This window comes from Blautia sp. HCP3S3_D9 (genome assembly GCF_052063845.1).
Taxonomy (GTDB): Bacteria; Bacillota; Clostridia; order Lachnospirales; family Lachnospiraceae; genus Blautia_A.
On sequence record NZ_JBQHWS010000014.1, the window covers coordinates 1 to 50,172 of the forward strand.

At 41.0% G+C, this 50,172-nt stretch carries 50 protein-coding genes, 1 pseudogene and 1 riboswitch; of the genes and pseudogenes, 40 read left to right on the forward strand and 11 right to left on the reverse strand.

Annotated elements, in window-relative coordinates; translation table 11 throughout:
- The first annotated feature begins 648 nt into the window (after window positions 1-648).
- The 5 genes from ACTNES_RS04955 to ACTNES_RS04975 all read left to right on the forward strand — a co-directional run bounded on the left by ACTNES_RS04955 (window position 649) and on the right by ACTNES_RS04975 (window position 3,129).
- Window positions 649-882 carry a hypothetical protein gene (locus ACTNES_RS04955; protein WP_026650286.1) on the forward strand — a complete coding sequence of 78 codons (234 nt, stop codon included), beginning with the start codon at window positions 649-651 and terminating at the stop codon, window positions 880-882.
- Complete coding sequence (locus ACTNES_RS04960) at window positions 866-1,282, forward strand: type II toxin-antitoxin system VapC family toxin (protein ID WP_026650287.1); 417 nt, start codon at window positions 866-868, stop codon at window positions 1,280-1,282. Before ACTNES_RS04955 ends, ACTNES_RS04960 begins: the two co-directional genes overlap by 17 nt.
- A gap of 724 nt (window positions 1,283-2,006) precedes the next feature.
- Entirely contained in the window at window positions 2,007-2,294 is a 288-nt protein-coding gene (locus ACTNES_RS04965; protein WP_441038685.1) for a transposase, read from the forward strand.
- 34 nt (window positions 2,295-2,328) lie between these two features.
- Entirely contained in the window at window positions 2,329-2,676 is a 348-nt protein-coding gene (locus ACTNES_RS04970; RefSeq protein WP_441038726.1) for an IS3 family transposase, read from the forward strand.
- A 9-nt stretch (window positions 2,677-2,685) separates the two neighbouring features.
- Entirely contained in the window at window positions 2,686-3,129 is a 444-nt protein-coding gene (locus ACTNES_RS04975) for a transposase (protein ID WP_441038728.1), read from the forward strand.
- A gap of 161 nt (window positions 3,130-3,290) precedes the next feature.
- Here ACTNES_RS04975 and ACTNES_RS04980 read toward each other — a convergent pair whose 3' ends face one another.
- Window positions 3,291-4,127, reverse strand: coding sequence for a hypothetical protein (locus ACTNES_RS04980; RefSeq protein ID WP_320813714.1), 837 nt, complete (start codon window positions 4,125-4,127; stop codon window positions 3,291-3,293).
- Window positions 4,128-4,395: 268 nt separating this feature from the next.
- Here ACTNES_RS04980 and ACTNES_RS04985 point away from each other — a divergent pair, with 268 nt between their 5' ends.
- The 18 genes and pseudogenes from ACTNES_RS04985 to ACTNES_RS05070 all read left to right on the forward strand — a co-directional run bounded on the left by ACTNES_RS04985 (window position 4,396) and on the right by ACTNES_RS05070 (window position 21,759).
- Complete coding sequence (locus tag ACTNES_RS04985) at window positions 4,396-5,775, forward strand: IS4 family transposase (protein ID WP_441038687.1); 1,380 nt, start codon at window positions 4,396-4,398, stop codon at window positions 5,773-5,775.
- Window positions 5,776-5,878: 103 nt separating this feature from the next.
- Window positions 5,879-6,631, forward strand: coding sequence for a leucine-rich repeat domain-containing protein (locus tag ACTNES_RS04990; RefSeq protein WP_441038688.1), 753 nt, complete (start codon window positions 5,879-5,881; stop codon window positions 6,629-6,631).
- A 121-nt stretch (window positions 6,632-6,752) separates the two neighbouring features.
- Complete coding sequence (locus tag ACTNES_RS04995) at window positions 6,753-6,905, forward strand: hypothetical protein (RefSeq protein WP_216458652.1); 153 nt, start codon at window positions 6,753-6,755, stop codon at window positions 6,903-6,905.
- A 244-nt stretch (window positions 6,906-7,149) separates the two neighbouring features.
- On the forward strand, window positions 7,150-9,270 hold the full coding sequence (locus ACTNES_RS05000) for a peptidase domain-containing ABC transporter (RefSeq protein ID WP_441038689.1): 2,121 nt from the start codon (window positions 7,150-7,152) through the stop codon (window positions 9,268-9,270).
- 193 nt (window positions 9,271-9,463) lie between these two features.
- Window positions 9,464-10,693, forward strand: coding sequence for a CHAP domain-containing protein (locus ACTNES_RS05005; RefSeq protein WP_441038691.1), 1,230 nt, complete (start codon window positions 9,464-9,466; stop codon window positions 10,691-10,693).
- A 280-nt stretch (window positions 10,694-10,973) separates the two neighbouring features.
- Entirely contained in the window at window positions 10,974-12,119 is a 1,146-nt protein-coding gene (locus ACTNES_RS05010) for a heparan-alpha-glucosaminide N-acetyltransferase domain-containing protein (RefSeq protein WP_441038693.1), read from the forward strand.
- Between the two features lie 85 nt (window positions 12,120-12,204).
- The gene (locus tag ACTNES_RS05015; RefSeq protein ID WP_441038695.1) at window positions 12,205-13,212 is read left to right on the forward strand and encodes a DHH family phosphoesterase; all 1,008 of its coding nucleotides are present in this window, start codon (window positions 12,205-12,207) and stop codon (window positions 13,210-13,212) included.
- Between the two features lie 123 nt (window positions 13,213-13,335).
- Window positions 13,336-14,136: an HD domain-containing protein gene (locus ACTNES_RS05020; RefSeq protein WP_441038697.1), complete on the forward strand. Its 801-nt coding sequence runs from the start codon at window positions 13,336-13,338 to the stop codon at window positions 14,134-14,136.
- The gene (locus tag ACTNES_RS05025) at window positions 14,111-14,710 is read left to right on the forward strand and encodes a M48 family metallopeptidase (protein ID WP_441038699.1); all 600 of its coding nucleotides are present in this window, start codon (window positions 14,111-14,113) and stop codon (window positions 14,708-14,710) included. The genes ACTNES_RS05020 and ACTNES_RS05025 overlap by 26 nt, the downstream gene beginning before the upstream one ends.
- A gap of 178 nt (window positions 14,711-14,888) precedes the next feature.
- A pseudogene (locus ACTNES_RS05030) lies at window positions 14,889-16,115 on the forward strand (endonuclease Q family protein); the annotation flags it as partial.
- Window positions 16,116-16,264: 149 nt separating this feature from the next.
- Entirely contained in the window at window positions 16,265-16,720 is a 456-nt protein-coding gene (locus ACTNES_RS05035; RefSeq protein WP_441038701.1) for a metallophosphoesterase family protein, read from the forward strand.
- A 49-nt stretch (window positions 16,721-16,769) separates the two neighbouring features.
- The gene (locus ACTNES_RS05040; protein ID WP_291804566.1) at window positions 16,770-17,243 is read left to right on the forward strand and encodes a hypothetical protein; all 474 of its coding nucleotides are present in this window, start codon (window positions 16,770-16,772) and stop codon (window positions 17,241-17,243) included.
- Between the two features lie 262 nt (window positions 17,244-17,505).
- Window positions 17,506-18,219, forward strand: coding sequence for a class I mannose-6-phosphate isomerase (locus ACTNES_RS05045; protein WP_291814378.1), 714 nt, complete (start codon window positions 17,506-17,508; stop codon window positions 18,217-18,219).
- Between the two features lie 260 nt (window positions 18,220-18,479).
- The gene (locus tag ACTNES_RS05050) at window positions 18,480-18,947 is read left to right on the forward strand and encodes a hypothetical protein (protein WP_291805813.1); all 468 of its coding nucleotides are present in this window, start codon (window positions 18,480-18,482) and stop codon (window positions 18,945-18,947) included.
- Window positions 18,948-19,088: 141 nt separating this feature from the next.
- Entirely contained in the window at window positions 19,089-19,457 is a 369-nt protein-coding gene (locus ACTNES_RS05055; RefSeq protein ID WP_291805816.1) for a CidA/LrgA family protein, read from the forward strand.
- Window positions 19,454-20,146, forward strand: coding sequence for an LrgB family protein (locus tag ACTNES_RS05060; protein WP_216460646.1), 693 nt, complete (start codon window positions 19,454-19,456; stop codon window positions 20,144-20,146). Before ACTNES_RS05055 ends, ACTNES_RS05060 begins: the two co-directional genes overlap by 4 nt.
- A 221-nt stretch (window positions 20,147-20,367) precedes the next feature.
- Window positions 20,368-20,589 (forward strand): hypothetical protein, encoded by a 222-nt coding sequence (locus ACTNES_RS05065; protein ID WP_216458536.1) that lies wholly within the window; start codon window positions 20,368-20,370, stop codon window positions 20,587-20,589.
- A gap of 201 nt (window positions 20,590-20,790) precedes the next feature.
- Entirely contained in the window at window positions 20,791-21,759 is a 969-nt protein-coding gene (locus ACTNES_RS05070; protein WP_291814380.1) for a biotin--[acetyl-CoA-carboxylase] ligase, read from the forward strand.
- Window positions 21,760-21,966: 207 nt separating this feature from the next.
- Here the strand turns inward: ACTNES_RS05070 and ACTNES_RS05075 are convergent, their stop codons facing one another.
- Genes ACTNES_RS05075 through ACTNES_RS05085 form a run of 3 tightly spaced genes read right to left on the reverse strand, consistent with a single transcriptional unit; the run spans window position 21,967 to window position 23,763 of the window.
- Window positions 21,967-22,755 carry a hypothetical protein gene (locus ACTNES_RS05075; RefSeq protein WP_291807745.1) on the reverse strand — a complete coding sequence of 263 codons (789 nt, stop codon included), beginning with the start codon at window positions 22,753-22,755 and terminating at the stop codon, window positions 21,967-21,969.
- Between the two features lie 3 nt (window positions 22,756-22,758).
- Window positions 22,759-23,256, reverse strand: a complete 498-nt coding sequence (locus ACTNES_RS05080) for a hypothetical protein (protein ID WP_216458538.1) — start codon at window positions 23,254-23,256, stop codon at window positions 22,759-22,761.
- Window positions 23,257-23,763 carry an RNA polymerase sigma factor gene (locus ACTNES_RS05085; protein ID WP_216458539.1) on the reverse strand — a complete coding sequence of 169 codons (507 nt, stop codon included), beginning with the start codon at window positions 23,761-23,763 and terminating at the stop codon, window positions 23,257-23,259.
- A gap of 276 nt (window positions 23,764-24,039) precedes the next feature.
- Here ACTNES_RS05085 and ACTNES_RS05090 point away from each other — a divergent pair, with 276 nt between their 5' ends.
- On the forward strand, window positions 24,040-25,191 hold the full coding sequence (locus tag ACTNES_RS05090) for an alanyl-tRNA editing protein (protein ID WP_441038705.1): 1,152 nt from the start codon (window positions 24,040-24,042) through the stop codon (window positions 25,189-25,191).
- Between the two features lie 105 nt (window positions 25,192-25,296).
- Window positions 25,297-26,166, forward strand: coding sequence for an amidohydrolase family protein (locus tag ACTNES_RS05095; protein WP_291814382.1), 870 nt, complete (start codon window positions 25,297-25,299; stop codon window positions 26,164-26,166).
- A 54-nt stretch (window positions 26,167-26,220) separates the two neighbouring features.
- On the opposite strand, the gene ACTNES_RS05100 is transcribed toward ACTNES_RS05095, so the two are convergent.
- Complete coding sequence (locus ACTNES_RS05100; RefSeq protein ID WP_291814383.1) at window positions 26,221-27,399, reverse strand: hypothetical protein; 1,179 nt, start codon at window positions 27,397-27,399, stop codon at window positions 26,221-26,223.
- A 79-nt stretch (window positions 27,400-27,478) separates the two neighbouring features.
- Window positions 27,479-27,676: a hypothetical protein gene (locus ACTNES_RS05105; RefSeq protein WP_291807741.1), complete on the reverse strand. Its 198-nt coding sequence runs from the start codon at window positions 27,674-27,676 to the stop codon at window positions 27,479-27,481.
- Window positions 27,677-28,000: 324 nt separating this feature from the next.
- A riboswitch (THF riboswitch) is annotated at window positions 28,001-28,105 on the forward strand.
- Window positions 28,106-28,192: 87 nt separating this feature from the next.
- Between ACTNES_RS05105 and ACTNES_RS05110 the strand changes: the two genes are divergently transcribed.
- On the forward strand, window positions 28,193-28,753 hold the full coding sequence (locus ACTNES_RS05110) for a folate family ECF transporter S component (protein ID WP_216458564.1): 561 nt from the start codon (window positions 28,193-28,195) through the stop codon (window positions 28,751-28,753).
- A gap of 278 nt (window positions 28,754-29,031) precedes the next feature.
- Here the strand turns inward: ACTNES_RS05110 and ACTNES_RS05115 are convergent, their stop codons facing one another.
- Together ACTNES_RS05115 and ACTNES_RS05120 are read right to left on the reverse strand one after the other, a co-directional pair.
- Entirely contained in the window at window positions 29,032-29,808 is a 777-nt protein-coding gene (locus ACTNES_RS05115; protein WP_441038708.1) for a GNAT family N-acetyltransferase, read from the reverse strand.
- A 219-nt stretch (window positions 29,809-30,027) separates the two neighbouring features.
- A complete protein-coding gene (locus ACTNES_RS05120) occupies window positions 30,028-30,702 on the reverse strand; it encodes an SGNH/GDSL hydrolase family protein (protein ID WP_441038710.1) in 675 nt (224 codons plus the stop codon).
- A gap of 640 nt (window positions 30,703-31,342) precedes the next feature.
- Between ACTNES_RS05120 and ACTNES_RS05125 the strand changes: the two genes are divergently transcribed.
- The 8 genes from ACTNES_RS05125 (at window position 31,343) to atpC (ending at window position 37,675) form a co-directional block, all read left to right on the forward strand.
- Window positions 31,343-32,005 carry a F0F1 ATP synthase subunit A gene (locus tag ACTNES_RS05125; protein WP_294649906.1) on the forward strand — a complete coding sequence of 221 codons (663 nt, stop codon included), beginning with the start codon at window positions 31,343-31,345 and terminating at the stop codon, window positions 32,003-32,005.
- A gap of 172 nt (window positions 32,006-32,177) precedes the next feature.
- Window positions 32,178-32,396: an ATP synthase F0 subunit C gene (gene atpE / locus ACTNES_RS05130; protein WP_019160512.1), complete on the forward strand. Its 219-nt coding sequence runs from the start codon at window positions 32,178-32,180 to the stop codon at window positions 32,394-32,396.
- A 40-nt stretch (window positions 32,397-32,436) separates the two neighbouring features.
- Complete coding sequence (gene atpF, locus ACTNES_RS05135) at window positions 32,437-32,937, forward strand: F0F1 ATP synthase subunit B (RefSeq protein ID WP_020993266.1); 501 nt, start codon at window positions 32,437-32,439, stop codon at window positions 32,935-32,937.
- A complete protein-coding gene (gene atpH / locus ACTNES_RS05140; protein WP_173705191.1) occupies window positions 32,918-33,421 on the forward strand; it encodes an ATP synthase F1 subunit delta in 504 nt (167 codons plus the stop codon). The genes atpF and atpH overlap by 20 nt, the downstream gene beginning before the upstream one ends.
- Before the next feature lie 16 nt (window positions 33,422-33,437).
- On the forward strand, window positions 33,438-34,937 hold the full coding sequence (gene atpA, locus ACTNES_RS05145) for a F0F1 ATP synthase subunit alpha (RefSeq protein ID WP_055053388.1): 1,500 nt from the start codon (window positions 33,438-33,440) through the stop codon (window positions 34,935-34,937).
- An 8-nt stretch (window positions 34,938-34,945) separates the two neighbouring features.
- Window positions 34,946-35,836 carry an ATP synthase F1 subunit gamma gene (gene atpG, locus ACTNES_RS05150; protein ID WP_008707001.1) on the forward strand — a complete coding sequence of 297 codons (891 nt, stop codon included), beginning with the start codon at window positions 34,946-34,948 and terminating at the stop codon, window positions 35,834-35,836.
- A gap of 5 nt (window positions 35,837-35,841) precedes the next feature.
- Window positions 35,842-37,239: a F0F1 ATP synthase subunit beta gene (gene atpD / locus ACTNES_RS05155; RefSeq protein WP_008706999.1), complete on the forward strand. Its 1,398-nt coding sequence runs from the start codon at window positions 35,842-35,844 to the stop codon at window positions 37,237-37,239.
- A gap of 22 nt (window positions 37,240-37,261) precedes the next feature.
- Window positions 37,262-37,675 (forward strand): ATP synthase F1 subunit epsilon, encoded by a 414-nt coding sequence (gene atpC, locus ACTNES_RS05160; RefSeq protein WP_008706997.1) that lies wholly within the window; start codon window positions 37,262-37,264, stop codon window positions 37,673-37,675.
- 359 nt (window positions 37,676-38,034) lie between these two features.
- On the opposite strand, the gene bsh is transcribed toward atpC, so the two are convergent.
- Window positions 38,035-39,012, reverse strand: a complete 978-nt coding sequence (gene bsh, locus ACTNES_RS05165) for a choloylglycine hydrolase (RefSeq protein ID WP_291814397.1) — start codon at window positions 39,010-39,012, stop codon at window positions 38,035-38,037.
- Window positions 39,013-39,270: 258 nt separating this feature from the next.
- Between bsh and ACTNES_RS05170 the strand changes: the two genes are divergently transcribed.
- From ACTNES_RS05170 to yicI, 3 genes are all read left to right on the forward strand, one after another.
- Window positions 39,271-40,284, forward strand: coding sequence for a LacI family DNA-binding transcriptional regulator (locus ACTNES_RS05170; RefSeq protein WP_216458570.1), 1,014 nt, complete (start codon window positions 39,271-39,273; stop codon window positions 40,282-40,284).
- A gap of 157 nt (window positions 40,285-40,441) precedes the next feature.
- Window positions 40,442-42,565: a glycoside hydrolase family 36 protein gene (locus ACTNES_RS05175; protein WP_320813406.1), complete on the forward strand. Its 2,124-nt coding sequence runs from the start codon at window positions 40,442-40,444 to the stop codon at window positions 42,563-42,565.
- 423 nt (window positions 42,566-42,988) lie between these two features.
- Entirely contained in the window at window positions 42,989-45,343 is a 2,355-nt protein-coding gene (gene yicI / locus ACTNES_RS05180; RefSeq protein WP_441038715.1) for an alpha-xylosidase, read from the forward strand.
- Between the two features lie 149 nt (window positions 45,344-45,492).
- Here the strand turns inward: yicI and ACTNES_RS05185 are convergent, their stop codons facing one another.
- The gene (locus tag ACTNES_RS05185; RefSeq protein ID WP_441038717.1) at window positions 45,493-46,116 is read right to left on the reverse strand and encodes a hypothetical protein; all 624 of its coding nucleotides are present in this window, start codon (window positions 46,114-46,116) and stop codon (window positions 45,493-45,495) included.
- Between the two features lie 117 nt (window positions 46,117-46,233).
- Window positions 46,234-47,538 (reverse strand): serine/threonine protein kinase, encoded by a 1,305-nt coding sequence (locus ACTNES_RS05190; RefSeq protein ID WP_441038718.1) that lies wholly within the window; start codon window positions 47,536-47,538, stop codon window positions 46,234-46,236.
- A gap of 184 nt (window positions 47,539-47,722) precedes the next feature.
- Here ACTNES_RS05190 and ACTNES_RS05195 point away from each other — a divergent pair, with 184 nt between their 5' ends.
- The 3 genes from ACTNES_RS05195 to ACTNES_RS05205 all read left to right on the forward strand — a co-directional run bounded on the left by ACTNES_RS05195 (window position 47,723) and on the right by ACTNES_RS05205 (window position 49,974).
- Entirely contained in the window at window positions 47,723-48,070 is a 348-nt protein-coding gene (locus ACTNES_RS05195) for a DUF2752 domain-containing protein (RefSeq protein WP_441038720.1), read from the forward strand.
- Between the two features lie 110 nt (window positions 48,071-48,180).
- A complete protein-coding gene (locus ACTNES_RS05200; RefSeq protein ID WP_441038722.1) occupies window positions 48,181-49,218 on the forward strand; it encodes a M15 family metallopeptidase in 1,038 nt (345 codons plus the stop codon).
- A gap of 24 nt (window positions 49,219-49,242) precedes the next feature.
- Entirely contained in the window at window positions 49,243-49,974 is a 732-nt protein-coding gene (locus ACTNES_RS05205) for a PP2C family protein-serine/threonine phosphatase (protein WP_441038724.1), read from the forward strand.
- Window positions 49,975-50,172: the final 198 nt, after the last annotated feature.

A 50,172-nucleotide genomic window follows, 5' to 3' on the forward strand; every position in this document is an offset into this window, starting at 1 on the left:
CGGAGCCTTCTTTTTAGGAATCTGTATTAATTACCCAAATGGATTATTTAACTTTAGCAGTTTCCAGATTTGACCACTTACTGAATACTTTGTTATCGTTTTCAGAAGCTGTTCTGTTCCAGGAATGTACTCCTGCATAATATGTTCCTGCAGGAATGTTCTTGAATACAGCTTTGCATACACCTGGTTTAACATTTAATTTTTTGTATGTTCCATACTGATATGGACGTGTCTCGCCATGTTCTTTCTTGGAACCTTTTCCAAGAACTACGTCATATCCTGTTGAGTTAGCGGATTCTTTGTATGTTACAGTGATTGTAGAACCCTTTGTCTTAACACTGAGAATTTCTGGTGTATCCGGTGATTAAAAATTTATTTTTAGGACAAAATTATATCGGAATATATATAAGAGAAATAGACTTATAACTATATTTTTTTTTTAGTAAATAATCTTTTTATAGTTATATGGAAATTTTGGTTGAAGATTTAGAGAAAATATAGTACTTTTCAAATTTTTAATATTTTTTATAATTCCTTTCATGGAAACATCATTAGGCATATGGTATATTGTTAGTAAGCAAATTCAACGTTATAAAAATTTTTACCAGATGTATGATATTTATTTAATTGTATGAAGGAGTGAGTTATATGACAAGACTTAGACAGGATGCAATCGAATTATTAGAACAGATGCCAGAGGATAAATTGATTTTTATGATACAGATTATGAAAGGCGTAAGGGGGCTTTATAAAGATGAAAATCAAGAAGCGAAAGATCTTGCCTTTGAAAGTTTGGAAAAATTACGGAAAAAATTTTCAGATTTAGATTATGATAAGGAATTGGCAGAATATAGGGAGGGCAAGTATGAGAATCTTAGTTGATACAAATATTCTATTAGATTATATATTGGATCGCGAACCTTATGGTGAAGCCGCACGATGTGTAGTTAAAGCCTGTAAAGATGGCACAATAAAAGGGTGTATTGCAGCACATTCTATATCCAATATGTTCTTTATTCTTAGAAAAGTATATGCCCCCGAAGAAAGAAGAATTTTATTAAAAAGTTTGTGTACTTTGTTTGAGGTGGAAAGCATTGATAAACGTAAGATTGAAAGAGCGCTTTTAAATAAAGAATTCTCAGATTTTGAAGATTGCCTTCAAATGGAATGTGCGTTATCGTTTGGAGCAGATTATATTGTTTCTAGAAATCCAAAAGATTTTCAGAATTCAAAGGTACCATGCATTGATCCAAAAGAGCTTGTAGTAAAAGAACACATTTAGCTTTGTTTCGATGTAATATTATAAGGGTATAAACAATCTGGCAGATTTTCTGATAAATAATAAGAAATTCAATGCCATAAAAGAGTTTAATTAGTGACATTTTATTTAGAGTAAAAAAAGAAAGACTCCAGTCGAAATGACTGGAGCTTTCTTTTTTAGGAATCTGTATTATTTACCCAAATGGATTATTTAACAGTAGCCTTTTTCAGGTTTGACCATGGGCTGAAGACTTTCTTTCCGTCTTCGGATGTTCTGTTGAATGCATGCATTCCAACTGTCCATGTTCCCTTTGGTACGTTCTTGAATGTTGCTGTTACTGTACCTTCTTTGAGGTTCAGTACTTTGTGAGCGCCATAGTTGTATGGACGTGTCTCACCGTTTTCTTTCTTGGAAGATGTTCCAAGTACTACGTCGTAACCAGTTGCGTTTGCAGCTGCTTTGTATGTTACTTTGATAGTAGATCCGCTTACTTTAACGTTTGTGATAACTGGAGCGTCCGGTGTGATAGCTGTTACAGAGAATGGATAAGCATTGGACCATTCGCCGAATACTTTCTTACCATTTTCATCACGTGTCCAAGCGTGGCAGTATGCATAGTATACACCCTGATCTACATATTTGAATGTAGTAGAAGTCTGTATAATGAACCCATAAATTAAGACAAAAAAATCGTTGTTTTTAAGTTGGATTTCCCCTATGATTTTATAGCGAAAGGAGTCTAACTATGGCAAGACAACAACATTCACCAGAGGAGAAATCCAAGCTTGTTCTTGAAGCAATTCGAGGCGAGCGTACCATCAATGAGATTGCTGCTGAGAACAATATTCATCCGAATATGCTTTCAAAGTGGAAGCGGGAAGCAGAAACTCAACTGTATACACTGTTCCAGGACAACTCATCCAAAGAACGTAAGGCTAAAAAAGCACGCGAAGCTGAGATCAACGATCTATATGCTCAGATTGGCAAGCTCACCACTCAAAACGAGTGGTTGAAAAAAAAATCTGGTTTCTGAACTTAGCGTACCGGAACGCCGCCTGCTTGTGGATATGAATGGATCAACTCTTCCCATTTCCGTACAGGCCAGCCTTCTGGGACTTAATAGAAGCGGGCTCTATTATCAGCCGGCTCCACATTCCACAGAAGATCTGTACATTAAGCAGTTGATTGACAAAATCTATACCCGATACCCAATGTATGGATATCGCCGTATTTGCTGGTATCTTAATGAAAAAGAGCATTATCCGATCAATCACAAAGCAGTCCTTCGGCATATGCGGGAAATGGGCATACAGGCCGTATATCCACGGCAAAATACAAGCAGACTGGAGCCGACCAATAAAATATATCCCTACCTACTGAAAGGGCTTAAAATCGACCATCCTGATCAGGTTTGATCCATCGACATTACCTATATACCAGTCAAAACAGATTGGCTTTATTTGGTGGCAATCATCGATTGGTACTCACGGTTTGTGCTGCATTGGCAGCTGAGTGACACCATGGAAATAGGATTTGTTCTGGATACCAGCCACAAAGCATTGAAGGTATCCAGGCCTGAGATCATGAATTCTGACCAGGGAAGTCATTTTACAAGCCCCAAATTCACACAGATTTTTCTGGATGCCGGATCCAGGATCAGTATGGATCACCGTGGTCGTGCCTACGACAATATATTTGTGGAAAGGCTCTGGCGAACCATAAAATATGAGGATGTGTATCCAAATGCATATGAGACACCAAGAGACGCACGTATCGGTATCAATAATTACATGAACTTTTATAATCACGAGCGTCCACACTCACGGTTAAAATACCGCACGCCAGAGGAAGTCTACTGGGACAGGTAATCATCCTGTCTCTCCCTCCCCGAAGGGTAAGCGCGGATATATGAACTGTAAAGGGTTCCTCCGGAAGCTGCCAGGCAGCACACCCTTGACAGTTCATATATCCACACTTAGTGGGTAAACAAGGGAGATAAAGGATGGGATTATCCCTTCCTAAATCCAACTTAATTTTTTTTAAAAAGTGTCTTGACAAATGGGTTCACTTTACGTTTGTTAATTATAAAAGGTGCTTTAATCTGTCCTGTATATCCTGCTTTGTCTACAGTAGCAACAACCTGAAGTGTTTTTCCAGCAGGTGTAGCATTTACAAGATCGTCTCCCTCATATGTATACTTAAAGTCATTATATGAAAGACCTGAAATACCAGCAATTGTAAATCCAGCAATCTGAGTATCACTAAATGCCACCTGTTTACCAGTATAAGCTACAGTTGCGCCACCAAGATTTAATGTCGCAGATGAAACATCTACACTCTTAATTTCAATGCCTTCAATTGTAGTTTTAAATCCAGCATTAGCACCCGTTCCTGTAATCTCTACAGATACAATATGACCAGCATCAGTAGATACAAAAGTAGCTGATGTTAATTTACTATTTAAATCAGCAACACTTGTAGCACTTCCAGTATAAGTTCCTGAATGACCAACAACTTCTTTGCCATCAATACGAACTTTATAATCAAAGTTTGCAACATCAGTGCTACCATCTTTAAGATCACCAGATACAACCAAAGCGCCTGTCCAATTTGCTAATGTTAATTTAGGTGCAGTTGCAGTTGCAACATCTGTCACGTCAGTAGTATTTTCTACAACCGGAGCTTCTGTAGCATCATCAGAAAATGTTTCAGCAGCCGGAGCTTCAGTCTCAACGGCAGCATCAGTACCATCGCTGAACTCAGCAGCCCATACCGGCACATTAGAAGTAGCAAGCATTGCAACAACAAGTGACATACTTAATGTCTTTTTTGCCATGCCCTTCTTTGTGTTTTTAATCTTTGTCATGATTATAGTTCCCCTTTGGGTGATGTACAGGTTGTTTTTATGGAAATTTTCGTATCCAGAATAGTTTTCGAGATTGCAGAGTATATAAGATATATCATTTATAATTATGTTTTTTGTGGGTTTTTATATTTAACTTAAACTTCCCACACCTTTAAGGTGTGCTGAACCTTGAAAATTCAATATTTCAGCCAATAAAAAAGGCATAAATACATTCCGTTTGGTATAATGGAATTGTCGAGAAACCATTTTTACAAAGGAGATTTATGCCATGTCCATTTTAACACAGAATAGCACTAATGAGGTAGCATTACTTGACTGTATTCAGAGATTTTTTTCAAGACATCATGTAGGTGAGCTTTTGAAAAAATGTAATGGGACAAAAGAGAAAGGTGTTCCTGCTATTTCTCTTCTGAGATACAAACTTGGCAACATCTTTGCAGGTCGCAGCATGTATATGCAGCAACGCACTGGATCTTTTCGTGAAGATTTCTCCAAGAATACCTTTTATCGTTTCCTGAACTCTTCAAAGACTAACTGGCTCCGTTTTACCTCGCTTCTTGCTGCTGATATCGTCAACAACGATATCAAAAAACTGACAGATGAATCCAGGAAAAATGTCTTTATCATTGATGATAGTCTTTTCAATCGTACCAGTTGTAAGAAGACCGAGCTTGGTTCTAAAGTCTTCGATCACACTGACATGAACTACAAAAAGGGCTACCGTATGCTTACATTAAGCTGGAGTGATGGAAACACGCTGATCCCTGTAAACAGTTGTCTTCTGGCTTCATCTAAGGAGTCCAACGTGATTGGTCCAACGAAGGCATTTGATAAAAGAACAATTGCCGGAAAACGTTGGAAACTTGCTCAAACAAAAGCACCGGAGGCCATGATGACTCTTCTGGATACTGCAACCACGGCCGGATTATCTGCTGATTATGTCCTTTTTGATTCCTGGTTTTCCAATCCATCCCAGATAACAGATATTAAATCAAAAGGGATGGACGTAATCGCCATGATCAAGAAGAGTTCACGCATCAAGTATGAATACTGTGGAGAGCAGCTCAATATCAAGGAAATTTATTCCAGAAACAAGAAACGCAGAGGAAGATCAAAATATCTGCTTTCCGTTGATGTAAAGATTGGAAAAGAAAATCCGATTCCGGCTAAAATCGTCTGTGTCAGGAATAAGGCTAACCGTAAGGATTGGCTTGCTTTTGTATGCACCGATACAGATCTTTCCGAAGAAGAGGTCATCCGTATCTATGGAAAACGCTGGCAGATTGAAGTGTTTTTCAAAACCTGTAAGTCCATGCTTAATCTTATCGGCGAGTGCCATAGCTTATCATATGATGCGCTGACTGCTCATACAGCAATCGTGTTTACCAGATATATGCTGCTTGCGATGGAGCAGCGACAAAACGAAGATCAACGCACATTAGGTAAATTATTCTTTTTCCTTGTAGACGAAATGGCAGATATTACTTTCTGTCGCTCCCTTGGCATCCTGATGGATGCTTTAAAGGCAAGCCTTCAGGAGATTCTGAAATTAAGTGACGAACAGATATCCGCTTTCGCTTCTGATTTTGAATCCAGACTGCCAGAATATCTGCGCAATGCGCTTCATCCACAGGTTAAGGTGGCATAAATCGTTATTTTGTTAGCTGAAATATTGAATTTTCATGGTGCAAAGCCCATTTTGGGTATGGGAAGTCTTAGTAAATTAAGCAGATGATCGAGAAATGTCTTTGTTGTTAAACGAAGTACAAAATGAGGATAAATCAATCATCCAATGGGAAGATGAAAACTTTGGAGAGTCCATATGCAAAGCTTTTGGGAAGGACAATGTAACTTATACAGATATTGAATCTGTAACGGGAATTGATATAGACTCTCAGTATGTAGTAAGAGTATATTCAGAAAATAAAGAAAATGAATATGTGTTTAAGACAAATGACGGTGAATGTGTAATGCTTGCGCCACAGGAGTTTACGACATTAAATGATCTGAAAAAGTTTCCGAATCTTCGAAAGTTGTATTTAAGAGAATGTAGAGTAGAAAATAATGAAGCACTGGGAGAGGTAGTGGGATTGGAACAATTGAGTCTGGATGGATATGCAATAGATTCGCTTGATGTTTTAGATGGTTTGACTACGTTAACAGATTTGACGGTTACTAGAGCGGATCTTGGAAGTTTGCAACCATTAACAGGAATGACAGAAATGAAAAATTTATGGTTAAGCAGTGATAATATTACGGATATTGACGCTTTGTCCGGGCTTGTCAATTTAGAAGAACTGGTACTGTATGGAAATCAGATAAAGGATATATCAGCTCTGAAAGATCTTAAGAAACTTGAAAAATTAAATTTGGACGGAAATCTAATAGAGGATGTAGAACCCTTAGCCGACATGACAAATCTTAAGGAGTTATATCTGCAGGATAATCCGATTAAGAATATGGATTCACTCAAAAATCTTACAGGAACAGAAATAAACAATTGAAAAAATAAAATTTTCCTCCGTTTTCATAACAAATATGTATTTCCCAAAAGCTACAATAGGCTTATCAAAAGAAAACAAAAGCCAAACATTTTTGGAAATTAAAAATCAGGAGGAAAAGAATATGAGAGAAGTATCTAAGGAAGAAATGAGAGAGGTAGCAGCAGGAAAGTGGAAATGTAATAAATGTGGTAAGAAATTTACATTTTGGATTCAGCTCTGGTCATGGGGATGTCACGGATGTAATAATTTCAAATATCGTTGGGTTTTATTCTAATACATGGATTGACAGACTGTGCCAGCAGCCATATAGAATGTATTAGCATTACTTTAAGGGGGCAAGATGTTTGCCTCCTTATGTTTTGCTCTGGCAGGTAATATTTTTTGAGTGGTAATTTGTATTGTAATTGTAAAAAAATATGCAGGAATGAGTGGAAATTTGGTATACTGAATTTGGTATAGAGCTGCGTAGCGAAGCAGATAAATTGAGAGACAAATACAGGGGAAGGATAAGACTGGTTATGAAATACATCAGACAATATGACGAGATGACATGCGGTGTAACATGCATTGCAAATATATTGATCCATTATGGAGAAGAAAATGTTGACATCAGCAAACTGATCGAGATATCCAAAACAGATAAAAATGGCGCGAATCTCTATGGAATAGCAGAGACTCTGGAAATTCTGGGATTTCAGGCGAAAGTTCTGAAGGGGTCTTCGGAAGAGTTTTTTAAGGCAGTCAGGGACAATGAGATATTGCTGCCGTGCATCATTCACACAAACAGCGAGAACAATGTAATGCATTATGTGATCGTCAGAGAAGTAAAGAGCAACAAAGTCAGTATTCATGATCCTGCGAAGGGAAATATCAGTATTTCTTATGAAGAATTCAACGATTTATTTACCGGATATGTTGTTAATATAAAAAATCCGGAAAACCGAAAGAAAGCATTTAGCAGAACTTCCGTCAGGAAACAGTCTTCCTTTATGGAGTTAATGCCGCAGAATAAATGGGCGATTATATCAACGGTTTTATTTTCACTGGTGATAGCTGGAATTGGAATTCTGGGAACTGGGATTTTTGAGCTGATCATTGACCGTCCGGGTGAAGTGAATCTGAAAATGATCATGATCGCATTGGCAGTGTTATATCTCTTTCAGGCATGCGTACAGATTGGCAGAACATTGATCATGTCCAAAATGTCCAGAAGAATCGATAATGTGTTACATAAGAAATATAATGAAGCCATTACCTATTTATCTTCTGAGAAATTAAGAATCCGGACAACGGGAGATTATCTGGCAAGATTTAATGAATTAACCACAGTCAGAGATGCAGTTTCCAGTGTGGTACTGGTTATGTTTGTTGATGGGATCATTATTCTGGGAAGTGGTGCTACATTATGGAGAATGAACAGCAAATTATTCCTGGCAAATGTAATTATTATGCTGATCTATGTTGGAGTTATGTTCATTTTCAGAGGGCCTATCAGCAGAAGCAACAATGAAGTAATGGAGAACAGCTCAGAGGCGCAGGGATATGTCAAAGAGTGTATTGACGGTGAAGAAACGATCAAAACTTTAAATGTTAAGAACTATATCTTTGCAAAGCAGACTGCAAAGAGTGATAAACTGACAGGAAGTTTTTATACAGCAGGAATGATAGAACAGATTCAGGAAACGATTGTTTCTGCAATAGACAGTATGGGATTACTGATCGTGTTGGGAATGGGTATTTTATATGTAGGAATGGGCGTTATGACTATCGGTGAAGTGATCACGTTTTATTCCTTATCAGCATATTTTTCCAATCCGTTGAAGAACATTGCCAATCTCCAGCCAATCCTGCAGGAGGGAAAAATTGCGCAGAAGAGACTGGATGATATCATTGGGCTGTCAAAAGAAGCAGCAGATGGTGCTCCTTTTGAAGAAAAAATTAATAAAATTGAACTGAAAAATATTGATTTCAGATATGGAAATGGAAAGAAGATTTTGGATCATGTCAGCATTTCAGTTCGGGGAACGCAGAGGATCGCACTTGTGGGTGAATCAGGAAGTGGAAAGAGTACAATCACAAAGATCCTGGAGGGGTTATATACCCCAGAGAACGGAGAAATTCTTATTAATGGAAAGAATCTGCAGGGATATTCTCTGGAGAGTTACCGAAGCAAGATTGGCGTTGTCAGTCAGGATAATTTCTTATTCTCTGATACGATAAAGAATAATCTGCTTCTGGGAAGAGATATTACTGAGGAACAGATGATCGAAGCATGCAAAAAGTGCAATATTCATGAGATGATCGAGGAGCTTCCATTCGGCTATGATACAGTTCTGGAAGAAGGCGGAAAGAATTTATCCGGCGGTCAGCGCCAGAGATTATGCATCGCCAGAGCAATTCTTGGAAAACCGGAATTTCTGATCATGGATGAATCCACGTCAAGCCTTGACCGTCATTCTGAGAGAATTATTATTCAGTTAATAGAAGATTTACAGCTTCCATGTCTGATGGTAACACATAGGAAAAATGTTCTGAAGAGCTGCGAATATGTGTATTTTCTGAAGAAGGGAATTGTAGCCGGGGAAGGAACCTATGAGGAACTGATGGAGACGAATGAAGAATTTTCCAAGGTAATCTAAACAAGCTACATAGAGCAGTAAATGATGGATGTCAGGGGATAAAAACTCTGGCATCTTTTTTCTTGAAAATTTTTGCAAAAATCCTTTGTAAAAAAACAAATCTGTATTCCGGGAACTGTACAATAGGCTTATCAAAAGAAAAAAGTTATAACTTTTATCAAAATCTATTAAAGAATACAGAAGGAAGTTAATTATGAAGGCAAAGGAAGTTATGAAAAAAATCACATTATCACTGGTAGCAGCATCAATGCTCTTAACAGCAATTCCGGCATCTGCAGCGGAGTTTTCCGATGGTGGAGAATATGAAAGCAGCCTGGAGATGGACAGTAGCAGCACTGAACAGGCGTCTACAGAATTTTCTGATGGTGCAGGAGATGATACTTCAGATGTAAATGATACGCCAAATGTAGATGACACACCGGATGTAGAAGATGAGAATGAATTGTCGGCAAATAGTTACAGCTCTTATGCATGGGAGTACGAAAGCCTTCCGGCAGCTACAAAAAAGAACTGTGTTTCATTTGCGAGATACAAAGTTCCGTCACTGCCAGGTGGATTATTAACCTATCAGAATAAGGTAAACATTATTAACAGTCATGTGGCTCGTGTCGGTGCAATTGCAATTACAAGAGGTAATTCATCCTATGGACATGTTGCTTATGTAGAAGCTGTCAATGGAAATAATGTCACAACTTTAAATGGTGGATGGGGCAATGGACAGCACATTGGAAGATGGACAGGTACAGAAAGTGAGCAGGGAATTGTAGGATACTGGTATCCGGCATATATGAATACTTCCGTAAATGTAAGCTGGAGTGAGTGGGAAGTTGGAACTACTCAGACCAATTCTACGATTTATTCCAAGATTACGACATCACAGAGAGTTCATTTCACAGGTGCAGGAGTGAGCATTTGGGATGCATCCGGAAGACTGATCAAACAGAAATCCGAAACAACAAGCGTTAACAATACTTATATGAATATCTGGTATAATGTGAACAGCGAACTGGGAATGACCTTATCACCAGGCTCCAGTTATACATATCAGATGTATGCTGATTTTGGCGGAAAACGTTACTATGGAAACAAGAAAACATTCAGAACTGTAAGCGCTCCGGCTTCAACGAACAACAGCAATAATACCCGTGTTGTCACACCAAATCCAACTGTCACAAGTACAAACAGCAGACAGGTTCAGGTAAGCTGGAGCAGATATAACAGTGCTGACAGATATCAGTTACAGTATTGCTACAACCGCTTTTTCCTTGGTGCAGGCAATAAATATATGTCAGGAAACAGACTTTATATCAATGGTGTAAGAAGCAGAAGCTACTATTACGTAAGAGTTCGTTCTTACAGACAGATTAACGGAAGAACAGTATATTCTGCATGGAGCAGTGTGAAGAGTGTAAGAGTAAAATAAAAAAGCTACAGATAAGAGGCAGGCTACTGTTCAGGTAAGCTGGATTTAGGAAAAAAGAGAAGAATGCCGGGAGATATAAATCCCGGCATCGTTATTGAGTTATTATTCCACCTATGCTAAACTATCCATATGATATCAGGGTCAAAAGGACAAAGATTTATTCGTGCCTGCACGATAAGAAGTTTGAATCTGTGATCTGTTAAACATGAGAAAAATGAGACATTGAATTTCGTATCTGAAAGGAGAGATATTCAGGGATTGTTCTCGGGAGGAGGTTCCGATGGCGGGAGGAAAAATGAAAAATATGATATCTTTGAAGGACCAGGAAGTGAATGTAGGACGGCAGAGGGAACTTGATTTGGTAAAAGGTTTCCTGATGATCATGATCGTATTTATCCATTCATTCCAGACGATAGCAGGGGCGGAAGCAGCAGAGTCAAGTGTACATAAAATTATGTTTGCGTTGTTCATGCCGACAGGTGCCTGCCTGTATCTGTTTACTATGGGATTTGGAAGTGCTTTTACAAGACATTCCCAGCCTAAGGATATGGTGAAAAATGGCGTAAAGCTGTTATTCTATCAGGGTTTAAGTAATTTATGTTATGCAGCAATAATGACAATTTGCTTCAACATAAGAAATTCTATTACCGGTGAAGCAGCAGGCAGTAGAGAATTGTATAATGCAAATCTGTATTCTATGCTTACATTTGTAAATATATTCTTCATAGCTGGTATGTGTTATCTTGTGCTTGCAATATACAGGAAGTTAAATGTAAAACTGAGTGGATATATCATAAGTGCTGTAATAGTAGGAATTATCTCTCCGTTTACAGGTTTATTGGTTTCTGATAATCCGGCACTTAACTGGATTTTAGATATGACTTTTGGTGGAAAAGGTGAAACAAGCTTCTGCTTTTTCCCATATCTGAGTTATGTATTTCTTGGGTATGTTTTTGGAAAGGTGATCCGGAGAGTACCTGAAAATGAAAAAGGAAATTTCTACAAAAAAAGTGGAGTTGTATGTGGAACTGTAGCAGTAGTATGGTTTATCTGCTGTATCGTATTGCACCCGGGCATTGAAGGATTCTTTAATTATATGATAGGCCAGTACAGAGTGCCGGGGCTTGCAAAAGTAACAGGAAGTTTCTGCAGTATTATCCTTGTATTCGCAATTGCATTCTGGATCATGCCGATAATGGAAAAATGGAAATTCGGATATAACAAACTGTGCTATTTTTCAAAACAGATATCTAAGATGTATGCAGTACATATAGGAGTCTATTGGGTGATAGGTGGTTTTGCTGCGTTTTACGAATTTGGTGTAAAAGGATGTCTGATATTGTCAGTAATCGTGCTGATAGCAACAGATTTGATCGTGCAGGGATATCTTATAGTTACAGACAAAATAAAAAGCAAAAAAGGGTAATGTAGGAAAGCTCTGACAGAAGTTGATTTTGTCAGAGCTGTTTCATTAGAGAAAGATTAGCCTATTGAAAAGGAGGCAGATAACGATGTTTAATTTTGATTCTACATTTAAAGAGATGATGCAGTCCCATAATCTTGGTACAGTTATAATTCTGGGGCATATGAATCCAGACGGAGATGCGGCCGGATCTGTGATGAGCCTTGCTCATTATATTCATGTGAATTATCCTCAGTATAAAGTAATACCGTATCTGGCAGAGACTCTGGAACGCGGACCGAAGAAACTGGTACTGGAAGATAAAGTATTTACTCCTTTTGAGAAACCGGATACAGATGGGAAACCATATTGTGTGATCGTATGTGACAATGCGACATTGAAACGAATGGTCGGACTGGAATATTTTCGGGCAGCAGCTGCGAGTATTGTTGTTGACCATCATGCTTCTAATGAAGGATATGGAGATGTGAATTGGACAAAAGTTTCGGAGGCGTGTGCAGAGAATGTCTATCATATGCTGGATAAAGATTTGCTGAGAAAAGCAGCAGAAGCAGAGACACATCCGACAGCAGCAGACTATATTTATCTTGGAATTCTTCACGATACCGGTGCAATGGCAAGAGCGAACAGAGGTATTTTACTGGCATTGTCAGACTTGCTTTCCATGGGTGTGGATCATCAGGAACTTATGAAGACCATGAACTGCGATACATTGGATATTTTAAATAAAAGGGGCGAGCTGGTCCGCAGCGCGAAACGTGTTCTGGATGGAAATGTGGCATATGTAATGATCAATGAGAAAGAACGGGATGAGAAGAAAATAGAATATGAAGATTTCCGCAAGATCGGAAGCATTCTCAGAGACTGTGAAGATATTAAACTTGGATTTACCATGTATGAAGAAAGCAAAAACGTATGGAGATGTTCATTCCGCTCAGATGGAAAATGGATTGATGTGAATGAACTTTTGCAGTTTTTTGGTGGCGGAGGACATGTCTCTGCAGCAGGATTGAAATATAGAACCGATAATGTGGAAGATCTTAAAAAACAGATCCTGGACAGGGTGGCAGAGATGACAGCAACAGTAAAAAGGTAAGAACGCTAAAAGTGTGTTATACTAATGTTCGGAGAGGTTGATTCTTCAAGAAACTATTTTGTCCGTACATTAATGTAAGATAAAAATGTCGGATAAAATGTTGAGAAAGGATTTTGAATATAAATGGAAAGTTTAGATTTAACAAAAGATTTTGATGCAGCGAAGGCGGCTTTTGAAGCATATTTGGATGAATATGACCGTAAGGATGACAAGATTCATCTGAAGATTGTACATACTTATGGTGTAGTAGATGATGCAGAAGAAATTAGCAGAAGAATGGGACTTGCAGAAGAGGATGTGCAGTTGGCAAAGGTGATCGGATTATTGCATGATATTGGAAGATTTGAGCAGATTAAGAGATTCGACAGCTTTGAACCGGGAACTATGGAGCATGCGGCATATGGTGCACAGCTCCTGTTCGGACCGGAGAAAATGATCCGCAGATTTGTAAAAGATGACAGGTTTGATGATCTGATCTGTACAGCAATTGAGAAGCACAGTGACTTCAAACTGGAAGGAATTACTGATGAGAGAACATTACTTCACGCGAAACTGATCCGTGATGCGGACAAGCTGGATAATTGCAGAGTGAAGCTGGAAGAAGTAATGGAAACACTTCTCGGAGTAGATGAAAAAGGTGCAGGAGAGGGCGTGATTGCACCGAAAGTATGGGCATCCTGCATGGCAAAAGAATCTGTACTGTCTTCTGATCGTGTTTCTAAAGTAGACTATTGGGTTTCCTATATTGCACAGTATTATGACATTAATTTCCCGGAAACCTATGAGATTATGCGTGAGCATGATTATGTGAAAAAGATTGCAGACAGAGTTCCTTATGCATTGCCGGAAACTCAGGAGAAGATGGATATTCTGGTAGCAGAGATGGAAAAATATATGGATGAAAGAATCAGCAATGGCAGATAAAACAGAGAAAACTCAGGAGAGATTTACCTGTGGAGAATTTGAATATCAGGTAATAAGAAGCGCCAGAAAGACTATGACACTGGAAGTCCGCAGAGATGGAAATGTGATTGTCCGTGCCCCGCTTCGAACCAGATTGCCGCGCATTAAAAGATTTGTCAACCAAAAACAGGAATGGGTTCTGGGATGTCTGGAACGTACAAAAGAATACCGGGAACAGACGCCGCTGAGTGCAGATCTGAGTGAAGCAAAGAGAAATGTTTATATACGAAAAACAAAGGAAACAATCACAAAAAGAGTAGCTTACTTTGCAAAATTAATGGGCGTTTCTTACCGGAATATCACCATCAGAGAACAGAAAACAAGATGGGGAAGCTGTAGCAGCGAGAAGAATCTGAACTTCAACTGGAAACTCATACTTGCACCGCCGGAAGTGTTGGATTATGTGGTGGTTCATGAGCTCTGCCATCTGAAGGAAATGAACCATTCGAAGGCATTTTGGGACGAAGTCGGAAAAGTAATGCCGGATTATGAGGCACATAAATTGTGGTTGAAAGAGAATGGTTGGAAATTATAAATGTAGATTTGCATCTATATGATATTGTGTGTATAAAAAAGAAACGAGCAAGCCGCTTTAGCTAAAGCTGTACGGTTGTAAACTTCGTTTCTATTAATATCTTATTTAAAAAATGGTGAAATGTCAATAATTTATGCTGCCATTATGACAACGTTAAAATATCAAGAGGTAATTAAGAATGAAAATGATAGGAGATCTGCACATTCATTCCAGATTTTCCATGGCAACGAGTAAGGAGGGCACTCCTGAGAATATGGATTTCTGGGCGAGAAAGAAAGGAATTTCTCTGATAGGAACAGGTGACTTCACACATCCGGTATGGAGAGAAGAATTGAGAGAAAGACTGAAGCCAGAAGGTAATGGTCTGTATCGACTCAGAGATGAATATGTGAGAGAAGAGAGCAGAAAGTTTCCAGGAGAAGGAACTCGCTTTGTTGTTTCCGGTGAAATCAGTTCTATTTATAAGAAAAATGGAAAAACCAGAAAAGTGCACAATGTAATCCTACTTCCAAGTCTGGAAGCAGCAGATGCCATGGCTCAGCGCTTGGAGAAAATCGGAAATATTCATTCAGATGGCCGACCAATCCTGGGGTTAGACAGTCATGATCTTCTGGAAATGAGGCTGGATGTCTGTCCGGAAGGAATTCTGATTCCGGCACATATCTGGACACCGCATTTTTCGGTTCTTGGTGCGAAATCAGGATTTGATTCTGTAGAGGAATGCTTTGAAGAACTGACACCATATGTACATGCACTGGAAACCGGACTTTCCTCTGACCCAGCTATGAACTGGAGAATTTCCAAACTGGACCGCTATCAGCTTGTATCCAATTCAGATGCACATTCCCCGTCCAAGCTGGGGCGAGAGGCAAACCTCTTGGATATTGATTGTTCCTATGAGGGTCTTTATCAGGCAATCCAGACAGGTGAAGGATTAGAAGGCACAGTAGAATTTTTTCCAGAAGAGGGAAAATACCATTTTGATGGACACCGAAAATGTGGTGTATCATTAAGCCCGGTAGAAGCGGAACGCCTTGGAGGAATCTGCCCTGTCTGCGGAAAGAAATTGACGATGGGTGTAGATCACCGAGTAGAACAGCTTGCAGACAGAGCCGAAGGTTTTGTAAAAGAAGACGGCAAAAAATATGAAAGCCTTGTACCTCTGCCGGAAGTAATCTCTGCATGTATGGGATATTCCACTGCAAGCAAGAAAGTGCAGGGATGCTTTGAACAAATGCTCCAGACACTGGGAACAGAATATGACATCCTGAGAAACGTACCGGCAGAAGATATCAAATCCTGCGCTGGAGAACGGATCGCAGAAGGAATTGAGAATGTAAGAACCGGAAATGTGAAGAGAATCCCAGGGTATGATGGGGAATATGGAAAGATACAACTGTTTGATGAAAATTAAATATGAAATTAATGAAACCTGAAAAATGAATTGCATGTAATCGTATATAAAATTTGTGGAATGTTTTGAAGGGATTAAATGTGAGTTATTTTTGGGGTTAGTAATCTGTTCGTAGAGAATGATTAGTGAGGAAATGGCATATGAAAAAAATAGGAATTATCTCAGACACTCACGGTCTGCTCAGACCGGAAATCCTGGAAATTTTAAAAGACTGTGACTGCATTATCCACGCAGGTGACGTAAACAAACCGGAAATCCTGGATACACTGCGCATGATGGGTTCCATTTATGTAGTCCGCGGAAACAACGACAAAGACTGGGCAGAAGGAATCGCGAAAACCTTACACTTCACCATAGAAGGCGTAAAATTTTTTATGACCCACAATAAAAAAGACGTAGACTGGGACTTGAAAGATACGCAGATAGTAATCTTTGGACACACCCATAAATATTTCGAAAAAATGATAGACAACCGCCTATGGCTAAACCCGGGAAGCTGCGGCCCCAGACGCTTCGACCAGGAAATCACCATGGCAGTAATGACAGTCGACAATGGAACCTATCAGTGGGAAAAAATCGCTATGATTCCTGAATAATAAACTCAAGACAAAAAAGATAGATTAAGAGAGAAGAAAATACAAGAGAATGAAAGCGGGTGACAATATGCAGGAGTGGAGTGAGATCAGAGATGAAGATTCCCTGAAAGAATTTATGGAAAGAGCATCATTTTTCCATGACAGCTGTATCAAAGAGATGCATTATCTGAGCGGAGCATATGTTAATGAAAACCTGGATATGTATCCTGTAAACGATCGTAGGATTCTGAGAGTAATCATACAACGGCAGTATGAAGAAGATTCAATGATTGAAATGGAATTTCAGGGATTAAAATACTTAAAGTTATTTCCGGCAGATGAACGCTATTCATGCGAAATACTCGATTCCAATATAATTCTGAAAGAGGATTGTATCATCTGGAGCGACTGCGAAGATAAGATAGATCTGAAAGATGGAGATATAGGAACTTTGGTATGTGCGTCTAAACTTCGATGGCGTCCAATTCCCGGATGTATGGGAGAAAAAGATTACTGGTGTTACTGTTCACTCCGTTCACAGTAACGTAGCCAAAATTCATTCCAGATTGCCTGCGGCAATGGAATTTTGGCTTGTATGTCTCGGGATTTTGGCATATTCATGCCAAAACACCTCGCGGGATAGTGGTGTGTGAACAGTAACTTACTAAAGTGAACCCATTTGTCAAGACACTTTTTTAAAAAAATTAAGTTGGATTTAGGAAGGGATAATCCCATCCTTTATCTCCCTCGCTATAAAATCATAGGGGAAATCCAACTTAAAAACAACGATTTTTTTGTCTTAATTTATGGGTTCATTATACCCGGTTCTGATCAAATTTATTGATGCAAAGAAAGATCTTTCCATTCAGGTACATCCTGACAATACCTATGCACTGAAAAACGAAGGCCAGTATGGTAAAACTGAAATGTGGTATGTAATGGATGCTGCAGAAGGTGCAAGTCTGCTGTATGGATTTTCCAGAGAAGTTTCCGAGGAAGAATTCGAAGAACGTATCCGCAACAATACTCTGCCGGAAGTTTTGAACAGAGTAATGATCCACAAAGGGGATGTACTCTTCATTGATCCGGGCACTATCCATGCGATCGGTGCCGGAAGTCTGATCGCTGAGATTCAGCAGAACTCTAATGTTACATACCGTGTCTACGATTACGGACGCAAAGGACCGGATGGAAAAGAGAGAGAACTTCATGTAGATAAAGCTCTCCAGGTAACAAAACGTGAGCCTGCAGCTACAGACAGAGATTTCGGACCACACGTTGCATCCTGCGAATATTTTACAGTAGACAAAGTAATCCTGGACGGTCTGAGAAGAAAGAAACTGACAGGAGAAGCTGACGGTACTTCTTTCGTAAGTGTACTGGTTATGAGCGGCGCAGGTAAGATCACTGCAAGCGGCGAGACAATGGAAGTGAAGAAAGGTGACAGTATCTTTATTACAGCGGGTTCCGGCGAATATGAGCTGGAAGGTGATATGGAGGCACTGCTTACCACTGTATAAATAAGCGTATTTCTTAAAAAATTATTGAAGAAAAAGTTTTTACAGAAAGCCTGTGAAGCCTGTAAAAGCTTTTTCTTTTTTCGCTTATCAGACAGGCGAATCAGACCGGATTATTTTGTGTTTTTTAAAAAACATATAAATATATGAAGGAAAACAGCAGGATTTCCTCAGAAACAGCCTTGCAATTTGTGATGAATACGTTATAATAAAAAAACGTAACGAACCTGGATTGGTTAGACCAATATGAAGGAGTTGAATATTTGAAAAGTAAAAAAGAACGAGACTGGAAGTTTATTATCGGTATGATTGTTCTGATTGCCATTTTTGCCGTAATGGGAGGTGCTTTCTGGAATATGGTGGGAAAGCAGGCACAGATGGTCAGGGAGGAAGAGCAGAAAGAGGAAGCAAATGCTATTTCTGCAATCTATATCGAGACAGGAGAATTTCTGAAGACCGGAGTTTTTGTGGATCTGAACAATGGAACTATTTTCAGCGCAGACATACCGGCAGAGGGCATTTACAATAAAAAAGGAAAATTAATTTCCGACGATGTATTGGAAAACGGGGATAAAGTAAAAATATACGGCGATGGAATCATGCTGAAATCTTTTCCGGGACAGTATCCGGGCGTAACAAAGATCCAGAGAACCGGACGAGCATCTCTTGAGGAAACCCAGGAGTATGAAGATCTGGTGAATGGGATGATGAAGCCTGTAGCAGTACAGTAAATTCTGTGATTATGGGATATGTTAATATATGAACAGTAACAGTTTTGAACTGCTAAAAGTCGTAGAATAAGAGACCAGACAAGAGTTTCGGCAGAAGTATTTATATGCTTATGCAAGAACGAAAATTAGAGGAGACTGAAAATGAAATACGTAAGACAATTCTGGATTATTTTACTGATATCCGCAATGGGCGAAGGACTGCATGTCCTGATCCCGCTTCCTGTACCTGCAAGTGTGTATGGACTGGTGATCATGCTGATCGCATTGGGAACACACATTATCAAGCTGGAACAGGTCAAAGAAGCAGCTGAATTTCTCATAGAGATCATGCCGGTCATGTTTATCCCGGCAGGTGTTGGACTACTGACAGCATGGGGCGTACTGAAACCTGTATGTGTGCCGATCGTTCTGATCACTGTAATTACCACGGTTGTAGTTATGGTTGTGACGGGGCGTGTTACTCAGACAGTTATTCGTATGGACAGAAAGAAAGGACAGAAGAAATCATGACACAATTTATGAGCAATTCCATATTTTTTGGCGCAGCGATCAGCCTGATCGCATATGAGGCAGGACTTCTTTTAAAGAGAAAATTCAAGATGGCGATCTTTAACCCGCTTCTGATCGCGATCATTGCGGTAATGGCAGTTCTCTCTTTATTACACATTGATTATGATACTTATAATCAGAGCGGCCAGTACATCAGCTATCTGCTCACCCCTGCGACTGTCTGCCTGGCAGTTCCGTTGTATCAGCAGATAGAGCTTCTGAAAAAGAACCTCAAAGCAGTAGCTATCGGAATCATCTCTGGTGTGATCGCAAGTATGGTCAGTGTGCTGCTTCTTGCCAAGCTGTTCAGACTGAGCCATGAGCAGTATGTCACACTTCTTCCGAAGTCTATTACAACAGCCATCGGAATGGGCGTTTCCGAAGAACTTGGCGGTATCGTAACGATCACAGTTGCAGTTATCATCATCACAGGAGTTCTCGGAAACATGATCGCAGAGACAGTGATCAAACTGGCACACATCGAAGAGCCGATTGCCAAAGGTCTTGCACTTGGAACTTCTGCCCATGCCATTGGTACAGCCAAGGCAATGGAACTTGGTGAAGTAGAAGGTGCTATGAGTAGTCTTGCAATTGCAGTTGCTGGTCTGCTGACAGTTGTCGGGGCATCTGTATTTGCGCAGTTCATGTAGAGAGTTACAATATAATTAGAATAATGAAATTGGATAAGAGGATTGTTGTGTTAAGTGATTAGCATGGCAGTCCTTTTGATTTATAAAAAAACAAAACAAATGTTCGAAAAAACTCTTCCATTTTCGAATGGAGTGTGGTATTATAAGTCAAAAGCGAATATATGTTCGGAATATATGTTCGGTTTCGGCCGAACAGAGAAGATTTTAAGGAGGAGAAAGAAATGACAAATACAGCAAATACCACACAGAGAATCAGAAGAAATAAGAACCACAAATTTTCAAAGACAATGGCAGTGATCCTGGGAGTGATCGTTACTCTGGAGGTGATGATCGCAGGGGGAATGATCTTTAATATTGATTTTCATTCCACGGATATCATTGCCCTGATCTTTGGGTTTATAGTGGTATTTTCAGGGGCAGTCGCTATTCTGACTGATAATTGATCAGGTCGGAATACTAATACATCATTTTCGAAATAACTATACCACTCACTTGTCTGTGCATCACGAAGCGTGTTGCTGGGCGCGGAGTGAACAGTAACAAAAGCTTGGATTTTTACTAAATATTAGACAAAAGTTGTCAGAAATGGTATGATTAAAAATATATCATAACAGGATATGGAACATATCATAAAAGGGGTAAAGATGACTGTAAAATCAAGTCTTTTGGAAATGTTAGAGAAGAATAAAGGGGAAGTGCTCTCAGGTGAGAGTATTGCCGGTGAGCTGGGATGTACCAGAGCGGCAGTGTGGAAGGCAGTGAAGGCACTTCGGGAAGAAGGATATCATATTGAGGCAGGACCGAATAAAGGATATATGCTTGCAAAAGATACCAATCGGTTGTCTCAGGAGGCAATCCGGTTATTCTTGGATGATCCGGAGGTTAGGATCGATATTTATGATGAACTGGAATCCACGAATCAGACAGCTAAGAAAGAGGCTATGATCGGGGAAGCAAGGCACGGCGCATTTGTAATTGCCAGAAGTCAGACTGCAGGCAGAGGCAGACGCGGACGGGAGTTCTATTCACCGGCAGATGCGGGGCTTTATATGAGTGTGATCCTGAAACCTCAGGGAACCATACATGACAGTCTGCTGATCACTACAGCGGCAGCAGTGGCAGTGTACAGGGCTGTTGAGCAGATTTGCGGGATTCAGCTGGATATCAAGTGGGTCAATGACCTGTTCTATAATGGAAAAAAAGTCTGCGGAATTCTCACAGAGGCTGTCACCGACTTTGAGAGTGGAAATATAGAGTTTGTAGTAGTGGGCATGGGACTGAACATTTATCTGGAACCGAAGATGCTGCCCGAATCATTGAAAGATGTTGCCGGAGCACTTTATCAGAGTCGTGAGGATGCAGAAAAAACAGACCGTAACAGATTAGCGGCAATGATCGTAAACGAACTGAGAAAAGAAATCGAAGATTTGAAACTGTCCCCGGATTATGTGGAGCACAATATGATCCCGGGACATCAGGTTACAATTACAGATGGAACCTCTTCCAGAAAGGCATTTGCATTAGAGATATGCAGCGACGGACGGTTGAAAGTACGGGAAGAGAACGGACATGAGACGATATTATCTTTTGGAGAAGTTTCGGTGTCTGTGTAAAAGAAAAATGCGATTCAGATATGATGGATATCTGAGTCGCATTTTTTAATCGAATTAAGTAAGTCCCCTGCTTCAATTGCGAACTCTCGTTTGAATCGAATTAGTCCAGTAAAAAGAAAGCATTCATTCGTCTTAATGGATCAGGTAAATGGTAAATAGATATCTGATCTGAAGAGAACCGGATTTTTTGTTTTATGACTGTAACTATCATGCAGTCTGGGAGTCTGAACTGGAATCAGAATTACTGAGAGAATCAGACTGATTTTCAGCTACATTTTTATTTTCTGCTTCTGGTTCAGAGGAAGTAATTTCCGAATACAGAGTATCAACAACAGGTGCGGCATTCTGCGGTTCTGTCTGCTGCTGAGTGGCAGGCGTATTTGCGCTTACGTCCATATGAGGCATATCGTTGATATTTTGCTGATACGGGCGATAAGGTGTCCAGTAATGTTCTTCTTCCTTATGGCTGTTTATCTGCTTATCATTCAGTTCATCTTTCTTACGGGTAAGAATATAAATTCCTGCAAGAATAATACATACTGCAATTACCAGCTGTGGCAAATGATATGCGAAGGTTCCAAGAACATCGGCCAGATATCCTGGAAGGATCATGTAGAAGAAATCTACAATATTATTCCACAGGATAGAAGCTCCGAGAATGATCAGCAGAATTGCAGTCAGCTTCCTGTGATGACTGACCAGAGAACTGATATCTCCTGCCAGTTCATCCATATGAAAGACATAGGAGTCTTCTATGGAATAGAATTCTTCCTCTGAGAGAGATTTCAGGTTGTGCACATTAAAGAAGCTGTAGAACCAGATGATCGGGATCAGGAAGATAAGCCAGTCCATTCCGGTAAATGAGCCTACAGCAAATACACCCCAGAACAGCAGCATAATACTGAGTCCCTGCTTCTTAAATCCCATATACATTTCTCCTGCGCCCGGGATTAAGGAAAAGATAAAAAGCCAGAATCCACGTTTTTGTTTTTGCATACTTTATTTGCCTCCATTCATTATTTTGCTGGAAAAATCACTGATATACTGAGCCAGAGAACTGGTACCATCGCAGATGCTCTGGTTCACTCCTCTGGAAAAATCATAAAGTTGGTTGCCGCTGCGTTCCGGTACGGTACGTTCACTCTGAGTAGAATAATGATTTGATCTCAATTCTGAGAAATCTACACTCGGAATGCTGAACAGAAGAAGCAGTGCAGCCGCGACACCGGCAGCAGTCTGCAGGCTGTATCGCAAAAGCTGGACCTTGCGCGAAGCTTTATCTGCAGCCCTTGCGAATTGTATTTCGCCGGAATCAGTTTTATTTAATATCTGCTCTGTCAGATAGGAGGGAGCAGTGGCCAAACTGTGGCTTTCCTGTTCTATCATCTGATCGAGACATGAATCGCAGTGATCCAGATGCGATAGAAACTCGATGACTTCCTGAGTGTTCATAGTACTGTTGTCAAATTCTATTAAATCGTTTTTATCAATATGCATCTAATCACTCCTTTCAAGCATCTTTTTTAACATAGCTCTTGCACGGTAGAGCTGGGTCTGGATCGTTTTCGGATTTTTGTTTGTACGGTGTGCGATTTCGGATACAGACAGTTCTTGACAGAAATGAGCATAAGCAACTTCTTTGTAAGGACTTTTCAGTTGCATACATAATGCCCTTACCCGGGCATCGGAGTCTGTAAGCATGTATTCATCTTCAGGAGAAGACTGCTGATCCGGAAGCTGAGAAAAGTATGTATCCTCAGTAGGAATACTGCGGCGCCCGGCGGCTTTCAGATAGTCCAGACATTTCCGAACTGCGATCTTACTTAGCCAGGCTTTCTCATAAGTGCCATCAAAACGGGACAGGTTCTTATAGGCAGACAGAAATACTTCCTGAGTAAGATCCTCGGCATCAAATGGATTACCGACGGACTTCAGGCAGATCGAGTATATTAAGTTCTGGTATTGCGTAATCAGATATTCCAGATATTGTTTTTCTGTGATCATTACTGTCTCCTTTGTCCCTGTTCATTTAATTATAACGCAGAAGAGGGAGGAATGGATTCATATCTTAGAAAAGTTTTAAAGAAACTATAATGGATGTAATGTTACTGAGGACGGTGTGAATAATAACTGTGAATAATAACTGTGAATAATAACGATGTGCTTGCATGATTAATATCTTCTATAGATAGTCTTGATAAGTAGATAGTTTTGCTCTATACTTGAGGACAAATGAGAGTACATACTCTAAGATAGTCCGTAAAAGGAGAATAACAAACAATGACAGAGACAAGACGTTTATATTATGAAGATGTATATAAAAAAGAATTCACAGCAACCGTTGTAGAGTGCAGAGAGCGGAAAAAAGGCTACGCAATAATTCTGGACGAGAGTGCTTTCTATCCGGAAGGCGGCGGTCAGCCGAGTGATGTAGGAACTCTGGGTGATGCGAAGGTAACAGAGGTTCATGAGAAGGATGGTGAATTGCTCCATTATACGGACAAGGCTCTGGAAGTGGGTGTGAAGGTTGAAGGAAAGATTGACTGGACACGCCGTTTTGATCTGATGCAGCAGCATTCAGGAGAGCATATGGTCAGTGGTATTATCCATGCAAAGTATGGTTATGATAATGTAGGTTTCCATATGGGAGGTGATGTGATCACTGTAGATTTGAATGGTATGCTGGATGAAGCTCAGCTGGCAGAAATCGAGCAGGAAGTGAATGAGAGAGTCTGGGAAGATAAAGAAGTACAGATCACTTATCCGACTGCAGAGGAACTTCAGGCTCTGGATTACAGAAGCAAGAAAGAACTGACCGGACAGGTTCGTATCGTGACTTTCCCGGGAGTGGACGTATGTGCATGTTGTGGAACTCATGTAACTCATACAGGGGAGATTGGAATGGTGAAACTTCTCTCTGTAGTGAAGTTCCGTGATGGTATCCGTATGGAGATGATCTGCGGTAAACGTGTTCTGGATTATCTGAATATGGTAAATGAGCAGAACCACCAGATTTCCGTAAAGCTTTCTGCAAAGATGGAAAAGACAGCAGATGCAGTACAGCGTCTGCATGATGAGAACTTCCGCCTGAAAGGACAGGCAGCCCGTATGGAGGAAGAAATGTTCCAGGCAGAGGCAAAGAAGTGGGAAGGTGCAGGAAGTGTCCTGATCTTCAAAGAGGGACTGGAAGCAGATTCTGTACGTAAACTTGCAGATGCAGTGATGAACACCTGCCAGGGATGCTGCGCAGTATTTTCCAAAAATGAAGATGGAAGCTATAAATATGCAATGGGTGAGATTGACGGAGATCTTCGCCAGTATACAAAAGAAATGAATGCTGCATTAAATGGAAGGGGCGGCGGAAAGCCATTCTTTGTGCAGGGGTCTGTACAGGCAACAGAGACGGAAATCCGTAATTTCTTTGAGAAATAGTTTAGGAGCTGAGCAGTCTGTATGCAGATAATATGTGATGCAATATGTTTCTGCATAGGGAGTGTGGATAGCAGGATAAAAGGTATAAATCAGAGGAAAAGAGCAATGTTTGGAGAATGTCATGCGCATATAATTATGGATGGTGTGAATTACCGTCAGGCAATTGATATGCATAAGAATGGTCCGGATGACCAGATAATAAGAGAGCATCTGAAAGCTTATCAGGACAGAGATATTACTTTTGTACGTGATGGTGGCGATGCACTGGGCGTTTCCGCGAGAGCGAAAGAACTTGCGCCGGAATACGGTATTGATTACCGGACTCCTGTATTTGCAATCCACAAAGAGGGACACTATGGTTCCATTGTTGGAAAAAGCTTTGCAACAATGCGGGAATTTCATGGTCGTGTGCTTGAGGCGATAAATGCAGGTGCGGATTTTATTAAGATCATGACTACAGGAATCATGGATTTCAATGCACACGGAGCTGTCACGGGAACACCGCTGGATGCGGCTGAAGTGAAAGAGATGGTACATATTGCACATGAAGAGGGTATGGCCGTGATGTCTCATACTAACGGGGACTATGGTGTTCAGGCAGCAGTGGAAGCCGGTGTGGACAGTCTGGAGCATGGGAACTACATGAATGAAGAAAGTCTTAACATGCTGGCAGAGAGTGATACAGTATGGGTTCCGACGCTGGTCACAGTGCGTAATCTTCTGGGTGACGGGCGTTATGCGGATGAAACGCTGAAGCCGATCATAGAATTTGCAGAAGAGAATGTCAGAAAGGCATTTAAACTTGGAGTAAAGGTTGCTCCGGGCAGTGACGCAGGGGCTTACCGGGTTTTTCATGGAAAAGGAATTCAGGATGAAATGAAATCGTTTACAGAAATTCTGGAAGAAAGTGATATTGTCTGTCACTGGCTTTCAGATGGTGAATCAGAAATTAAAAAGAAATTTATCAGACGGTAATAACAAAAGCAGTTCATTCTACAGCGTACAAACTGTAAATGGACTGCTTTTGGCTTATGCATACTGAATCTTGACTGCAGTATAAATATTAGAAGATTTTGATTTAGACGGATGGAAAGTAACACATACATAGTCGCCGTATTCCACACCGCTTTCAGTAAGATCCTGAGCGTTTTCAATGCGGAAAGTGTCGACTGCACCATCGTCGGTCTGAACGGTGATCGTATTAGCGGTGCTTCCGATGATAGTTCCGGTTGCTGTAAAGGAAATATGTTTATCATCGATTCCGGCAGGATTTTCTCCGGTTACGGCAATGATACGAATGCCCTCCAGAGTGTCCTCTTCCAGATTTCCAATATAAGTCACATTTGCATGAGAACCGGGAGCAATTCCGCCCTCAAAATAAGCGGGAATTGCAGACATATCAATGCTTAGCGGAGTATCACTGCCAGCAGGAAGAACCTGAAGAATATTCAGATTTACTGCCTGGATGGTTACCAGAAACTGTTTCTCACGGTTCGCAATCTGCTCCGGTGTCAGTGTAACTGTCGGTTCAGGTGTAGGTGTCGGATCCGGAATCTGCAGGTCTTTCAGGTCGGAAATACTCAGGACTTTCAGATGACTAGCGTTTAAAGACGCAGAGGAATCATCAGAAGTATCCGGAAATTCACCTTTAAAGGTAAGGTAGACCCAGTCGCCGGATTTGATGCCGTTCTGATAATATTGTTTCGTTCCGGTGATCGGGTAAGTAGCAGTTTTGCCTTTTTTATTTTTTATGGTGATCGTATTGGAGGTCAGAGATATGACCTGCCCGTGAGCAGTACGTTTCTTCAGTTTGTTCTTCTTGTGGAATTCATCCACTACTTTCAGAACACGAACACTGCTTGTATCTGTATTGGAGAGCTGTCCTTCATAAATAATACTGATCTCATCACCGGTGATCATTCCGCCTTTACACTCCAGTGTGGCGTTGGAAACATTGAATACATAAGATGCATCGTCTGTATTCAGGATGAGCTGGCTTCCGGAAAAATCCTGTAGAGTACCGGAAATCTCATCCATATAAACGCGGTCTTTGGATTCGGTTGTAGTGGTGGTATCAGTTGAAGAAGCGATTTCCCGGGCAGAAGTATCTCCGGTAGATGTAAATTGTTCCAGTACAGTTCCAGGGCTGCAGCCGGTCACAGAGAAAGTGAGAACGGTACAGACACATGCAGCAAGCAGTTTTTTCATAGTAAAGACAGGACCTCCGATAAATCATTCGTTTGAGCATTATTCCTGCCAGGTGCAGTGCAATGATCTCAAAACATAATTATTTATGAGAAGAGATATCATCTTCAGGCGGATCTGGGATAAAGTCAAAAATTTTCCGGTAGTTTTCCCATTCGTCATTGTCTTTGGCAGGAGTAGATATCAGGCCGGTACATTCTGTACAGGCGTTGGTATTCAGGTAATTATCATAACATACATTGTAAGGATTTTGGCAGCTATTTTTACGCTTTTCTGACATTTTTTTACCTCCATGATTATAGCAGATGTGATCCATCTGTCTGTATAATGGATAGTATTAGTATATGCGGTTATTTTATGTGAGTTTTTTGTTCGCTGTTTAAGGAAAACTGCGAAAGAGTTATTGGGTTATGGAGAAGTAGTAAAACGGATTACGAATATCTGACAGAACTGATAAGATTCTGGGAAGTGTGCTGCTGTGAGCTGACAGTAACTGGTTTTCGTGAAATATGTACAATAAACAGACTATAAATTTGACAAAATAATAACGAAAAATATATTGAAATTTCTATGGATTGTGATATAATTTCGATAAATAAATAATAGCGAAGTAGGATTTTATGCGTCAAGTGTTCACAGGCTGGGGAGTCGCCGTGAAACGAAAAGTAGAAAGCGTGCTGCTTACGATATGATTTCCGCACCCGTTGCTACATATGAGGACATCTCATAATGTGGAGGGATTATTATTTATGGTAACTACTCTATTTTTTAAACACATTATGGAGGTGTTTTTATTATGCAGAAAAAACAATATTGGAATGTAAAAACATTGGTGTTCATGGCTCTTCTGATCGCCATGCATCTGGTACTCACACGAGTTCTGGTGATTGATCTCGGTGCATACCGTATTTCTGTAGGAAGTGTAAGTACAATTCTTGCAGGTCTGTGGCTTGGCCCGGTAGCTGGTGGTGTCTGTGGATTATGTGCAGATATCATCGGATGTTTTATGAAAGGATATGCAGTAAACCCGTTTATTACAGTTGCAGCAGTTCTCTGGGGCGTTCTTCCTGCTCTTGCAAAACCGTTATTTGCAAACAAGAAGAAAACAGGAAAGACAGTTGGCATCTGCGTATCTATTGTAGTAACAGCGGTTCTCAGCTCTCTGGTATTTACAACAGCAGGACTTGTAATTATGCTTGGATATAACTTCTACGCGATCATGCCTGGAAGACTGGTACAGTTCGCGATCATGATCCCGATCTACTGTGTACTGACCTGCCTGCTGTATTTCAGCCCGCTGACAGCAATGGTTGTTGAGAATGCGGCACCTGCAGTGCTGAAGAACAAAACCGTATAATTGAGATAGAATTAAGACTTGAATAATGGACTGATAAGATAGTTAAGAAAACATGGTTTTGCGCGGACTATGTTAATTACATATCAATCGATTCCCCGAAAAAGAAGAAAGTTATGATATAAAAAGACAGACTCATTGTAAAGTAAAATATGAAGTACTTTACAGAGAGTCTGTTTTTATTATATTCTGAAACTTAATCAAATCAAGTAAATCTTCTGCTTCAATTGTGAAAAGCAATGAACAGTGGGCGGGGACATGCCTGCCATGATCAGAGCATTTTATTTTTCTGGTGGATAGTTACCGTTCTCATCCGGCTGTACACGGAACCAGTAAGTATAAAGTTGGTTGAATCCGAGCAATTTGTACAGTGCACGGGCATTGTCATTTCCCTCTACAACCTGAAGGTATGCATTCTGCGCACCTTTCTTTATCCCTTCTTTCAGAAGTCCGGTACAGATCTGGCGTGCATAGCCGTGTTTGCGATATTCTTCTTTTACATGGATGGCATAGATCCCGATGTAATCTCTGTCCAGAATGCCGAGTCCGGTTGCAATGATCTGGCCGTCCATACGGATGCAGGCGCAGATAGTTTCTTTGAGGATCGCCTGATACATGGATGGAACGACTTTGCGGTGAACGGGGTTGGTAGTGTTCTTTAAGCGAAACAGACTTTCAATCCATTCAGATGGAATGTTATCGTAGAACGTTACGTCCGGATACGGAGCGTCCAGACGCGCGGCATTCATGCTCATCGCCATGACATTGGTGGTATGCTGGATGGCATATCCACGGTTCTCCAGAACATAATCAAAGTCAGGAGAAACAAGAGGGCTGATCTTAAATACAGCCGGTGTTCCCAGGCGTTTATATACGCTTTCACAGTATGGGATTTTCTCTCTCCATGTAAGAGTAGAATTGCCGAATTGCTCTACGCTATTGGTTCTGTGTGTATAAAAATAAGAAAATCTCAGGATCCAGCCGTCATACAGTTCCATCTTGTGAGACGGCCAGGCGTTCAGAGACATATCTTCAATCTGTTTAATTGTAGTTTCCATAATATAAGGAAGACTCCTTTCAATATGAGTCCACAAATGCATGTTTATGCATGAAGATGCCATAACGGTTCTCTGTTATAGAAAACTTACAGAAATCCACAGGCATGCAAAAGTGTCTTTTTAGAATTATACAGAGTTTAGAAACGATGTGCAAGAAAACTTTCGTTTATTATAATATTCGTTATGAAGCACTTTGCCGGGCGTGAAGTGAACAATCATTTATCCGGCGATTGTCTCCAGAACGAGGGGATATAATTTACGGGCAAGCAATTCATGTCCATGGGCGGTAAGATGAATGCCGTCTATAGTAATTGCATCAAATCCCTGTTCAGCTGTTATTTTATTCAGATCATCATGCAGTGGCACAAATGGCAGCCGGTATTTTGCAGCAAGATTCTGGATAAGGTCAGACATGGTACGAACATGTGGAATCCATGTCTGATATTCTTCCGGATGCGGAAAGATAAATGGCTCCATAAGGATTACCTGTCTGGCATCTGCAGTGAGCAGCTTCAGCAATTCATCGTAATGCTCAGAGAATTCTGCCATCATTTGTTTCTGCTGAGAAGCAGTGCGGTTTGTATTCATCATCAGCCCGATATCATTAATGCCGATCAGCAGCGTTACAACAGGAGAACGGTGCAGGGAAATCCGGTGCTGGCGGATATTGTCCAGGACTCTTGATATGGTGAAGCCATCGAATCCGTAGTTTTTAATTTGTACTGTATTTGATAAAAACGATCTGGAGTTGTCAGAATATGAATCTGTCCGTCTGCCGGGAATTTCTTTCTGAAACATTTCTGCAAGCATCTGCACATATCCATTACCCAGAGGAAAATCATCGAGTAAATGACCGCAGTCGGTAATGCTGTCTCCAAGACAAATGATCTGCATAGTATAACTCCCTTTTATATTTTTTATATAATAGTGAATGCTGATATAAATAAATGGTATTACCAATCTACAAATTGGTAAGTGAAGTAATATAAAATTTATATAAAAACTATATAAAATAATATCATCGCTTCACAGTTCAGTCAAAGAAAAACAGCCTTTTTCCGTGAAAATGCACTATTGTAATTGAGAAAAAAAGTAAAATTAAAAAAAGAAATGGTTACAATGCACAAAAAAACAATCTCTTTTTGTCTAAAACAGTCAAAATGATTGTTGACTTTTTAACAGATTCGAATATAATAATCTCAAAATCTTGAATCGCTGAAAGAATTTATGAAACTTTTAGAAAGGTTTTATATTTCTCACGGATCATATATATGGTCAGGAGCTTTCAGACTTTCGACTAAACTAAGACATCTGAGACAGACAGCAGGTAAGGACATCACAGACGGGCTTCAGGAAGAGACATCTAAGGCAGGCGGCAGGTAAAGACAGCAGGGACAGACTTCAGGAAGAGGCATCTAAGACGGACACCGGGGAAAGACATCTAAGACGGACATGATAAGAGAGTGTGAATGTCTTTCAGCGATTCAGAATAGAAAAGGAGGGAAAAGAAACGGGTAATTTAGCAAGCACGTTAATGGAAGAACTTCAATGTAAGACAGTTTTTACCATACCAGTGTTTGGAGGAATACCGATCGCAGAATCAGTAGCAGTGACATGGATCATCATGGCAGTGCTTTTAATTTTGTCATTGGTGCTCGTGAGAAACCTGAGTGTGGAGAATCCCGGTAAGAAACAGCTCCTCTTAGAAGCAGGCGTCGGTTTTCTTCATGACTTCTTTAAGGATATCCTTGGAGAAGAGGGAAAAATATATATTCCCTATCTGATGACGGTTGTCATTTACATTGGAATAGCAAACATTTTCGGTGTGTTTGGATTTGTACCGCCTACAAAGGATTTAAACTGTACCATCGGTCTGGCAATCACAAGTATTTTCCTGATCGAGTATGCAGGATTTCACAAGAAAGGTTTGAAAGGTTTTCTTAAGAGCTTTGCAGAACCGTCACCGGTTATGCTGCCGATCAATATTCTTGAGATCGCCATTCGTCCGACATCACTTTGTATGCGACTTTTTGGTAATGTATTAGGAAGCTATGTGGTCATGAAACTCCTCGAGTTTATATGCCCGGCGATTCTTCCTATCCCATTCAGCCTGTACTTTGATTTCTTTGACGGATTCATCCAGGCTTATGTATTTGTATTCCTGACTTCACTGTTCATTAAGGAAGCCATCGAATAAATAAGAATTACTGTTTATCTGTTTTTACATAAATTCAAATTACATAAACAACGACAGAAAAAAACAGTGATAAACTGTTATCCGCAATCGCGATATAGAAGAGGATAGCAGTTCACAAAAAGAGATTTGTAATATTTAGTTTATTCTAGTTGAACAACAGGAGGAAAGAGTTATGTTAGTAGCTATCGGAGCAGCAATCGCAGTTATGACAGGTATTGGAGCAGGTATTGGTATTGGTATGGCAACATCCAAAGCAGTAGAAGCAATCGCAAGACAGCCGGAAGCAGAAAGCAAGATCAGTAAAGCACTTCTTTTAGGATGTGCCCTTGCCGAGGCAACAGCTATTTACGGTTTCGTTATCGGTCTTCTGATCGTTATCATGCTTGGCTAATTGATGGATAAAGAATAACTAAGAAAGGCAGGTGGGACAGGTGATCGAGATTAACATCAACCTGGTCTTTACAATTATTAACCTGATTGTTCTTTATCTTTTAATGAAAAAGTTCTTATTTGGTCCGATCCTCAATGTGATGGAGCAGAGAAAAAACATGATCGATCAGCAGTTCGCAAGTGCCAAAGATACAGAAGAACAGGCATATGAACTGAAAGGCAAATATGAAGATGCACTGAAATCTGCGAAAGACGAATCCATGCGTATTGTAAACCAGGCAAAGGATGAGGCAAAAGTACAGGCTGAGCGTATTGTAAAAGATGCAAACACACAGGCTGGTGCAATGCTTGACAAAGCAAAGGCAGATATCAGGACAGAGCAGGAAAATGCTATGAAGGCTATGGAAAGCAGAGTGGCAGAGATCGCGCTGGATGCAGCCTCAAAGATCATGGGAGAGAAAAACAGCAGTCAGCAGGATTTGTCCCTTTATGACCAGTTTATAAAAGAGGCAGGTGATTCCAATGACGGAAACAAGCATTAATTATGCAAAAGCATTATATGAGCTTTCTGTCCCGGAAGAAGCTGTTTTGGAGACAGAAAAGATTTTCAGGAGTACCCCGCAGTTAAAGGGTGCTCTTGAGAATCCGCTGGTTTCTTTAAAAGAAAAAGAACATGTAATTGACAGGGTATTCCCACAGGAGATGAAAAATTTCCTGAAGGTGACCTGTAAATATCAGAAAATCAGCAGCATTTATGATATCCTGGAAGCATACGGCGATTACAGCCGTAAACAGAAAGGAATCCTGAAAGCTGTTCTCACATATGTAACAAAACCGGAAGAAGCCCAGAAAGAGAAGATGGAAGATTTCCTTCGCAGGGAATTTGGAGCAAAGGAAGTAATCCTTACTCTCAGAGAAGACAAATCTTTGATCGGAGGCTTCATTCTTTCTGCCGGAGACAAAGAGTTCGACTGGAGTCTCCGCGGACGTTATAACAATTTAAGACAGAAATTGACACGGAGGTGAATAAAAGTTGGCTGCAATGAATCCAGATGAAATCATTTCGATTCTGAAAGAAGAAATTAAGAATTATGACGAAATCAGCAAGGACCAGGAAGTAGGAACAGTCATCTCCGTAGGAGATGGTATCGCCACGGTACATGGTATTGATCATGCTATGTATGGCGAGGTTGTAACCTTTGAGAATGGTCTGAAAGGTATGGTTCAGGATATCCGTGCAAACAGCATCGGATGTATCCTGTTCGGTAAAGATACAGGAATCAAAGAAGGAACAAAGGTGGCAAGAACCCAGAAACAGGCAGGTGTGCCTGTAGGTGACGCTTTTATCGGAAGGATTGTAAATGCTCTGGGAGCACCGATCGATGGTAAAGGCGAGATCAAGGCAGATGGGTATCGCCCGGTAGAGAATCCGGCACCTGGGATCATTGAGAGAAAATCTGTAACAGTTCCGTTGGAAACAGGTATTCTTTCCATTGACTCCATGTTCCCGATCGGCCGTGGCCAGCGTGAGCTGATCATCGGTGACAGACAGACAGGTAAGACTTCCGTTGCACTGGATACCATTCTGAACCAGAAAGGCAAAGATGTAATCTGTATCTATGTTGCAATCGGACAGAAAGCTTCCACAGTAGCTAAGATCGTATCTACTCTGGAGAAACACGGTGCTATGGACTATACAACAGTATTCTCCTCTACAGCCAGTGACTGTGCACCGCTTCAGTATATTGTTCCTTATGCAGGTACTGCACTTGCTGAGTACTTCATGTATAAGGGAAAAGATGTATTAATGGTTTATGATGATTTATCCAAGCATGCAGTTGCATATCGTGCACTGTCATTGCTTCTGGAACGTTCACCGGGACGTGAGGCTTATCCTGGAGATGTATTCTATCTCCATTCCAGATTACTGGAGCGTTCCAGCCGTCTGAATGAAAAGGCCGGCGGTGGTTCTATCACTGCACTTCCTATCATTGAGACACAGGCAGGTGACCTTTCCGCATATATTCCTACAAACGTTATTTCCATCACAGATGGTCAGATTTTCCTGGAGAGTGATCTGTTTAACTCCGGTATGCGTCCGGCGGTTAACGTAGGTCTTTCCGTATCCCGAGTTGGTGGTGCTGCACAGGCAAAAGCCATGAAGAAAGCAGCAGGAAGTGTCCGTATCGATCTGGCTCAGTATCGTGAGATGGAAATCTTTACACAGTTCAGTTCTGATCTGGACGAGGCTACAACTCAGCAACTGAAATACGGAAGCGGACTTATGGAACTTCTGAAACAGCCGCTTTCAAGCCCGTTAAGTCTTCATGAACAGGTCATCACTCTTTGTGCGGCAACACACAAGGCAATGATGCACGTGGAAACCAAGAAGATGAAGAAGTATCAGAGAGATATGCTGGACTACTTTGACAGTGCTTATCCGGAAATCGGAAGAGAGATCGAGGAGAAGAGACAGCTTCCGGATGAACTGGCAGAAAAGATCGTGAAAGTGGCAGAAGAATTTGCAGATAAGAGCAGGTAGGTGTTGATATGGGCAGTACGAAAGAGATTCAGACTCGAATGAAAAGCATTCAGGACACCATGAAGATCACCAATGCCATGTATATGATCTCTTCATCCAAGATGCAGAAGGCCAAAAGAATCCTGTCTGATACAGAGCCGTATTACTATAATATGCAGGCAGCAATTTCCCGAATCCTGCGTCATATGCCGGATACAGAGCATCCTTTTTTCAGTATCCGTCATAAGATTGCGGAGGAAGACCGTAAGATCGGCTGTATCGTAGTTACCGGTGATAAGGGTATGGCAGGTGCCTATAACCATAATATCCAGAAAATGACAGAACAGTTTATGGCAGAACATGAGCACTGCAAGCTTTATGTGCTGGGTATGGTAGGCCGTCAGTATTTCACGAAGAAACATATGGATATCGCAGAGAACTTTCCATATACAGTACAGAAACCGACCATGCACAGAGCGCGTCTGATCTCAGAGGAGATTGTCAGAGCGTTCCTGGACAGAGAACTGGACGAAGTCCGTATTTTCTATACGGAGATGCAGAGTGCAGTTGCCATGGAGCCGGTGAATATGCAGCTTCTTCCATTGAAGAAAGCAGAGTTCCTGCCAAATCAGGCAATGCTTGCGGATATGCCACAGGAGGAAATCGTGCTGTCACCATCAGCCGATGTACTTCTGAATACCATGATCCCAAATTACCTGACCGGTCTGATCTATGGATGTCTTGTAGAAGCGTATGCCAGTGAAAATAATGCCAGAATGATGGCAATGCAGTCCTCTACGGATAGTGCAAAGAAGATGCTCAGGGAATTATCCATTGAGTACAACCGTGCGCGTCAGGCTGCCATCACACAGGAAATCACTGAGATTGTCAGCGGTGCAAAAGCACAAAAAAGGAAGTGACGACGATGAACAAAGGTAAAATTGTACAGGTTATGGGACCTGTTGTAGACGTTGTTTTTGAAGATGGAAATCTTCCTGAGATCAAGGATGCCCTTGAGGTAGAGAACAACGGTAAAAGATGTGTAATGGAAGTTTCCCATCATCTGGGAAACAATATGGTACGCTGCATTATGCTGAGCGCAAGCGAAGGCTTACAGCGTGACAGAGAAGTCATCGCCACAGGAAGCGGCATTAAGGTTCCTGTAGGTGATAAGACACTGGGACGTTTATTTAACGTACTTGGTGATACAGTAGATGACGGTCCTTCCCTTGAGGGAGAACAGAAATGGGTCATCCACAGAGATCCGCCGGATTTCGAACATCAGAAACCGGCTGTAGAAATCCTGGAAACAGGTATTAAGGTTATCGACCTTCTTGCACCATATGCAAAAGGTGGTAAGATCGGTCTGTTCGGTGGTGCCGGTGTTGGTAAGACAGTCCTGATTCAGGAGCTGATCCAGAACATTGCCACAGAGCATGGCGGATATTCCATTTTCACAGGTGTTGGAGAGCGTTCCCGTGAAGGTAACGACTTATGGTCAGAAATGAAAGAGTCCGGTGTTCTTGAAAAAACAGCCTTAGTGTTCGGACAGATGAACGAGCCACCGGGATCCCGTATGCGTGTTGCTGAAACCGGACTGACAATGGCTGAGTACTTCAGAGATGAGGAACACAGAGATGTGCTTCTTTTCATTGATAATATTTTCCGTTTTGTACAGGCTGGTTCCGAGGTTTCCGCCCTTCTTGGACGTATGCCTTCAGCCGTAGGTTATCAGCCAACACTGGCTACTGAGATGGGTGAACTTCAGGAACGTATCGCGTCTACTAAGGATGGTTCTGTAACATCTGTACAGGCTGTCTATGTACCTGCCGATGACCTGACTGACCCGGCTCCTGCAACTACATTTGCTCATCTGGATGCAACAACCGTTCTTTCCAGAAAGATCGTAGAGCAGGGTATTTATCCGGCCGTTGACCCGCTGGAATCTACTTCCCGTATCCTGGAGCCGGATGTTGTAGGTGAAGAACATTATGAAGTAGCACGTAAAGTACAGGAAATCCTTCAGAAATATAAAGAACTTCAGGACATCATTGCTATTCTTGGTATGGAAGAGCTTTCTGAAGAGGATAAGAGCACTGTATTCCGTGCAAGAAAGATCCAGAAGTTCCTTTCTCAGCCGTTCCATGTAGCTGAGAACTTCACAGGTATCAAGGGTAAATATGTTCCTCTGAAAGAAACCATCCGTGGATTCAAGGCAATCGTTGATGGTGAGATGGATCAGTATCCGGAAAATGCTTTCTTCAATGTTGGTACAATTGAGGATGTCATCGAGAAAGCAAAGACTGAGATGGGTCAGGAGTAATTGCTGAGAGGGAGTACTTGATATGGCAGATACATTTGGTCTTGAGATTTATGCCAGTAATAAGCTGGCGTTTGCAGGACGTGCCAAAACCCTGACAATTCCGGCTGTTGATGGTGAGCAGGCTTTTCTGGCACAGCATGAGAATATTGTTGCTGCTATCATTCCGGGTGAAATGCGTTTCGAGGAAGCTGATGGCACAAAGCATGTTCTGGCTGTGAGCAGTGGGTTTGTGGAGATGATCAATAACCGTGTGAAGCTGTTCTGTCTGACGGCAGAGAGTCCTGAGGAGATTGATATCCGCAGGGCACAGGAAGCGAAGGAGAGAGCAGAAGAGCAGATGAGACAGAAGCAGAGTATTCAGGAGTATCATATGAATCAGCTAGCTCTGTCCAGAGCTATGGCACGACTTAGGGTTACGAGTCATAAAGAAATTTAGCGTTTTGATAAACGGTAGGAAAATCCCAAAGGGGACGCTTGAGCAGCGTCCCCTCTGGACACCCCTTGCGCTTTTTTTAGGAGCGCAAGGTTTTTTTGTGTGGAAAGTTATTAACCTGGCGGATTCGCCAGGTTGGGTCAAAAAAGTCACCGCGTGTTCGCGGTGGCTTTTTTTCGGTACTGGGTGTTGGGGGATTGTGGGATGGATTTACGGTGTTTCGGGTATGTGCTGCTTTATCGCTTATTTTATTTATTGTTTTATATTGAAAATTTTTTGATAAAAGTTGTTTTTTAATAAACAGGGGTATTTAGTCAAGCGGATAAAATCATCCGCTTCGCTACTTGCTTGATTTGGTTAAATTAATTCTGAAAATGAATCTTTTGTTCTGTGAGAACCGGGTAGCGGATCAGGGTGGCGGAGTCTAAGTTTTCATGGTTCATGTTTACTGCTGATATCTGGTGGTTTTCGTAGGTGGTATAGTAGTAGATTCCTTTGGTTACATTGCAGCAGGAGGTGTAGAGGGTGATCTCGTATTTTCCTTCGTCTACTTCACAGCATCCTCTCTGCTGATCTACGGAGCCGAGGATATGGAAAAACTGGCTGATGCTTTCTGCTTCGGAGTCACCGGATCGGGAGTTCATTTTGGTGAAGGCGACTTTGGCGAAGCGGGAGGCGGAGGAGAGGTCTCCCGGGAGGCCGAGGGCGCCCATGCCGCGGCTGTAGGATTGAAGTTCTAATCCTGGGGCGAAGGTGTTCTCAGGCTGACGTGGGGAGAGGGACTGGTAGTTGTTGAGCTGGAACATCTGCTGTGGGAATGGCGGGTTGTTGGTGAGGACACCTACAGGGTTTTCGTAGATGTGAAGGCCGTCTTTCATAGATTCAATAACAAGGCAGCCGGAAGCATCTGCGAGGATCCAGTGGAGCTGGGCACATGGGAAGTTTTCGCTGAACTGAGTGTTGGTGAGGTTCATGGTGGAGAGTTTCTGGCGGGCTTCTTCTAAGGTGGCGCACTGGCTGAGAATCCATGGGATGAATTCGAACTGGGCTACGTTTTCTTTGTCTGATACTGGTTCTGCATAGGCTGCGTTTCCTACGAAATTCAGACCTGCCATGCCGAGACCTTTTTCGTTAATGGCATCATAGTAGAGCGGATAGTCTCCGGCTACATGGGCCATGCCGATGATAGCATAGTGAGAGTCAAGGACTTTGTCAGAGTGACGGAAGTGGAATGGGTAGTTTCTTGGTGTGATGGTGATTTCATCACCGTAGGAAAATTCGTAATCAAGGGTTCGACCGAAGTAGAAATCTTTTGTTTTATAAGTTGCTGCTGTACACATAATGATACCTCCTGATTAAAGTTGTAATCTGCGTCTGTGAAAGTGTTTAACTGAAAAGTGGAATCAGATGAATTTCTGAAAGACGGCAGGTAATAGTTTTATTTTTGGAGAATATTACCACAAAGTTTCCGGTTTATGCAAGATATATGTGGCAGTTCTCTGTATACATGTAGTATACTGATATTACTTCAAAATATTTGACAGGAATAGCAGTCGGGAAATTTTGTCTGCTCATAAAATGGAAGGAAATGAATACGCATGGTAACGATTAAACAGATTGCAGAAATGGCAGGAGTGAGCACAACGACTGTATCAAATGTCCTGCATAAAAAGACTGCCAGGGTTTCAGCTGAGACAATAGAACGAATAGAGAAACTTCTGGCGGAGAATAACTACATCCCCAGACTGGGCCTGAATGCGCTGACCAATAAGAGCTCAAAGATCATCAGCATTTTGATCAACACGCCGGCATTTGCAAAAGGATCAGCATATGAGAACCCATTTTATGGAAGGATCATCGGCAGACTGGAGCAGATTCTGCGAGAGAAGGGTTATTATATTATGATCTTCTCAGATAAGAATGTGGAAGAAATTGAGAAGATGACTCTTGGCTGGAATGTAGATGGGATCATTTCTATTTCCATGCCTTTTACATACTGTAAAAAGATTGCAGGGCTTTCTGATAAACCTATGGTTGCCATTGATATGGGAGAATTGCCGAAGGAAGAAGAGAAGTTCTATGTTGTGACTTCTGAAGATGAAAAGGCGGGCATGACAATGGGAGAATATCTGATTTCTCACGGGGCCAGGAGGATTATTTATCTGGCAAATGATAAACATGGCGCAGATTACCGAAGATATCAGGGAACTAAAATAGCGGCAGAGAACAGAGGGTGTGAACTGGATACCAGATGGCTTCCGGTAGAAATGGAAGGAAGACAGGAAGTATACAGGGAATTGCTGAAATATGCAGGAACAGATACCGCGCTGTTCTTTTCCACGGACAGAAATGCAGCAGAGATGATTTCTTTTCTTCGCAGAAATCACATACGTGTGCCGGAAGAGTTTTCAGTCGCGGGAATCGATGACGATGTCTTTGCAACAATCGTATATCCGGAACTTACTACTATGAGGATTGATGTGGAAGAGAAAGCGGATGTGGCTGTGGATATATTGATGAAACTGATTCAGGGAGAAGAGTGTTCTGATTATATTTATAAAACGAAAGTGCAGTTGATAGAGCGGGAAAGTGTAAGAATGTTGCAGAAGTAATACATATGACGGCAGAAGTGACTAGGTATTGATTGTGCATTCTGGTATAAACGGATAATGGCTAAAAGATATGGTGTTATTGTCTGGCAGTCGTCCGATAAATAAAGAAAAATGTAAGCTAATGTTTTGCAGTTAATATGCAGAAAAGAGGAAGAGGATGGAGAAAGTATTTAAGATTCATGAGAATGGAATTTACATGGTATGGAAGATCAGAGAGGACGGCGGGGTCCGTCTGCTGCATTTTTCCGCATTGCCATTTGATGAGAAGACACTGAAGAATGACTATGAAGAAAATGGCTGTAGACTGGTAGAGTTAGAAGCAGCAGGCTACGACAGACCGGAAGAGCGCCACGGAACAAAATATATCGTAACTGCACCGGGCTATCGGATGAAATATGTGAGCCACAAAGATGAGAGAAATGAAACAGGAAGAAAACTGGAAATCTGTACTGCAGATGAAGAGTCCGGCTTACAGGCAATCAATCATTTTCAGTTCTTTGACGGGATTGCAGTTGTAAGATGCTGGTGCGAGGTTGAGAATACAGGTACGGAAGTGCAGACTCTGGAATATGTTTCTACATTTAATCTGAATGGAGTAGAGAAGGAAGGCATCCTGACTCCTGATGAGAAGATCCGTATCGGAGTGGTACATAATGCATGGCAGAAGGAACTTCAGGTAAGAGAATATTCTCTTCCAGAGGTCGGCATGGAATTTGCACAGCTCAATGCACCTGTCCGCTCATCCAAAGCTTTTGAGATCACCAATACAGGAAACTGGTCTGCAAAGAGTTACATTCCAATGGGGTATGTGAGAAATACAGAAACAGGCAGCAGACTGTTCTGGCAGATTGAACATAACGGTTCCTGGCACTGGGAAGTCAGTGATTTTACCAATCATCTGTATGTACAGCTCAGCGGTCCGACGGAACAGCAGTCCCATTGGTTTAAAGACCTGAAACCGGGAGATAAATTTGTTACAGTACCTGCAGGTGTAGGTGCAGTGACTGGTGACCTTGGAAATATGGCAAAAGAACTGACGAAATACAGAAGAGCGCTCCGCAGAGAAAATCAGGATAATGAAAAGCTTGGAGTTATTTTCAATGATTATATGAACTGTCTCTGGGCAGATCCAACTACAGAGAAAGAATTCCCGCTGATCGATGCAGCAGCGAAAGCAGGATGTGAATATTTCTGCATTGATGCCGGCTGGTATGCCGATGGATTCTGGTGGGATGCGGTAGGTGAATGGAAACCATCTCAGAAACGTTTCCCGGGTGGGATCAAAGAAGTGATCGACTATATCCGTTCAAAAGGAATGATTCCGGGACTCTGGCTGGAGCTTGAAGTAATGGGAATCAAGAGTCCTATGGTAGAGAAAATGCCGGAGAAAGCATTCTTCCATAGACATGGAAAACGAATTTATGACAGAAGCAGATATCAGCTGGATTTCCGTCAGCCAGAAGTTATCGCGCATGCAAATGAAGTAATTGATCGTCTGGTACAGGAATATGGAATCGGTTATATCAAAATGGATTATAATATTGAACCAGGAATCGGCACAGAAGTAGATGCTGCATGCCCAGGCGAGGGACTGCTTGGTCATGAGAGAGCTTATCTGGCATGGCTGGACAGTGTTTTTGAGAGATATCCGGATCTGATCATTGAGAATTGTTCCAGTGGTGGTCTGCGTATGGACTATGCGATGCTTTCCAGATATAGTATTCAGTCTACCAGTGATCAGGAAGATTACAGATATTATGCAACGATATCTGCCAATGCACCTCTGGCAGTTGCTATGGAACAGGCTGCTGTCTGGTCTTATCCCAAAGCAGGAGCAAGTGAGGAAGAGACTATCTTTAATATGGTAAATGCCATTCTTCTCCGTATCCATCAGAGCGGTCATCTGGCAGAGATCACAGATGTTCAGAAGGGACTGGTAAAGGAAGCGCTGGATTATTATAAAACCATCCGTGGAGACATCCGCCAGGCATATCCGTACTGGCCGATCGGAACTTCCAGTTATTCTGACAACTGGTCTGCTTTGGCTCTGGACGCAGGAAAGAAGCACTATGTGGCAGTATGGCGCAGAGGCGGTGAAGACAGGATCACACTTCCAATGACAAGACTTGCAGGAAAAGAAGTGAAAATCCGCTGTGCATATCCGCAGGAACGTCCGGTTACATTTGGATGGAATGCAGCAGAAAGTTCTCTGAGCGTGAGAATGAAAGAGGAAATCTGTGCACGTCTGTTTGAAATTGAAGTTGTGAGTGATAAAAAATAAATTGTATATAGCTGGATAGAGAAGTGTCAGAATGGGCTGTCTGGATATCATTTTTGTAATGATATCGTCAGTCCATTTTGCATTAATGGCAGAAACTGAAATCCAAATTATTTTATTATAGCAGAAAATTATTCAACAATATTTCGATGGACGGAAAAGCTTTGGGAAAGTGTTTTTTGTTTTATTAAAGGTTATGAAGAAAACTTACAATAAAATAATGGAAGATAGCGAATAAAATGTTGACACTGCACATAAAACGGGTTATATTGAGAATAACAAAATGAGTTGTTTCTGCTTCATAATTAAACAACTCAAAGAGACAATAGAAACCTAATTTTAACCGGACAGCAAGGCATCTATCTGGTTATGACAAACAGCAAAGCGGATGATTTTACCTGCTTGATCAAAACAGGAGGATCAGGAATGAAGTTCACAGAAGGTTACTGGGAGAAGAATGAACGTGCAAACGCATCCTATGCGATGCAGGCTTTTACAGCGGAAGCAATTCCGGGCGGAATGAGAATCGTTTCTCCGTTCCGTGAGATCAATGACAGAGGCGGTGCTCTGGACGTAGGAACCATCACTACAGAGTTTACTTCCATACGTAAGGATATTATCAGTGTCAGAAGCTATCACTATGAAGGCTACGTAAAAGGTGAGCCGAGATATGAACTGAATGAAGATCCACAGGAAACAGAAGTAGAAATTACGGATTCAAAAGCGGTAATGAAAGCCGGAAGAATGACAGTAAGAGTGGATCTGAAAGATTTTAAAATTACTTATGAAGCAGACGGAAAAGTTCTTACAAACATCGGATTCCGCAATCTTGGATATATGCAGTATGACAGAGCCACTCTGACGAAATTCCCGGAACCAAACTATATGGCAGCACAGTATCAGCCATACATGGTAACTGAGCTTTCCCTTGCACCGGGAGAATGCGTATATGGTCTGGGTGAGAGATTTACAGCATTTGTAAAGAATGGTCAGGTTGTTGATATCTGGAATGAAGATGGCGGTACAGCTTCCCAGATTTCCTATAAGAATATTCCATTCTATGTAACAAGCAAACATTACGGCGTATTTGTAGATCACAGCGATCATGTTTCCTTTGAAGTTGCAAGTGAGAAAGTAGAAAATGTTGGATTCTCTGTAAAAGGCGAAGAGATCAGATATCATATTATCTATGGCGATGACATCAAGGGTGTGATCGAGAACTACACGGACCTTACAGGAAAACCGGCACTGCCGCCGGCATGGTCTTTCGGATTATGGCTGTCCACATCCTTTACCACAAATTACGATGAAGAGACAACAAATTCCTTTATCCAGGGAATGGCAGACAGAGATATTCCTTTAAGTGTATTCCATTTCGACTGCTTCTGGATGAAAGAATTCCACTGGTGTGATTTTGAATGGGATTCCAGAATCTTCCCGGATGTACCTGGAATGTTGAAGAGATATAAAGACAAAGGTCTGAAGATCTGCGTATGGATCAATCCGTATATTGCACAGGGAACCAACTTCTTTAAAGAAGGTCTGGAGAATGGATATCTGGTACAGCGTGCAGACGGAAGAGGTATTAAGCAGATCGATAACTGGCAGCCGGGAATGGGACTGGTTGATTTTACAAACCCGGATGCAGTGAAATGGTATCAGAACAAACTGAAAACTCTGCTGGATATGGGCGTTGACTGCTTTAAGACAGATTTCGGTGAGAGAATACCGATCGATGTGAAATACTACGATGGATCTGATCCTGTTTCTATGCACAACTATTATACATACCTTTACAATCAGGCTGTGTTCAGTCTGCTTAAAGAAGTAAAAGGAGAAGGAGAAGCAATCCTTTTCGCAAGAAGTGCGACAGCAGGCGGACAGCAGTTCCCGGTACACTGGGGCGGAGACTGTTCTGCAACCTATGCATCTATGGCCGAGAGTTTACGTGGCGGTCTGTCCTTTACTTTGTCTGGATTCTCCTTCTGGAGCCATGATATGGGCGGATTTGAAATGACAGCAGCACCGGATGTATACAAACGCTGGCTGCAGTTTGGCCTTCTTTCCACACACAGCCGTCTTCACGGATCCAAGAGCTATCGTGTACCGTGGCTGTTTGATGAAGAAGCAGTAGATGTTTGCCGTAAATTTACAAAACTGAAATTAAGATTACTTCCATATCTGTATTCCATGGCTGTGAAATCCCACAGAACCGGTATTCCGTCCATGCGTGCAATGATCATGGAATTCAACGATGACCCTGCAACAAAATATCTGGATATGCAGTACATGTTAGGTGACAGCATCCTGGTTGCACCAATCTTCAATAAAGAAGGACATGCAGAATACTATCTGCCGGCCGGAAAATGGACCCATCTCTTAAGCGGAGAGGTAAAAGACGGCGGGAGATGGTATGAAGAAGACTATGACTTCTTCTCACTGCCTGTATTCGTAAGAGAAAATACTCTGCTTCCGATCGGTGCAGTAGATACTACTGTTGATTATGAGCTGGAGAAAGATGTACAGATCCAGGTTTATGAACTGAATGGAACAAGCTCCTGTGAAGTAGTGACACGTACAGGGGAATCTGCATTTACAGTGAATGCAGTAAAAGAGGAAAATAAACTGACTCTGGAAACAACCAAAGAGAATCCGGGAATGACATATTTGCTCAGAAATATTCATGAAGTTTCTGCAGTTGAAGGTGGAAGCGTAGTGAAAGATACAGAAGAGGGAATTATTCTGGCAGCAGAAGGTTCTAAGACAGAGGTGACATTCTAATCTGTGAAAACGAGCAGAATTCTTCAGATGAATGCGTACAGGCCTGGATAAAATGGAAATAGAAGAATAAGAAAAACAGGAATAAGAAACAGGAGGCTTGTCAGTGACGGACTGATGAACCTCCTGTCTTTGCTTTTTTACTCAAAAATCTAATTGTTTTTTGATAAGTAGATATCCTTATTTACAAAATATGCAGTTAAGCTGATCACTGCGGTAAGAAGCAGAAAGAAGATTCCAAGGAATACTGTGATGCCGCTGGAATGTACCATGATTTTGAACAGATCAGTAAAGGTAATGGAAATATCCTGGATGTAATCGGAAATAATATCCGGAATGCTGGATTTGATCCGCCACGGGATGTACAGAAAATCCGTTACAACTAAAAAGATACCACTCAGTAAACAAAATCCGTAACTGAGCAGATATTTCCACCGCTTTGTCAGCAATCCTGAAATTGCTACAGATAAAACAGAAAAAATGCAGGGTATAATAAAACTGATTTTATACATGAAAAGCAATCGGGAAACTTCTTTGATTTCAACAAGTTGATCTCCAACAACTTTGGCAGTTTCGCCTGCCAGACTATGTACCAGATCTTTCAGTAAGCTGTTTTCACTATCTTCGGAATCTGTCAATGTGGTATCTTCCAGAAGACTGGTAACGTTATTTTTTATAATATCTCCAGCAGTATTGCTGTGTATGGAAGAAGCACCCAGACAGACTGCCGCCAGAAGACCAGTGATTAATATGATTGTTGTGAACAGTTTATTCATGTGGAGATTCCTTCTTTCTTTATTGCAGTGAGTGTATGAACTATATATTGGCATAGATATAAATTGCGAAACGATTGTTTGGACTCATACGACTTACTGAAACTAGCTATTTGTCATTTAAGCTACATTCACATCTTCTTCTATATCAGATTCTACAAAATTAGCAGTAACTGTAAAATCGGATGATGCATTGTAGACTTCTGTAAAATCTTGCGATTCATTGCAATTTTCTATAAAATCGGAAGTTTCGTTCTGAGCGGTTATATTTATGCTGATCGTCTGATTCTGAGTCAGATACATGACCCACATAAAAATAATAACAAGAATACAGAGAATAAGGATAACTTTAAGCCCTCTGTATTTCTTTTTGGGTTTTGGCTTCTTATTGTCGTCAGATCTGGCCGGCGTTGATGGTGGCTTTGGTGCAGACTTCGGCATCTCTGTAAAATTTTCTGATTCATAAAGTGCAGAATATAACTTCTGCATGGACTGGAAACGATCTTCCGTATGAATACTCATACCTTTTTCAATTGCATAGGCAGCTGCAGGCGGACAGTCAGAAGCAAGTTCCCGGATCGGCTGCAGATTTTCGTGATAGGCACGTTCCAGAGATTCCGGAGGAATAGTTCCTGTGATGCAGCGGTACATCGTGGCACACAGCGCATAGACATCTGTCCAGGGACCCTGGTTTCCGTGGGCACGGTATTGTTCTTCCGGTGTATATCCCGGTTTTAACATAATAGACATACTCTTTCCGGTTGAGAAAATATAATCTCTGGCACCGCCGAAATCAAGAATTTTAACTGCTCCGTCTTTACAGAGCATGATATTGTCAGGACTGATATCACGATGGATCAGATTCATATCATGAACTTTTGCCAGAGAATGGATCACTGGCTGCATCATTTGCAACGTTTTTTGAGCAGAGAGCTTTCCTCCATTTTGTTTCAGATAGGATTTCAGGGTCATTCCGTTGATATATTCCATTACAATATATGCGGTATGATTTTCCTTGAAGAAGTCCTTCACTGAAACAATTTCAGGTAAGTTATTGCACTTTGCCAGAAGCCTTGCTTCATTAATAAATTTCTCCCGTCCTTCTTCAAATATGTCATGCATAGAACTTGAATAAGAAATGACGGTATTGCTTTCAGATCTGTTTCTGGTTGCACATCCATTTGGATAGTATTCTTTGATCGCAACTTTCATTTCCAGATTCAGATCCATACCAATATAAGTAATGCCAAAACCGCCTTCGCCGATCGCCATACCAAGCAGATATTTACCTGCAAGAATGGAAAATGGCTGGAGATGATAAGGTGGGATTTCTGCTGTTTTCGGATCAAATCCACAGAAAGGGCAGATTTCACTGGCACTGTTTTTTTCCTGCATGCAATGTATGCATAAATTTTCTATTTTCATATGTAACTCCTTGGGTTAGATAGTTTTATTATAATCACAAAATGCATGTAATACAACCCAAAACAGGAACTGATTAATAACATTAATAGCATAAATATGCGCATAAAATGATGGTCTACATAGTGGAAAAACATGAAAACATGTATTATAATGAATAAGAATATATAGTTTAGAGAAAAAGCGTATGAATAGTTTGAAAACATTGAATATAAAAGAAATTGGAAAGAGAGCAGGAGAAATACTGCTGATATTTCTATTCTGTCTGTTTTACAGATGCCCGTTTAAGTTATTTCTGCATGTCGAATGTCCGGGATGTGGCATGACGCGGGCTATGATTTTTGTATTAAAACTGGATTTCAGACAGGCATTTGCGTATCATCCATTATTTCCGATAGTGATTCTGGGAGGAGTCTATTATATATTCCGGACACAACTTCGGAGGTGGTTTCATATTGGAGCTAAACAGGAAAATATGATGTTGCTGGTAGCCGGAATGATTTTTCTTGGAAGATGGATCTGGATGAGAATTTAATCGAATCAAGTAAGTTCTTCGATTCAATTGCGAAAAGCAGTAAGAAGTGGGTGAGACTTACTTAAAATTTAAGATAGAAATCTTTATGAGAAATACGAGGGAGAAACAAGATGCTTGAAAAAAGAAAGAGACGTGTGAAATTTATCATTCTTACAGTGCTTTGTGTTGTACTGGCAGGAGTTTCTGTAGTGGAAGGAATTCTGTATTTACAGACAAGAAGAAATTACGATTATTTACAGTCACAGAAAACAGAAATTAAACAAAAGTATAAAGCAGCTAATAGTCAGTTGAAAGAAAAAGATGACAAGATTACTCAGCTTGAACAGGATGTGGAAGATCTGAAACAGCAGGTGCAGACTTTACAGCAGACACAGACAGAAGCTGTCCAACAGAATGAAGAAGCACAGGCAGTGGAATCACAGACAGAGACAACACAGGAAGAAGGAATGCTTTCTCCATCATCAGGAAATTCAGCATTTTTAGATGTACAGTTAAGAGCCGGTGAAGCAATCAGTGATGATGAAATTATAAATATCGATAAATATTTTACTTCCTCTGTAATTGAAAGAGGTGATGCGGTTTTCAACAGGATTAACGGGAAATCTTATCGAGATAATAATGATATTGCCTTGGAAGATCTCAGATATCTGACTATCCCATATTATAATTTTGAGCAGCAGGTGATGCTGGGAGAAATGATTGTTAACGTAGACATTCAGGAGGATGTGCTAAATATCTTCAAAGAATTATTTAATAATAAATATGAGATAAACTCTATGAAATTGATTGACGATTACTGGATACTAGGAACTGATGGAAACAAAGCAGATAACAATTCTATTGAAGAGAATAATACTTCTTGTTTTTGTTATAGACAGGTAACCGGTGGAGAGAGTATTTCCAATCATGGATATGGAAGAGCAATAGATATTAATCCACAGCAGAACCCATATGTGGAAAATGGGAAAAATAGTCATAGAAATGCGGATGAGTATGTGAACAACAGATATGTTGGTGAACCGCATGTAATCGTAGCAAGTGATGAAGATATCTGTTACTCTATATTTACGAAATATGGATTCACCTGGGGAGGTAATTGGACAAATCCGATTGATTATCAGCATTTTGAAAAAGCAGTGGCGTATTAAAACAATAATGGAAGGACCAATAGTATGATTAGCTATTCAATGATAAGTCGCCCAGGCAGCAGGCAGTGTAATGAGGATTCTGTAGAGATGTGTACGATGGAAGAAAACTATGTATTTACACTTGCAGACGGTCTTGGCGGTCACGGGGGCGGGGATGAAGCTTCGGCCTGTGTGACAGGAGAAGCAATTGATGTATTCCGGCGGGAGAGAGACAGTAATGAGTATCTGTCTCATGCGTTTGAAAACGCACAACAATGGCTTCTGCAGAAGAAAGCACAAAAAGGAAAAAAAGAAGAAATGAAGAGCACTATGGTTGTGCTCCAGATTACAGAAAAACAGATACGTTGGGGACATATCGGAGATTCCAGACTCTATTATTTTCACAAAGACCGGATGGTAAGCAGAACTCTGGATCACAGTGTACCGCAGATGCTTGCACTGGGAGGCCAGATTAAAGAAAGGGAAATCCGGCATCATAAGGACAGAAACCGAGTACTGCGTGTTCTCGGGACACCGTGGGAAGGGGAAGCTTATTCACTGGCTGACCCCATTGAGAAAACAGGAGATCAGGCATTTATCCTTTGTTCAGATGGTTTCTGGGAACTGATCACAGAGAAAGAGATGGAGAAAACCTTGAAACAGTCCTACAGCGTGGCACAATGGCTTGAGAAAATGGAGAAGATTGTGCAGAAACATGGTGAGGGTAAAGATATGGATAATTATTCTGCAATCTGTGTTTATATTGATTCTAAGTAAAATACTTACAGGAATCAGACTATGGATGCTTATATTTATAAAGAATATAGAAATTGAACATAGAATATTTATCCGTTGAATAATCAAACACCACTTTACAACTTTTTGAATAAAAAATATCGTACAGGGACTTTCTGATGTATAATAAGTTTGCGACAACTATTACAAAGGAAAGTGACCCTGTACGACAAACTCATT

Bases quoted from the DNA above. Each gene is read 5' to 3' on its own strand.
- ACTNES_RS04955 (WP_026650286.1), top strand. From the start codon at position 649: ATGACAAGACTTAGACAGGATGCAATCGAATTATTAGAACAGATGCCA.
- ACTNES_RS04960 (WP_026650287.1), top strand. From the start codon at position 866: ATGAGAATCTTAGTTGATACAAATATTCTATTAGATTATATATTGGAT.
- ACTNES_RS04965 (WP_441038685.1), top strand. From the start codon at position 2,007: ATGGCAAGACAACAACATTCACCAGAGGAGAAATCCAAGCTTGTTCTT.
- ACTNES_RS04970 (WP_441038726.1), top strand. From the start codon at position 2,329: ATGAATGGATCAACTCTTCCCATTTCCGTACAGGCCAGCCTTCTGGGA.
- ACTNES_RS04980 (WP_320813714.1), bottom strand. From the start codon at position 4,127: ATGACAAAGATTAAAAACACAAAGAAGGGCATGGCAAAAAAGACATTA.
- ACTNES_RS04985 (WP_441038687.1), top strand. From the start codon at position 4,396: ATGTCCATTTTAACACAGAATAGCACTAATGAGGTAGCATTACTTGAC.
- ACTNES_RS04995 (WP_216458652.1), top strand. From the start codon at position 6,753: ATGAGAGAAGTATCTAAGGAAGAAATGAGAGAGGTAGCAGCAGGAAAG.
- ACTNES_RS05000 (WP_441038689.1), top strand. From the start codon at position 7,150: ATGAAATACATCAGACAATATGACGAGATGACATGCGGTGTAACATGC.
- ACTNES_RS05005 (WP_441038691.1), top strand. From the start codon at position 9,464: ATGAAGGCAAAGGAAGTTATGAAAAAAATCACATTATCACTGGTAGCA.
- ACTNES_RS05010 (WP_441038693.1), top strand. From the start codon at position 10,974: ATGGCGGGAGGAAAAATGAAAAATATGATATCTTTGAAGGACCAGGAA.
- ACTNES_RS05015 (WP_441038695.1), top strand. From the start codon at position 12,205: ATGTTTAATTTTGATTCTACATTTAAAGAGATGATGCAGTCCCATAAT.
- ACTNES_RS05020 (WP_441038697.1), top strand. From the start codon at position 13,336: ATGGAAAGTTTAGATTTAACAAAAGATTTTGATGCAGCGAAGGCGGCT.
- ACTNES_RS05025 (WP_441038699.1), top strand. From the start codon at position 14,111: ATGAAAGAATCAGCAATGGCAGATAAAACAGAGAAAACTCAGGAGAGA.
- ACTNES_RS05035 (WP_441038701.1), top strand. From the start codon at position 16,265: ATGAAAAAAATAGGAATTATCTCAGACACTCACGGTCTGCTCAGACCG.
- ACTNES_RS05040 (WP_291804566.1), top strand. From the start codon at position 16,770: ATGAAAGCGGGTGACAATATGCAGGAGTGGAGTGAGATCAGAGATGAA.
- ACTNES_RS05045 (WP_291814378.1), top strand. From the start codon at position 17,506: ATGGGTTCATTATACCCGGTTCTGATCAAATTTATTGATGCAAAGAAA.
- ACTNES_RS05055 (WP_291805816.1), top strand. From the start codon at position 19,089: ATGAAATACGTAAGACAATTCTGGATTATTTTACTGATATCCGCAATG.
- ACTNES_RS05060 (WP_216460646.1), top strand. From the start codon at position 19,454: ATGACACAATTTATGAGCAATTCCATATTTTTTGGCGCAGCGATCAGC.
- ACTNES_RS05065 (WP_216458536.1), top strand. From the start codon at position 20,368: ATGACAAATACAGCAAATACCACACAGAGAATCAGAAGAAATAAGAAC.
- ACTNES_RS05070 (WP_291814380.1), top strand. From the start codon at position 20,791: ATGACTGTAAAATCAAGTCTTTTGGAAATGTTAGAGAAGAATAAAGGG.
- ACTNES_RS05075 (WP_291807745.1), bottom strand. From the start codon at position 22,755: ATGCAAAAACAAAAACGTGGATTCTGGCTTTTTATCTTTTCCTTAATC.
- ACTNES_RS05080 (WP_216458538.1), bottom strand. From the start codon at position 23,256: ATGCATATTGATAAAAACGATTTAATAGAATTTGACAACAGTACTATG.
- ACTNES_RS05085 (WP_216458539.1), bottom strand. From the start codon at position 23,763: ATGATCACAGAAAAACAATATCTGGAATATCTGATTACGCAATACCAG.
- ACTNES_RS05090 (WP_441038705.1), top strand. From the start codon at position 24,040: ATGACAGAGACAAGACGTTTATATTATGAAGATGTATATAAAAAAGAA.
- ACTNES_RS05095 (WP_291814382.1), top strand. From the start codon at position 25,297: ATGTTTGGAGAATGTCATGCGCATATAATTATGGATGGTGTGAATTAC.
- ACTNES_RS05100 (WP_291814383.1), bottom strand. From the start codon at position 27,399: ATGAAAAAACTGCTTGCTGCATGTGTCTGTACCGTTCTCACTTTCTCT.
- ACTNES_RS05105 (WP_291807741.1), bottom strand. From the start codon at position 27,676: ATGTCAGAAAAGCGTAAAAATAGCTGCCAAAATCCTTACAATGTATGT.
- ACTNES_RS05110 (WP_216458564.1), top strand. From the start codon at position 28,193: ATGCAGAAAAAACAATATTGGAATGTAAAAACATTGGTGTTCATGGCT.
- ACTNES_RS05115 (WP_441038708.1), bottom strand. From the start codon at position 29,808: ATGGAAACTACAATTAAACAGATTGAAGATATGTCTCTGAACGCCTGG.
- ACTNES_RS05120 (WP_441038710.1), bottom strand. From the start codon at position 30,702: ATGCAGATCATTTGTCTTGGAGACAGCATTACCGACTGCGGTCATTTA.
- ACTNES_RS05125 (WP_294649906.1), top strand. From the start codon at position 31,343: ATGGAAGAACTTCAATGTAAGACAGTTTTTACCATACCAGTGTTTGGA.
- atpE (WP_019160512.1), top strand. From the start codon at position 32,178: ATGTTAGTAGCTATCGGAGCAGCAATCGCAGTTATGACAGGTATTGGA.
- atpH (WP_173705191.1), top strand. From the start codon at position 32,918: ATGACGGAAACAAGCATTAATTATGCAAAAGCATTATATGAGCTTTCT.
- atpA (WP_055053388.1), top strand. From the start codon at position 33,438: ATGAATCCAGATGAAATCATTTCGATTCTGAAAGAAGAAATTAAGAAT.
- atpG (WP_008707001.1), top strand. From the start codon at position 34,946: ATGGGCAGTACGAAAGAGATTCAGACTCGAATGAAAAGCATTCAGGAC.
- atpD (WP_008706999.1), top strand. From the start codon at position 35,842: ATGAACAAAGGTAAAATTGTACAGGTTATGGGACCTGTTGTAGACGTT.
- atpC (WP_008706997.1), top strand. From the start codon at position 37,262: ATGGCAGATACATTTGGTCTTGAGATTTATGCCAGTAATAAGCTGGCG.
- bsh (WP_291814397.1), bottom strand. From the start codon at position 39,012: ATGTGTACAGCAGCAACTTATAAAACAAAAGATTTCTACTTCGGTCGA.
- ACTNES_RS05170 (WP_216458570.1), top strand. From the start codon at position 39,271: ATGGTAACGATTAAACAGATTGCAGAAATGGCAGGAGTGAGCACAACG.
- ACTNES_RS05175 (WP_320813406.1), top strand. From the start codon at position 40,442: ATGGAGAAAGTATTTAAGATTCATGAGAATGGAATTTACATGGTATGG.
- yicI (WP_441038715.1), top strand. From the start codon at position 42,989: ATGAAGTTCACAGAAGGTTACTGGGAGAAGAATGAACGTGCAAACGCA.
- ACTNES_RS05185 (WP_441038717.1), bottom strand. From the start codon at position 46,116: ATGAATAAACTGTTCACAACAATCATATTAATCACTGGTCTTCTGGCG.
- ACTNES_RS05190 (WP_441038718.1), bottom strand. From the start codon at position 47,538: ATGAAAATAGAAAATTTATGCATACATTGCATGCAGGAAAAAAACAGT.
- ACTNES_RS05195 (WP_441038720.1), top strand. From the start codon at position 47,723: ATGAATAGTTTGAAAACATTGAATATAAAAGAAATTGGAAAGAGAGCA.
- ACTNES_RS05200 (WP_441038722.1), top strand. From the start codon at position 48,181: ATGCTTGAAAAAAGAAAGAGACGTGTGAAATTTATCATTCTTACAGTG.
- ACTNES_RS05205 (WP_441038724.1), top strand. From the start codon at position 49,243: ATGATTAGCTATTCAATGATAAGTCGCCCAGGCAGCAGGCAGTGTAAT.